58 protein-coding genes (2 of these 58 cut by a window edge) are annotated in these 57671 nt (G+C 48.4%); 16 read left to right on the forward strand and 42 right to left on the reverse strand.

Annotation, left to right across the window (positions count from 1 at the left end; translation table 11 throughout):
- The 3 genes from rstB to M988_RS09695 all read left to right on the forward strand — a co-directional run.
- Positions 1–1295, forward strand: partial view of a two-component system sensor histidine kinase RstB gene (rstB, locus tag M988_RS09685; protein WP_020303749.1) — the 3' portion only. Its footprint begins 34 nt before the window's first position; only the last 1295 of its 1329 coding nucleotides appear in the window; the start codon falls outside the window, past its left edge; it ends in the stop codon at positions 1293–1295.
- Between the two features lie 50 nt (positions 1296–1345).
- Positions 1346–2833, forward strand: a complete 1488-nt coding sequence (locus M988_RS09690; RefSeq protein WP_064573873.1) for a carboxypeptidase M32 — start codon at positions 1346–1348, stop codon at positions 2831–2833.
- A gap of 97 nt (positions 2834–2930) precedes the next feature.
- Positions 2931–4097 carry a tetratricopeptide repeat protein gene (locus tag M988_RS09695; RefSeq protein WP_064573875.1) on the forward strand — a complete coding sequence of 389 codons (1167 nt, stop codon included), beginning with the start codon at positions 2931–2933 and terminating at the stop codon, positions 4095–4097.
- 148 nt (positions 4098–4245) lie between these two features.
- On the opposite strand, the gene M988_RS09700 is transcribed toward M988_RS09695, so the two are convergent.
- Both M988_RS09700 and M988_RS09705 read right to left on the reverse strand, forming a co-directional pair.
- Positions 4246–4881 (reverse strand): hypothetical protein, encoded by a 636-nt coding sequence (locus M988_RS09700; protein WP_064573877.1) that lies wholly within the window; start codon positions 4879–4881, stop codon positions 4246–4248.
- 432 nt (positions 4882–5313) lie between these two features.
- Positions 5314–6084, reverse strand: coding sequence for a class I SAM-dependent methyltransferase (locus M988_RS09705; protein ID WP_064573879.1), 771 nt, complete (start codon positions 6082–6084; stop codon positions 5314–5316).
- A 270-nt stretch (positions 6085–6354) separates the two neighbouring features.
- On the opposite strand from M988_RS09705, the gene ydgU reads away from it, so the two are divergent.
- Together ydgU and M988_RS09710 are read left to right on the forward strand one after the other, a co-directional pair.
- A complete protein-coding gene (gene ydgU / locus M988_RS23415; protein ID WP_455749055.1) occupies positions 6355–6435 on the forward strand; it encodes a small membrane protein YdgU in 81 nt (26 codons plus the stop codon).
- A 105-nt stretch (positions 6436–6540) separates the two neighbouring features.
- On the forward strand, positions 6541–7413 hold the full coding sequence (locus M988_RS09710) for a trypsin-like serine peptidase (protein WP_020303750.1): 873 nt from the start codon (positions 6541–6543) through the stop codon (positions 7411–7413).
- On the opposite strand, the gene hrpA is transcribed toward M988_RS09710, so the two are convergent.
- A complete protein-coding gene (gene hrpA, locus M988_RS09715; protein WP_008813471.1) occupies positions 7391–11278 on the reverse strand; it encodes an ATP-dependent RNA helicase HrpA in 3888 nt (1295 codons plus the stop codon). The two genes, M988_RS09710 and hrpA, sit on opposite strands and share 23 nt — an antisense overlap.
- A gap of 350 nt (positions 11279–11628) precedes the next feature.
- On the opposite strand from hrpA, the gene M988_RS09720 reads away from it, so the two are divergent.
- Positions 11629–12234, forward strand: coding sequence for an FMN-dependent NADH-azoreductase (locus tag M988_RS09720; protein ID WP_008813470.1), 606 nt, complete (start codon positions 11629–11631; stop codon positions 12232–12234).
- 126 nt (positions 12235–12360) lie between these two features.
- On the opposite strand, the gene M988_RS09725 is transcribed toward M988_RS09720, so the two are convergent.
- The 3 genes from M988_RS09725 to M988_RS09735 are packed head-to-tail and all read right to left on the reverse strand — an operon-like array spanning position 12361 to position 15503.
- Positions 12361–12687, reverse strand: a complete 327-nt coding sequence (locus M988_RS09725) for a YdbL family probable chaperone protein (RefSeq protein WP_008813469.1) — start codon at positions 12685–12687, stop codon at positions 12361–12363.
- A 10-nt stretch (positions 12688–12697) separates the two neighbouring features.
- On the reverse strand, positions 12698–12892 hold the full coding sequence (locus M988_RS09730; protein ID WP_008813468.1) for a YnbE family lipoprotein: 195 nt from the start codon (positions 12890–12892) through the stop codon (positions 12698–12700).
- Positions 12885–15503, reverse strand: coding sequence for a YdbH family protein (locus M988_RS09735; RefSeq protein ID WP_064573881.1), 2619 nt, complete (start codon positions 15501–15503; stop codon positions 12885–12887). The genes M988_RS09730 and M988_RS09735 overlap by 8 nt, the downstream gene beginning before the upstream one ends.
- A gap of 246 nt (positions 15504–15749) precedes the next feature.
- Between M988_RS09735 and M988_RS09740 the strand changes: the two genes are divergently transcribed.
- Positions 15750–16742: a 2-hydroxyacid dehydrogenase gene (locus tag M988_RS09740; protein WP_004089812.1), complete on the forward strand. Its 993-nt coding sequence runs from the start codon at positions 15750–15752 to the stop codon at positions 16740–16742.
- 101 nt (positions 16743–16843) lie between these two features.
- Here the strand turns inward: M988_RS09740 and M988_RS09745 are convergent, their stop codons facing one another.
- Together M988_RS09745 and M988_RS09750 are read right to left on the reverse strand one after the other, a co-directional pair.
- Positions 16844–17002 (reverse strand): glycogen synthesis protein, encoded by a 159-nt coding sequence (locus tag M988_RS09745; RefSeq protein WP_004089813.1) that lies wholly within the window; start codon positions 17000–17002, stop codon positions 16844–16846.
- 165 nt (positions 17003–17167) lie between these two features.
- Positions 17168–17713, reverse strand: coding sequence for a GNAT family N-acetyltransferase (locus M988_RS09750; protein WP_039186742.1), 546 nt, complete (start codon positions 17711–17713; stop codon positions 17168–17170).
- 208 nt (positions 17714–17921) lie between these two features.
- On the opposite strand from M988_RS09750, the gene hslJ reads away from it, so the two are divergent.
- Positions 17922–18350, forward strand: coding sequence for a heat shock protein HslJ (gene hslJ, locus M988_RS09755; RefSeq protein WP_064573882.1), 429 nt, complete (start codon positions 17922–17924; stop codon positions 18348–18350).
- A gap of 77 nt (positions 18351–18427) precedes the next feature.
- Here the strand turns inward: hslJ and M988_RS09760 are convergent, their stop codons facing one another.
- Positions 18428–18691, reverse strand: coding sequence for a putative hemolysin (locus M988_RS09760; RefSeq protein WP_004089819.1), 264 nt, complete (start codon positions 18689–18691; stop codon positions 18428–18430).
- 284 nt (positions 18692–18975) lie between these two features.
- On the opposite strand from M988_RS09760, the gene M988_RS09765 reads away from it, so the two are divergent.
- The 5 genes from M988_RS09765 (at position 18976) to M988_RS09785 (ending at position 28141) form a co-directional block, all read left to right on the forward strand.
- Positions 18976–19632, forward strand: a complete 657-nt coding sequence (locus tag M988_RS09765) for an MgtC/SapB family protein (RefSeq protein ID WP_004089820.1) — start codon at positions 18976–18978, stop codon at positions 19630–19632.
- 309 nt (positions 19633–19941) lie between these two features.
- Positions 19942–23475, forward strand: coding sequence for a pyruvate:ferredoxin (flavodoxin) oxidoreductase (gene nifJ / locus M988_RS09770; protein ID WP_064573883.1), 3534 nt, complete (start codon positions 19942–19944; stop codon positions 23473–23475).
- A 450-nt stretch (positions 23476–23925) separates the two neighbouring features.
- Positions 23926–25989 (forward strand): formate-dependent uric acid utilization protein AegA, encoded by a 2064-nt coding sequence (gene aegA / locus M988_RS09775; protein WP_008813462.1) that lies wholly within the window; start codon positions 23926–23928, stop codon positions 25987–25989.
- A 350-nt stretch (positions 25990–26339) separates the two neighbouring features.
- Positions 26340–27482 (forward strand): porin OmpC, encoded by a 1143-nt coding sequence (gene ompC / locus M988_RS09780; protein WP_039186749.1) that lies wholly within the window; start codon positions 26340–26342, stop codon positions 27480–27482.
- Between the two features lie 242 nt (positions 27483–27724).
- Positions 27725–28141 carry a DUF2000 domain-containing protein gene (locus M988_RS09785; RefSeq protein ID WP_039186752.1) on the forward strand — a complete coding sequence of 139 codons (417 nt, stop codon included), beginning with the start codon at positions 27725–27727 and terminating at the stop codon, positions 28139–28141.
- An 82-nt stretch (positions 28142–28223) separates the two neighbouring features.
- On the opposite strand, the gene M988_RS09790 is transcribed toward M988_RS09785, so the two are convergent.
- Genes M988_RS09790 through M988_RS09800 form a run of 3 tightly spaced genes read right to left on the reverse strand, consistent with a single transcriptional unit; the run spans position 28224 to position 30186 of the window.
- Positions 28224–28598: a RidA family protein gene (locus M988_RS09790; protein ID WP_039186755.1), complete on the reverse strand. Its 375-nt coding sequence runs from the start codon at positions 28596–28598 to the stop codon at positions 28224–28226.
- 24 nt (positions 28599–28622) lie between these two features.
- Positions 28623–29423 (reverse strand): PhzF family phenazine biosynthesis protein, encoded by an 801-nt coding sequence (locus tag M988_RS09795; RefSeq protein ID WP_064573885.1) that lies wholly within the window; start codon positions 29421–29423, stop codon positions 28623–28625.
- 25 nt (positions 29424–29448) lie between these two features.
- The gene (locus tag M988_RS09800; protein ID WP_064573887.1) at positions 29449–30186 is read right to left on the reverse strand and encodes a helix-turn-helix transcriptional regulator; all 738 of its coding nucleotides are present in this window, start codon (positions 30184–30186) and stop codon (positions 29449–29451) included.
- A 900-nt stretch (positions 30187–31086) separates the two neighbouring features.
- Here M988_RS09800 and M988_RS09805 point away from each other — a divergent pair.
- The 3 genes from M988_RS09805 (at position 31087) to M988_RS09810 (ending at position 33264) form a co-directional block, all read left to right on the forward strand.
- Positions 31087–31434: a DUF3024 domain-containing protein gene (locus M988_RS09805; protein WP_064573893.1), complete on the forward strand. Its 348-nt coding sequence runs from the start codon at positions 31087–31089 to the stop codon at positions 31432–31434.
- 325 nt (positions 31435–31759) lie between these two features.
- A complete protein-coding gene (locus M988_RS23300) occupies positions 31760–31906 on the forward strand; it encodes a putative hemolysin (protein WP_346211206.1) in 147 nt (48 codons plus the stop codon).
- A gap of 257 nt (positions 31907–32163) precedes the next feature.
- Positions 32164–33264 (forward strand): acyltransferase family protein, encoded by a 1101-nt coding sequence (locus M988_RS09810; protein WP_064574026.1) that lies wholly within the window; start codon positions 32164–32166, stop codon positions 33262–33264.
- Positions 33265–33335: 71 nt separating this feature from the next.
- On the opposite strand, the gene M988_RS09815 is transcribed toward M988_RS09810, so the two are convergent.
- From M988_RS09815 to M988_RS22825, 30 genes are all read right to left on the reverse strand, one after another.
- Positions 33336–33908: a tail fiber assembly protein gene (locus M988_RS09815; RefSeq protein WP_064573894.1), complete on the reverse strand. Its 573-nt coding sequence runs from the start codon at positions 33906–33908 to the stop codon at positions 33336–33338.
- Complete coding sequence (locus tag M988_RS09820; RefSeq protein ID WP_074388442.1) at positions 33908–34834, reverse strand: phage tail protein; 927 nt, start codon at positions 34832–34834, stop codon at positions 33908–33910. Before M988_RS09820 ends, M988_RS09815 begins: the two co-directional genes overlap by 1 nt.
- Positions 34835–34892: 58 nt before the next feature.
- Positions 34893–35498 carry a YmfQ family protein gene (locus tag M988_RS09825; protein WP_064573896.1) on the reverse strand — a complete coding sequence of 202 codons (606 nt, stop codon included), beginning with the start codon at positions 35496–35498 and terminating at the stop codon, positions 34893–34895.
- A complete protein-coding gene (locus tag M988_RS09830; RefSeq protein ID WP_064573902.1) occupies positions 35495–36649 on the reverse strand; it encodes a baseplate J/gp47 family protein in 1155 nt (384 codons plus the stop codon). Before M988_RS09830 ends, M988_RS09825 begins: the two co-directional genes overlap by 4 nt.
- Positions 36621–37085: a phage GP46 family protein gene (locus M988_RS09835; protein ID WP_064573903.1), complete on the reverse strand. Its 465-nt coding sequence runs from the start codon at positions 37083–37085 to the stop codon at positions 36621–36623. Before M988_RS09835 ends, M988_RS09830 begins: the two co-directional genes overlap by 29 nt.
- Entirely contained in the window at positions 37085–37672 is a 588-nt protein-coding gene (locus M988_RS09840; protein WP_082919448.1) for a phage baseplate assembly protein domain-containing protein, read from the reverse strand. The genes M988_RS09835 and M988_RS09840 overlap by 1 nt, the downstream gene beginning before the upstream one ends.
- On the reverse strand, positions 37669–38742 hold the full coding sequence (locus tag M988_RS09845) for a phage baseplate assembly protein (RefSeq protein WP_064573904.1): 1074 nt from the start codon (positions 38740–38742) through the stop codon (positions 37669–37671). Before M988_RS09845 ends, M988_RS09840 begins: the two co-directional genes overlap by 4 nt.
- A complete protein-coding gene (locus M988_RS09850; protein ID WP_064573905.1) occupies positions 38726–40144 on the reverse strand; it encodes a DNA circularization N-terminal domain-containing protein in 1419 nt (472 codons plus the stop codon). The genes M988_RS09845 and M988_RS09850 overlap by 17 nt, the downstream gene beginning before the upstream one ends.
- 12 nt (positions 40145–40156) lie before the next feature.
- A complete protein-coding gene (locus M988_RS09855) occupies positions 40157–42058 on the reverse strand; it encodes a hypothetical protein (protein ID WP_064573907.1) in 1902 nt (633 codons plus the stop codon).
- Between the two features lie 114 nt (positions 42059–42172).
- A complete protein-coding gene (locus tag M988_RS09860; RefSeq protein WP_064573909.1) occupies positions 42173–42478 on the reverse strand; it encodes a phage tail assembly protein in 306 nt (101 codons plus the stop codon).
- A 1-nt stretch (position 42479) separates the two neighbouring features.
- Positions 42480–42842 carry a phage tail tube protein gene (locus M988_RS09865; RefSeq protein WP_064573913.1) on the reverse strand — a complete coding sequence of 121 codons (363 nt, stop codon included), beginning with the start codon at positions 42840–42842 and terminating at the stop codon, positions 42480–42482.
- 12 nt (positions 42843–42854) lie between these two features.
- Complete coding sequence (locus tag M988_RS09870; protein ID WP_064573915.1) at positions 42855–44384, reverse strand: phage tail sheath subtilisin-like domain-containing protein; 1530 nt, start codon at positions 44382–44384, stop codon at positions 42855–42857.
- Positions 44381–44545 (reverse strand): DUF2635 domain-containing protein, encoded by a 165-nt coding sequence (locus M988_RS22385; protein WP_074388443.1) that lies wholly within the window; start codon positions 44543–44545, stop codon positions 44381–44383. Before M988_RS22385 ends, M988_RS09870 begins: the two co-directional genes overlap by 4 nt.
- A gap of 4 nt (positions 44546–44549) precedes the next feature.
- Positions 44550–45092 (reverse strand): hypothetical protein, encoded by a 543-nt coding sequence (locus M988_RS09875; protein ID WP_064573917.1) that lies wholly within the window; start codon positions 45090–45092, stop codon positions 44550–44552.
- Positions 45089–45424 (reverse strand): head-tail joining protein, encoded by a 336-nt coding sequence (locus M988_RS09880; RefSeq protein WP_064573919.1) that lies wholly within the window; start codon positions 45422–45424, stop codon positions 45089–45091. Before M988_RS09880 ends, M988_RS09875 begins: the two co-directional genes overlap by 4 nt.
- Complete coding sequence (locus M988_RS09885) at positions 45414–45731, reverse strand: hypothetical protein (protein ID WP_064573921.1); 318 nt, start codon at positions 45729–45731, stop codon at positions 45414–45416. The genes M988_RS09880 and M988_RS09885 overlap by 11 nt, the downstream gene beginning before the upstream one ends.
- A 1-nt stretch (position 45732) precedes the next feature.
- Positions 45733–46779: a major capsid protein gene (locus M988_RS09890; protein ID WP_064574029.1), complete on the reverse strand. Its 1047-nt coding sequence runs from the start codon at positions 46777–46779 to the stop codon at positions 45733–45735.
- Between the two features lie 101 nt (positions 46780–46880).
- Positions 46881–47309, reverse strand: coding sequence for a head decoration protein (locus tag M988_RS09895; protein ID WP_064573924.1), 429 nt, complete (start codon positions 47307–47309; stop codon positions 46881–46883).
- Positions 47309–47950: a hypothetical protein gene (locus M988_RS09900; protein WP_064573926.1), complete on the reverse strand. Its 642-nt coding sequence runs from the start codon at positions 47948–47950 to the stop codon at positions 47309–47311. Before M988_RS09900 ends, M988_RS09895 begins: the two co-directional genes overlap by 1 nt.
- Positions 47951–47952: 2 nt before the next feature.
- Complete coding sequence (locus M988_RS09905) at positions 47953–48804, reverse strand: S49 family peptidase (protein WP_064573927.1); 852 nt, start codon at positions 48802–48804, stop codon at positions 47953–47955.
- Positions 48801–50447 carry a phage portal protein gene (locus M988_RS09910; RefSeq protein WP_211271681.1) on the reverse strand — a complete coding sequence of 549 codons (1647 nt, stop codon included), beginning with the start codon at positions 50445–50447 and terminating at the stop codon, positions 48801–48803. The genes M988_RS09905 and M988_RS09910 overlap by 4 nt, the downstream gene beginning before the upstream one ends.
- Positions 50447–50707 carry a gpW family head-tail joining protein gene (gene gpW / locus M988_RS09915; protein WP_064573928.1) on the reverse strand — a complete coding sequence of 87 codons (261 nt, stop codon included), beginning with the start codon at positions 50705–50707 and terminating at the stop codon, positions 50447–50449. The genes M988_RS09910 and gpW overlap by 1 nt, the downstream gene beginning before the upstream one ends.
- 11 nt (positions 50708–50718) lie before the next feature.
- Positions 50719–52827: a phage terminase large subunit family protein gene (locus M988_RS09920; RefSeq protein ID WP_064573932.1), complete on the reverse strand. Its 2109-nt coding sequence runs from the start codon at positions 52825–52827 to the stop codon at positions 50719–50721.
- Complete coding sequence (locus M988_RS09925; RefSeq protein ID WP_064573934.1) at positions 52769–53347, reverse strand: hypothetical protein; 579 nt, start codon at positions 53345–53347, stop codon at positions 52769–52771. Before M988_RS09925 ends, M988_RS09920 begins: the two co-directional genes overlap by 59 nt.
- 276 nt (positions 53348–53623) lie before the next feature.
- Positions 53624–54181 (reverse strand): macro domain-containing protein, encoded by a 558-nt coding sequence (locus M988_RS09930; RefSeq protein WP_064573936.1) that lies wholly within the window; start codon positions 54179–54181, stop codon positions 53624–53626.
- An 8-nt stretch (positions 54182–54189) separates the two neighbouring features.
- Positions 54190–54834 carry a hypothetical protein gene (locus M988_RS09935; protein ID WP_064573938.1) on the reverse strand — a complete coding sequence of 215 codons (645 nt, stop codon included), beginning with the start codon at positions 54832–54834 and terminating at the stop codon, positions 54190–54192.
- A gap of 11 nt (positions 54835–54845) precedes the next feature.
- Entirely contained in the window at positions 54846–55460 is a 615-nt protein-coding gene (locus M988_RS09940) for a methyltransferase domain-containing protein (protein WP_064573940.1), read from the reverse strand.
- A complete protein-coding gene (locus M988_RS09945) occupies positions 55457–56362 on the reverse strand; it encodes a glycosyltransferase family 9 protein (protein ID WP_082919450.1) in 906 nt (301 codons plus the stop codon). The genes M988_RS09940 and M988_RS09945 overlap by 4 nt, the downstream gene beginning before the upstream one ends.
- Complete coding sequence (locus M988_RS09950; RefSeq protein ID WP_064573941.1) at positions 56355–56900, reverse strand: hypothetical protein; 546 nt, start codon at positions 56898–56900, stop codon at positions 56355–56357. The genes M988_RS09945 and M988_RS09950 overlap by 8 nt, the downstream gene beginning before the upstream one ends.
- Positions 56901–57258: 358 nt before the next feature.
- Positions 57259–57671: the 3' portion of a lysis protein gene (locus M988_RS22825; protein WP_064574049.1), read on the reverse strand. Its footprint extends 28 nt past the window's final position; 413 of the gene's 441 nt are visible here — the last part of the coding sequence; its start codon lies beyond the right edge, outside the window; the stop codon is at positions 57259–57261.

Consider the following 57671-nt stretch of genomic DNA (forward strand, 5'->3'; position numbering starts at 1 on the left):
TGTTCGTCTGTTTCTTGGTTATGGCGATGCTGGTAGGGCTCGTTTATAAAGTGACCGCCGAGCGCGCTGGGCGCCAGTCGATGGATGACCTGATGAAGAGCTCGCTCTATCTGATCCGCAGCGAACTGCGCGAAATCCCTCCGCGAGATTGGAATAAGACCATCAACAAACTTGATTGGAATTTGTCCTTCAAATTTCATATCGAACCGCTAGGCAAGCGGCAGTTAGCCCCTGAGCTTGAAAAGAAGCTGCGTAACGGCGAAATTGTGGCGTTAGACAGTGAATATTCCTTTATTCAGCGCATACCGCGTAGCCACTATGTATTAGCGGTTGGCCCTATTCCCTATCTTTTCTATCTGCACGAAATGCGCCTGCTAGATTTAGCGCTACTATTGTTTATCGGTTTATCACTTGCGCTGCCCGTGTTTCTTTGGATGCGACCACATTGGCAGGATTTATTGCAGCTTGAGAACGCCGCTCAGCGTTTGGGTGAAGGTCATCTGGAGGAAAGAACGCATTTCGACGCTACCTCTAGCCTCCATCGTTTAGGTGTGGCCTTCAATCAAATGGCCGACAATATCAATACGCTGATCGTCAGTAAAAAGCAGTTGATTGACGGTATTGCTCACGAGCTGCGTACGCCGCTGGTGCGCCTACGCTATCGCCTTGCAATGAGTGACAATCTGTCTGAGTCAGAACAAACGGCGTTAAATCGCGATATTGGACAGCTCGAAGGCCTCATTGATGAACTCTTAACCTATGCGCGACTCGACCGCCCACAGGTGGAAACCCATCTTGAAGCCATCGATTTGCCCAAATGGCTGGCCGAACGGATTGCGGATATTCAGATGATTCATCCAGAACATGAAATCACGCTGGATGTTCCCCATGAAGGCGATTTTGGTGCCGTCGATCTGCGCTTGATGGAGCGTGTGCTAGATAATTTAGTCAATAATGCCCTGCGCTACAGCGAGAAAAAACTGCGCGTTGGGTTATGGTTTGACGGTAATAACGCATGTTTACAGGTGGAGGATGACGGCCCTGGTATTCCTCCTGAAGAACGCGAGCGAATATTTGAGCCTTTTGTCCGACTTGACCCAAGCCGCGATCGGGCAACCGGTGGATGTGGACTCGGTTTAGCCATTGTCTGCAGCATTGCGCAAGCTTATCAAGGCACCATCTCGGCTAGCGGCAGTTCGTTGGGGGGAGCATCGTTGCTATTCAGTTGGCCACGCCGTCAGACCAATACGCCACCGACGATCGGTGCGCAAGCCGAACAATCGCATACCCACTGATCTTCTCATTTTTAATTTGTTTAATTGCCGCAAGGCATAGGGAGTCTACGATGACAACAGCCTACGATCAGCTACGCGATACGTTTACACGCCTGTCTCGCTTGTCACACCTTTCCGCTATAACGGGCTGGGATATGCAGACTCAAATGCCTTCCGGCGGGAGTCAAGCTCGCGCCGAAGCCTTATCTGAACTCAGTGTTCTCATGCACCAAACGTTAACTGCTCCACAGATAGCGGATTGGATTGAACAGGCAAAAAATGAGTCTCTTGATACCGATCAGCAAGCTAACTTGCACGAGATTGCACGCCGATATCAGCAGGCAGTGATCTTGCCTGACCAGTTTGTTTCCGCCAAGTCCTTAGCGGGAATGAAATGTGAGCATGCATGGCGAACTCAGCGCCCCGAGAATGACTGGTCTGGGTTTGTGAAAAATTTCGCTCCGGTGGTTGAGTTAAGCCGTGAAGAAGCGCAAATCCGCGCTGAGGCAACCAACGTTAGCCGCTATGACGCCCTTCTTGATTTATATGAGCCAGGAATGACCAGCGCGCGCTTAGACGCCATCTTTGCGGATGTAAAAAGCTGGCTGCCAGAATTACTGAAAAACATTATTGAGAAGCAAAGTGCAGAACAAACACTTTCAGCGCAGGGGCCATTCGCCATTGAGAAACAGCGCGCTCTGGGTCTAGACATTATGCAAGTGCTTGGCTTTGATTTTAATCATGGCCGTCTGGATGTAAGCGCACATCCTTTCTGCGGCGGTGTTCCTGAAGATGTCCGCATTACGACCCGCTATACTGAAAATGATTTTCTCAGCGCATTGCTGGGCATTGTGCATGAAACCGGACATGCACGATATGAACAGAACTTGCCAAAACAATGGGCTGGACAGCCGATTGGCGAGGCGCGTTCGACGGCAATTCATGAATCTCAAAGTTTGCTATTTGAAATGCAGCTCGCTCGTAGCGAGCCTTTCCTCACGTTTTTGCGTCCTTACGTACAAAAAGCGTTTGGCGATCAGCCTGCTTTTGATCCTGCTAATTTCAAACGCATCAATCAGCACGTGGAAGCTGGCTGTATCCGTATTGATGCCGACGAAGTGAGCTACCCTGCTCATGTCATTCTGCGTTATGAAATCGAGCGAGCGTTAATTGAGGGGGATATTGATGTGCAGCACATTCCAGAGCTTTGGGATGAGAAAATGCAGGCTTACCTCGGACTCAGCACCAAAGATAATTTCCGCGATGGCTGCATGCAAGATATTCACTGGACCGATGGTGCATTTGGCTATTTCCCGACTTATACGCTAGGTGCGATGTATGCCGCTCAGCTATTTGCCTCTGCTAAAGTGGCGTTGCCAGATTTAAACAGCCAGATTTTGCGCGGAGACTTGTCACCGCTATCTGATTGGTTGCGTCAGAATATCTGGCAACAGGGTTCTCGTTTCGACACTGACACATTGATAAAAAATGCCAGCGGCGAAACACTCAATCCAAGCTTCTTCCGCCGTCATTTGGAACAGCGTTATTTAGACAGGTAGAAAGAAGGTTGAAGCCAGCGCTGATAGATGAGTAATGGATATCTCGATAAAATGGCGCGTATTTGTTTATCTAATTTTTCAAGGAAGAAAAACGACCATGGCAATAGCTAAAGTTTCACTGAACAACCTACTGCTGATTGCAATACTGGCCTCATCCTCAGTAAATGCAGCCTCTCAAGATATTAAAGCGCTACAAATTAAGGCTAGCCAAGGTGATATCCAGGCCAGCCTTGAGCTTGGCAAACATTTTGAGAACGCTGAAGGCGTTGAGCAAAATTTGGGTGAAGCGTTAACTTACTATCGCAGAGCCGTGCTACTCGGTCATTCAGAAGAAGGAAGCCAACGCCTTACCGCACTCCGTCATCGATACGGTGAAATAGAAAAAAAAGCAAAAAGCGGTGACCCTAAATCAGAATACGATTTCGGCACGATCCTTAGCGCCGATCCAGACTATGAAAATTATTATCCACGACGCAGCGAGCCAAAAGCCAAAGATTGGTTTGAACGCGCTGCTGAGCAAGGATACCGCCCCGCACAGAGAAGCCTCGCGAGTATTTATGCGCAGATGCCACTGAAAAACTTAGAAAAATCGCTGTACTGGTTCTCTATATGGGCGAAATCTGGCGATGCTAGCAGCCAGCTAGAAGTTGCCGACATTCTCAAAGAATACCCTTTCATGTTAATGAAGAATCAGCTTGAGTTAAGAAAAGAGTGGCTAACGTTGGCCGCTAACAATGGTTCCGCTGAGGCCATGCTTGAGCTTGGATATTTTATTCGCGACAACGAAGGCAATGATGACGCTGCGCTTAGCTGGTATATGAAGTCTGCCAATAAAGGTTACGCCCGAGGACAATTGGCTGTTGGTCTTTCGCTGATTCATAAGCATGACATTCAGCAAGCGGTTAAATGGCTCGAGCTAGCCGCTTCAAATGGCAATATGTCCTCCCAGACGGCACTCGGGCAAATTTATGAGGAAATGGAACCTCTGAATCAGAAACGCGCTTTATTTTGGTACCAAAAAGCCGCAGCACAAGGGGATACCTATGCGGCATATCGCACCGGTTACTATCTTCATAATGGGATCACCGTTGCCAAAGATAATATCACCGCTTGGTCTTGGTGCTCGCTCGGTATAGACGCGACTCCCGACTCGCGAGATGAAAGAGATGCTATTGAAAAAGAACTGTCGGCTTCTGACTTACAAAAAGCCAAAGAAATATATGCCAAAGAAAAAGCGTTTTATATTGCAGTAAACGGGAGTTAACGACTGAAGGACGTATACCGATCTATTGCCACACCTGAGGTCACTAGCAATAGATCGAAAATATGTAATATAAAAAATGCTTCACCTTCAATTAATGCTCGAACAGCGGACTCTTAAATGAATAAACCAAAGAGTCCCCTAGCATAAATCAAGTGTTTTTAAACTGCTTATTGCACCACTGACAAAATGGGTCCTTAGCTATTTTGCTGCCTATTTCAGCTGGTCTCTTCACTATCAACGAGGCATTACGAGGCCGAGTAATGTAAAATTCCCGTTTTAACCAATCTAGAAATAAAGTATTTAGTTTAGGTTTGTCACCTAATTCTTCCGGCGGTAAAGAAAAATCATACACATCGCCTACTTCCGCATAGCCTATCGCGAGTAAAGAAAGAAAATCGCGTGCGTTATCGGCGATGATACAGCAAAGCATGGATCCAGATCCGGACCCAAGATGCACAAACCTTACCTGTTTGTCATCATCAAGCCACAGTCCCAGCATGGAGCCATCCATGCCGCTGCTTGCAAAAATCACGAGTCTGGATGCGATTTCCTCTGTGACTGTTGGCAAATCAAACCAATGATGAATACTCTCTTGATAGGATGCAGTAAAGGTAATATCTGGCGTATATTCCCAATCATGGCTAATTCTGCCATATAGGAAACCATCATTATACTCTTCTATAAATCCATTTTCTTCTATCCAGTTATATAATGCCAATAATTCATCTGGAGGCTGTACCTTATTTATTGACATAGCGTGAAGCTGTTTTAGCAAGGCTGACATGGAGTGTTTATCCTTAGTTGTTACTCTAAGTGATCTTATCAGGCCAGAACTCGAAGCGATAGTGACGAATATATTACGAATAACAGTAGGCAGTCTTGTCCAAAATTAACCCATCAGAAGTTAAAGTAACTGATTGATTATGATGAAATTCACAGCGATAACAATTTTAAATTGAAGCAACAGTAAAAGTAAATTGTACGCTGGTGATATCTAGCAATATATTATTCTGAGAAAGATGGCTATTTCGCAGGTGTTATAAATACGGTGTTTGTCGCCCTTCTGTTGCCTAATAAGCTTTTTTAGCAGTATGACATATTCCTGTTACTTACAAGAAATGCAGGAGTTTCAGATTGCTGTTATAGCTTAACTTACAATGTATGTTGTAACTAAAAAGAGAGATAAAACCACCGGAAACCTGCTCCGGCGATCGTTTTAACTCTTAACAACCTCAAACATCATGATATCACTGGTAAACGAACCATCAGGCTGAAGTTCAAAGTGCAGCTTCACTTCTTCGGATGCACTCTCTTGGACGACGCGGATGGCGGTAACTAGCGACTCTGGCGTGCGCATGCGTGCAATCCAGCTACTAAATTCTAAATGGAGACGGTCTGAGGTTACCGTTTGGACACGTAATCCGGCCTCAGTAAAAAATGACAGCCACTCGCCTGGCGTATAATCACGGACGTGCGATGTATCTCGCAAAATTTCAATCGTTTGCAGATGGACATCTAAAACAGGAAGCCCCGGAGAAACAACATCCATAAAAATAGCCCTGCCCCCCTGCTTTAACACCCGCTTTACCTCGCGTAGTGCCTTTCCAACATCATACCAATGATGAGCGGAATAACGGCTGATCACGACGTCAAATGATTCGTCGTCAAATGGCAGAGATTCTGCAACGCCCTGCTGGACGACAAGATTGTCTATATCTCTGTCGCGCGCGGCATGTTGCACCACATCAAGCATTTTATCAGAGAGATCATAAGCAACAACCTCGCGAACCTGAGCCGCGACGGCAAAACTAGCATGCCCAGCACCACAGCCGAGATCGAGAACGCTGTCAAAGTCGTCACCTTCAAGTAATCGTGCTAAACGTTGTAAATCGTTGCCCTGTGCGTGCACGGCGCTACCAAGATAGGCGTTTGCCTGATCGGCAAACTGACGATCGACCGCGCGATGGTGGCTCTGCTTATTGGTCATGCATACTCCTGATGTCTGCTTACTTAAAAAGCGATTTTCTCACTATAGTCAGGCGTCTAGCGGGGTTCAATAGCACACTATTGAATTATTTTCATACGAAGTACAAAGCGTTACATGCCGAAACCAATCACTCACAGTCGTTGAAGTGGCGATAATCTAAGATTAATCATCTCCTGAAGTTGAGAATAATTCAGCCGTGCGCGCCAGTGTTAACGATAAAGATCGGTTAGCCATGGAAATCAGTGACTGCGAAGGGTTCGAGGATGGCATATGTTTCGACGCTATGGGTTTGAACTGCTTCTTATATCGCTGATTGTGTGCGGGATCATTACTGCGTGCTTTTATCTGTAGTTGGATGTGAAAGCAGCAAACGAGAAAACATCGCTGAAACGCACCTATTCAACGCAAATATTCCTCGCAGTAATCAATCATTTGGTTAAACTACTGAGTAAATGGATGACTGCAATTGGGTTCCGCTCTATGCAATTACTGCGTTCTATTACGTTGTGCGTTCCAGTTTTTTATTGTGCCATCAACACACTTCCTGCCAAGGCCGATGATGAAATACTCACTCCGACGCAACAGTTACAGCTGTTCTATGGCAAAGACGATCGCATAAAAATAACCAACGTCACGCAATCGCCGTGGAATGCGATTGGCCAAATAGAAACAGAAAGCGGAAATTTGTGCACTGCAACGCTGATTACCTCGCGTTTAGTGCTAACCGCAGGTCACTGTTTACTGACGCCTCCCGGCAAGATTGACCCTGCGATTGCCCTACGTTTCTCTTCGCATAATCAAAAATGGCGCTATGAAATAACTCAGTTGCGTACTTTGGTTGATCCTAAGCTCGGCAAACGCCTTAAAGCCGACGGAGATGGATGGATCGTGCCCTCTTCCGCCGCTCCCCAAGATTATGGCTTAGTGGAAATAGAGAGCGATCGGCTGCCGCCCATCGAACCTCTGCCGTTATGGCAAGGCAACAGTAAACAGCTTACCGCAGAGTTAAAAGCCAACAAGCGTTTAGTCACACAGGCGGGTTATCCGCAAGACCATCTGGATGATTTATACAGCCATGAGAATTGTCTGGTAATGGGATGGGCACAAACGGGAGTTCTGAGTCATCAGTGCGATACGTTGCCCGGAGACAGTGGTTCGCCGCTGCTGATGACAACGGATAACGGCTGGCGGCTTATTGCTATTCAAAGCTCTGCACCCGCCGCCGAAAACCGCGCGCTAGCGGATAATAGAGCGGTGGCCGTCACCGCATTCAGTGACGGCCTAAAACGCCTAGTTCAACAAAATGCTAAGCCAAAATCTGATCAATAGCCTGCATGATACGTTTTTCTGAAATTGGGTACGGTGTACCCAGTTGCTGAGCGAAATAACTCACGCGCAGCTCTTCGATCATCCAACGAATTTCTTTGATTTCGGGCTCTCCGGCACGCTGTGCCGGTAGCTTATTGAGCATTTGCTTCCATGCCTGCTGTACCTGTTCGACCTTTAGCATTTGCGCACGATCACGATGAGGATCGGTCGCCACCTTCTCCAACCGCCGTTCGATGGCGTGCAGATAACGCTCCACATCAGGCAAACGCGATGCACCGGTAGCGGTGACAAAACCACGGTAGATAAGATTACCTACCTGATTTTTGATATCTGACAGCGCCAGCGCTAATGACATATCAACGCGGCCTTTGAGCCGTTTATTAATGCCATTGGCCGTTGTGAGTATTTGTTCCACCTGACGCGCAATCGACACGACTTCGTCATTAAGTTCTGCACGCACCTGTTCATGAAGTTGAGTAAAACCTTCTTCACTCCAAGCGGGGCCACCGTGTTTGGCAATCAATGAGTCGATACCGCAGGCGATACAATCATCAATCAAATCCAACACTTTGCCATAAGGATTGAAGTACAAGCCTAGCTTGGCTTTATTCGGCAACTTTTCGTGCAAATATTTTATCGGCGAAGGAATGTTGAGCAGCAATAAGCGACGCGAACCCTGCCACATTGCCTGCTGCTGTTCCTGCTCGGTTTCAAACAGCCGAATCGCGACGCTATCTTTTTCATCCACCAAAGCAGGAAATGCCTTCATCGAATAACCGCCGCGCTTCTGCTCGTAGCTCTGCGGGAGAGAGCCGAAGCTCCATACGTGTAAGCCCTGCTGTTCTATGCCATCGTCGGCCACTTCTGACAGCGTTTGCTGCACCTGACCTTTTAGCTGAGTTTTCAGCGCTTCAAGCGACTTACCTTCAGCCAGCGTTTTCTTTTTGTCGTCAATGACGCGGAACGTCATGCGCAGATGATCGGGAACCTGATCTAGCTGCCACTCTTCACGTGACACTGTCACGCCAGTCATGCGACGTAGTTCGCGTTCCATCGACTCTAACAACGGCATTTCCAGCGGCGTTGCGCGGCCTAAAAAGGCTTCAGCATAGTTAGGTGCAGGAACAAAATTGCGTCGAATAGGTTTTGGCAGCGATTTAATCAGCGCAATCACCAATTCTCGGCGAATCCCCGGGATCTGCCAGTCAAAACCTGATTCTTCAATCTGGTTGAGTATCGCCAGCGGGATATGTACGGTGACACCGTCAGCGTCGGTACCTGGTTCGAACTGATAGGACAGACGAAGTTTAAACGCCCCTTGATGCCAAAAATTAGGATAATCAAGAGCGCTCACCCCCTGTGCTCCATCTTTAATCAGCATCGATTTTTCGAAATTGAGCAGTTCGGGATCGTTGCGGCTGGCTTTTTTCCACCAACTATCAAAATGGCGAGCGGAAACCACGTCATGACCGATGCGCTGATCGTAGAAACTGAACAACGCCTCATCATCAACTAAAATATCTCGACGACGAGATTTGTGCTCCAGCTCTTCCACTTCGGAACGCAAGCGCTGATTAGCACGGAAGAACGCATGACGCGTCTGCCAGTCACCCTCCACCAGCGCATGACGGATAAACAGTTCGCGGCTCACCTGTGGATCGATACTGCCGTAGTTAACTTTACGAGCAGCCACAATGGGTAAGCCATACAGCGTGACTTTTTCCGTCGCCATCACTGCGCCCTGCGCCTTTTCCCAATGCGGTTCGCTGTAGCTTTTCTTAATCAGATGCTGCGCTAAAGGTTCGATCCATTCAGGATCGATACGCGCCGCGATGCGCCCCCACAGTCGAGACGTCTCCACCAGCTCGGCAACCATCGTCCATTTAGGCGGTTTTTTAAATAGCGCGGAACCAGGGAAAATGGCAAATCGCGCATTTCGAGCACCGGTATACTCCTGCTTTTCAGTGTCCTTTTGGCCAACATGCGATAGCAGACCACTCAGCAAAGAACAGTGAATCCCACGGAAATCACCTGGCACAGAGTTAATAGGAATACGTAACTCTTTAACCACCTGACGCAGTTGAGTGTAGATATCCTGCCATTCACGTACGCGTAAGTAGTTGAGATAATCAGTTTTGCATTGACGACGGAATTGATTCGACGAAAGCTCTTTTTGCTGCTCTTTGAGGTAATCCCACAAATTCACCAGCGATAGAAAATCGCTCTCTTTGTCAGCGAAGCGGCGATGTTTTTCATCCGAGGCTTGTTTCTTCTCACTCGGACGCTCACGAGGATCCTGAATAGACAACCCCGACGTAATGATCATCACTTCGCGTACTGCGCCGTGCTTCTGCGCCTCCAGCACCATACGCGCCAAGCGAGGATCAATAGGCAACTGTGCCAACTGGCGTCCGAGCGGTGTAAGCTGTTGGTGCCCTTGTTCTGAAGTACTGACGGCACCCAGTTCCTCAAGAAGCCGCACACCGTCAAGAATATTGCGCTTATCGGGCGCTTCGACGAACGGAAATGCGGCAATATCGCCCAGTCCAAGCGACGTCATTTGTAGAATAACCGACGCTAAGTTAGTTCGCAGAATCTCAGGATCGGTAAACTCTGGGCGTGACAGGAAATCCTGTTCGCTGTAGAGACGGATACAGATACCTTCAGACACGCGACCGCAGCGTCCTTTACGCTGATTGGCCGAAGCCTGAGAAATCGGTTCAATCGGCAGGCGTTGAACCTTGGTTCTGAAGCTATAGCGACTGATTCGCGCCGTGCCTGGATCGATAACGTACTTAATTCCTGGAACGGTCAACGAAGTTTCTGCCACGTTAGTTGCCAGCACAATACGGCGACCATGGTGGCTTTGGAAAACGCGATTTTGCTCGCTAGCTGACAAACGAGCATATAACGGAAGAATTTCGGTATGCGGCAAATTCAGCTTGGTGAGTGCATCGGCGGTATCACGGATTTCACGCTCGCCGCTCATAAAGATCAGGATATCTCCCGGTCCTTCTCGTCCAAGTTCATCCACGGCATCGAAAATCGCCTGAAGCTGGTCACGGTCGACATCATCAGCATCGTCCACCACGGGGCGATAACGCACTTCGACCGGATAGGTTCGCCCAGAGACTTCGATAATGGGCGCATTATTGAAATGACGCGAGAAACGCTGAGGGTCAATGGTCGCCGACGTAATGATCACTTTCAAATCGGGACGCTTAGGCAGTAGCTGGCGTAGATAGCCGAGAATAAAATCGATATTCAGACTACGCTCATGCGCCTCATCGATAATCAGGGTGTCATACTGCATCAACATGCGATCTTGCTGAATTTCAGCCAGCAAAATACCGTCGGTCATCAGTTTGACCAACGTGTTGTCACTCACCTGATCGTTAAAACGAACTTTATAGCCCACCGCGCCGCCAAGCGTCGTATCAAGCTCATGCGCGATACGATCACCGACCGATCGAGCCGCTAAACGACGCGGCTGGGTATGGCCAATCAGACCTTTTACCCCACGCCCAAGCTCCAGACAAATTTTCGGCAGTTGAGTGGTTTTCCCCGACCCCGTTTCACCGGCAACGATCACAACTTGGTGATCGCGGATCGCGGCGAGTATTTCGTCTTTCTTTTGACTAACCGGCAAGTTTTCCGGATAGGTAATTTTTGGACAGGCAGCACGTCGAGATTCCACGCGTTGCAGCGCGCTGGCCAGATCGACGGCAAGCGTATCAGCGATAGCCTGTTGGCTTTCAGCCTTTTTAACCTTTTTGGCGCCCTGTATGCGGCGCATCAAACGCTGTTTATCGCGCAGCATCAGTTCATCAAGCTGCGAGGCGATGGCGCTAAGCGGGGATGTCACAATCAATATTCCTTGAAACGGATGGCGGACAACAGGTGAAAATGTAAAACCACCGTTTATCTGTTGTTTTTAATGATGTCACTGGGACAAATTCTGTCTGTAATTGTATCACAGGCCAACGTTGGGCAGCAGTAGCACCGGCGCAATCTCTCTCACCCGCCGCTCATATCGCCATGCAGACAGAGCAGGCAATCTCTCATATTCAATTTAATTGAACAAAGAGCTCGAATTATTGCGCTATCACTGATGGGGTTTTATGAATAAAGTGTCTTCCATGCGATGGACACAAGTCCTGATTTCAACAAATAGTCTGATAATACCTAACAGTATTAGGTCACAAGGAAATTACCATGAGCAAAGTATTAGTTCTTAAATCAAGTATTCTGGCTAACTACTCTCAGTCAAACGTTTTGGCTGATTACTTTGTCGAACAATGGCGCCAACAGCATAACGATGACCAGATTCAGGTTCGTGATCTGGCTGCAGATCCAATTCCGGTTCTGGATGGAGAGTTAGTCGGTGCATTACGCCCTTCTGATGCGCCTTTGACACCTCGCCAACAGGATGCATTGGATCTGTCGAACACCTTGATTGAAGAGCTGAAAGCTTCTGACGTGATTGTGATTGCGGCCCCGATGTATAACTTCAACATCTCGACTCAGTTGAAAAACTACTTCGACCTAGTCGCGCGTGCCGGTGTGACGTTCCGTTATACCGAGGCCGGTCCTGAAGGTTTACTGAAAGGTAAAAAAGTCTACGTGCTGACCAGCCGTGGTGGTATTCACAAAGATACCGACACCGATCTGGTTACGCCTTACCTACGCGTCTTCTTAGGCTTTATCGGCCTGACTGACGTAGAGTTCGTATTCGAAGAAGGAATCGCCTACGGCCCAGATATGGCAACGAAAGCGCAGCAAGATGCCAAAGCGCTGATCAGCCAATTGGCAACCGCATAATTCAATATTGCATTATCCCCTCTAGATCCTGTGTCCGGATAAGTGGTTAGTTAAAGAGTTATGATGCAGAAAATAAAAACGCGCTCCTTGTGAGCGCGTTTGTTTATGAAGTCATCCACCTATTCGCTAGGGCTTTCGGAGCCATTGGCCGTTAATGCCACGCACATATTCACCTGATGCTGCACGTTCCACCAGCTTTTGCCCCGCCATTTTAGCGACGTCTTCGCGGCTGATATGGTTATTATTCGCCACTTCTTGATACTTCTCCGCGCGCCCCGTATTGATTTGCTCGACCAGCGCTAACGTTTCTTTATCCTGCTTGAGCGCCACAATATAACCACTCAGCGTTTCCCCTACGCGACCTTGCTGTTTGGCTTGATCCAGCGTCAGAGCAAATACCGCGCTGCTGAAAAGTAGGCCTGCACCGAGCAATGCGATTAGCGATTTTCTCATCGGAATCTCCTTAAAACAGGCCAGATTGGGTTTTCAATAAATTCTCGACGTCTTTGTCCACTTTAATATGAATTTCATGCTCGATCTTGACGTTCATATTGATCGTAATCGGATCTTTAGGTGCTGCCACCTCAATCCGCGGTACACAGCCCGTCAAGGGCACACATACTATGGTAGCCAGTAGCCAAACCTTAAGGTTACTCATGCTCACTCCTCGCAGGGGTTGAGAGGCTTTGCTCCAGCCACTCCTGTAAATTATCGCCAAAACGTAAACTCCGCCAAAGCTCGAAAATATTCTCTTCATGATGATAGTTAAGCACCACCTCACGGTGTGCGTTCTGCTGAGGATTCACCCCTCGAATGGTTGCCGCCATCGTGAGCACCCCTAAATTACTTAAATTCACGTCGGCTCGCGAACGGCTGATCTCCATATAACGTAACCATTCAATCGCCGCTCCTGCCGCTAGATTATTTTCCGCCATCGCGTCGGCCATATCGGGATCGAGCCGTAGCGTCAGCATCGAAGAATTGTTGATCCAACCATTACGGATCAGCCACTGCTTATCTTTCAAATACAGCGGTAACTCTCCGTCAACGCGGCCAGACATCGCAAACTGCTTCGGTTTGAGTGCGGTGAACAGTACGCTTAAATCAATGTCCTTAAGCCGCAGTACGGTTGAAGCTGGCTCTGGCAGGCGTAGCGCATCAAAACCGATATGTCCCTTGAGCATATCAACACCGACGTTAGACAGTACCAACGGCGCACTATCGCTATAAGGATAGTAGCCCTGCAGGTCGGCTGAAATATTGCTCATTTCAAACAGGTTCGACAGATGTTTAATGCGCAGGCTGATTGGTTGTTTAGCGCCTAACTGCCAGATTTCGTTTTTTAAGCGATAGGCCATGACAAAGTCCAGTCCGCTCATCTCACCGTCTTTCAGCCACATTCCGGCATTCTTCACCACCATATGACCACCGGCTTCGAAGCCTTGTGCACGCGCAGCAGAAAAAGCCGCTTGGGCGTAAAAGTCACCATCGCGTAGCGTGATATTCAAATCAGGCGATAACAGGGGTTGGAATACCGCCGTTGGCTGCTTGGCCCACCAAGCCTCTCCACGTAGTCTTTCGCCATCCCAGCGTCCATTGAGCTTAATCGGGCCAATGCGTTCGGCATGCAAATCGCCTTTGAGCAAAAAATGGTCCGGCGCAGAGCCCTGAGCCGCAAGGTTCAAAACCGCATGCGGCAGATACCCCCCATTCTCAAACTCGACTTTGCGGGTATCGAGGATAAATGCGCCGTTGAATTTTGGCTGTTGTTCATCACGAACCCACTCGACGGGCTGCCCGATGGAAAGCCGTGGCTTCATTACCGTCATCATACCGTAATGAATCTTATCGAATCCGGTAGAAAGCTGGGTCAAGCGTATCGCATTACCGATCCACTCCCCGCGCCCACCGACGTCCCACTTAGCGGCAAGCGGTGGCAGATCGCCATTGCCCCAATATTGCCACTGCCAACGTCCTTGGTCGGGAAGAAATTGTGCCGCCTGCCCGTCAAGGTGAAGTTTGAAGCTTCCCCAATAGCTATCTTTTACGCGCATGATGGCCTGAAGACGCCCTGTGACACCTTCCGCGTTGAGCTTAATTCCGGCCAACGGCCAGCGAATTTCTTGCAACGTGGTTTGAGCATCCAGCTTGCCCCATGCGCGCAACAGCGAACCGCTGTCTAACGTTAGCAACGGATTCAATACACTTCCGGTTAGCTGTCCTGGAATCGACGCCGTTAGGGAAAGGTTTTCGCTATTGACGAGTCCAGTGACCCGAAACGCCATGCTGCTGTCAATCACACTGAGCTTGCCCGGCCCAAGATTAACTACCACATTACCTTTGCCGTGAGCGCCCTGAGTCAGCACATTCATTCGCGCTTCAATCTGCGTTTGCTGGTAGTTTTTATCCCAGTCCGTCAGCGTGACATCAATACCGCCCTGCAATGGCTGCTGCGCATAAGGCCAACGCCACTGCCCTTTGTTGATATGAATCTCGTGGCGGCTTACCGTCCACGGTAAATTCGCTAACGGCGTTTTATCACCCTTAGCAATAATCGTTAAATTGCCCTGCTTGTTTTTCCACGAAGAAATCACCTGTAAAGGCGCATCAATAAATGGCGTTTTCAACTGTGCCTGCATCGCACCGCTGCGCGGTAATGACGCCAGATCCAACGGAATTTGCAGCTCGCCATCGAGCTCAAGCGGTTGATCGCTTTGTGGCACTTTCAGCGAAAGCTTTTTCAACGTGAGTTTCTGCGTGTCATCCAGACGTGCATCGACACTAAGACGATCGCTGCGATAGCGAATGGTCTGTCCATCCACATTGTTAGCAACGCTAATTGCCCCAGCATAATCCTGCCACGGACTGACAATAAGATGGTTCACTGCTATATCAAACAGCGGGAGAGACTGTTGGATTTTATCCAGCTCAAGCGGCGCCGAGGGGGTGTCTGAGGAAGGCAGTTTTTCCAAGCACTGGGTATTTACATCCAGCGTTTCAGCCAACATCTGCCAGCGTCCTTGGTGATAGCGTAAACGCGCCTGCGATAGATCGCCCAAGCGGCAGTCCCCAGCCTGATAGCTCAGTCCTGGGAGATGCAATGCCCCGTTTGACCAAAACGGACGTTCGCTAAAACGTACCGTCGTCCCCGTAGGAAGCCAATGTTGTATAACCGACGGCAGCCAATGTGCCACCGTTAACCAGAGAAACGTTAATGCCAATAATATGGCGATCAGCGCTGCAAATAACCTTTTGAGCCACTTGATCATAATTCGCCTTGCTTTTCAATAAACAGCCGCAACATATCATAATAATGGATGCATCTGAATGAATCGGGCAAAATCCTAGATAAATGTGGTCGTTGATACGATGGCTGAGCTCAAATTTCGTTCAGCGACATCTTTCATTTTAGGTTCAACGACAATACGTTTATGTTTACCCGCCGCCGCTGGCCGCTTTGTTTCTTTTGGCCATTTTTGCTATCATGATCACATCTTTTTGGTGGAGAATCCTCTATGAAGCTCGCGATTTATAGTACTAAACAGTATGACCGTAAGTATCTAGAACTAGTAAATAAAGAATTCGGTTTCGAGCTGGAGTTTTTTGACTTTTTACTCAGCGCTAAAACAGCAAAAGTCGCACAGGGCTGTGAGGCTGTTTGCATTTTTGTGAACGACGATGCGAGCCGCGAAGTGCTCACCGAGCTGGCCGCTCTGGGCGTTAAAATCATTGCATTACGCTGTGCTGGTTTTAATAACGTTGATTTAGTTGCCGCCAAAGAGTTGGGGTTGCAGGTCGTTCGCGTTCCAGCCTACTCCCCAGAAGCCGTAGCTGAGCATGCCGTAGGCTTAATGATGAGCCTGAACCGCCGTATTCATCGCGCCTATCAGCGTACCCGTGACGCCAATTTCTCGCTGGAGGGTTTGATTGGTTTTAACATGCACAACCGTACCGCGGGCGTTATCGGCACCGGTAAGATTGGCGTGGCGACCATGCGGATCTTGAAAGGCTTTGGTATGAAGCTGCTGGCGTACGACCCATACCCTAACCCACAGGCGTTAGAGTTGGGCGCTGAGTATGTCGATTTGAAGACGCTGTACGAAAAATCTGACGTGATTACCCTGCATTGCCCACTCACACCGGAAAATCATCATCTGCTGGATGCCAATGCGTTTAGCCAAATGAAGAGTGGCGTGATGATTATTAATACCAGCCGTGGTGGTCTGATCGATTCTGACGCCGCCATTGAGGCGCTGAAGCAGCAAAAAATTGGTTCGCTGGGGATGGACGTTTATGAAAACGAACGCGATCTGTTCTTCGAAGATAAGTCTAACGACGTTATTCAGGACGACGTATTCCGTCGCCTGTCTGCCTGTCATAACGTGTTGTTTACCGGTCATCAGGCATTCTTAACCGAAGAGGCGCTAACCAGCATTTCTGAAACCACACTGGGTAACATCCGTGCCCTCGCAAACGGTGAACATTGCGACAATCTACTGACCGCTTAGCGCTCGGGGTCGGATAGCGATAGAGACGAAACCCCAGTTTTGGCTGGGGTTTTTTATGGATGATTCAGGAGGAAATATTGGCGTTAAGCGCCATCGTCAAATCAGACCGTCTGGTCTGCCAATAATGCCTGACGATAATGAGTTAAACGTTGATTGAACAGCTCTCGCTGTTTGACCGACATGTTGCCGCACACCTTGCTGGCATCTACCTCACGGCCTTGAGATTCCATTAACGCAATACTACTGGCAAGAAAGTCCATGCTGCCTTCGCCAAAATGACTTCCATCACTGGTTGAAACACGCGATGCGGTAGTCTTTACCATTGTGCACACTCCTCTTTCTGATTATGAAAAAAGGCTTATATGCTGCGCTATATCTAGTATTACCTAGATGGACTCCGGCGACTAAACACTGCGTGCTTGTATTTAAAGCAATTTCGTGTCGACGATCGCATTTTGGCGTTCCATGATGTAAATCATGTTGCCGTGGTAGCCAGTTTCTTTACGCAGCAGGAAGCCACATTTTTCAGCTAAGTGGATTGAACGAACGTTATCTTGGTCGATGATGCAACACACCGGCGTTTTCAGTACTTCATCAGCCCAAGCAAGCACACATTTCGCCGCTTCTACGGCATAACCTTTGCCATGAAAAGCTGGGTTGAACGTCCACCCCATCTCCGGGTAACGCAAACGTGGCTCGATATCGCGATGGTTTTCAGCCAGACCAATATTGCCAATGTATTGCTGTGTGCTCTTATCGAAAACGGCCCAATAGCCATAATCAAAAAGCGCCCAGTTACCTGTATAGCGTAACAGACGCTGCCAAACTTGCTCGGGAGTTTGTGGTTCTCCCCCAATAAATTTTACGATCTCAGGATCGGCCCACATCGCGCACAGGTCAGCAAAATCATCAAGCCTGTGCGTACGAAGAACCAAACGTTCTGTCATTAATACCGGCGTATCGAGCACCATAACATCCTCTAAATATTCGTCTTTGTTGATTTATAAACCGAAATAAATAGCTGAAGCAAACAAAACCATACTGGGTAAAGGGTTTTTATATAAAAAATAAATTCACATCCGATGAAATGTGTCATCTATCACAGCAAACGAGTAAAATAGCGTGAGCTTTTGGAAAGTTACCGCCAATTATTCTGTAAAAATAGTTTGAGGCAATATAATGAAATTCAAAGCTGTATCTCTGGCATTAAGCACGGTTTTACTTGCTGCCTGTACGACTCAGGCACCGAAAACCTTACAACAAAGCGATCTACTGCATCGCCATTTTGTTTTGCAAAGCGTAGACGGAAAAACGATTGGCGGCGATAAAAACCGTATGGAACCAGGCATTGAGTTTGGCGAGAAAATGCATGTTTCTGGCGCAATGTGTAACCGCTTTATGGGCCAGGGAGAACTGCAAAACAATATATTGAAAGTTGAGCATCTAGCATCAACCCGTATGGCGTGTATCGACCCAGCACGCGCAGCGCTAGATCCCATCATTACCGACGTGTTGAGTCAGGGTGCAGAGGTTTCACTGATTAAAGGACAATTGACGCTGAAGAATGCCAACCATACGCTGGTATATCAGCAGAAAGATTGGATGTAACCCAACTTCATCGAATACACAAAGCCGGCTGCTGTTATGGCCGGCCTATTCATTTTTCTAAAGTATGCCCTACCGCGTTAATTCGCTGGACAAGCGCCGCGCACCAAAGCCGATTCACCACAGCGTTTACCATCAGGTAATTGGCACATCCCTACGGAACTACCGTCAAGTTGACTTGAGAGCGCCAGAGTCCCCCCCGCCAGCGCACAGTTTTCAACGGCGGCGTCCGACATATCAATACGCTGATGAACGTTAGCACTGGTTGCCTGTTGTTCAGGTTCACTGCTACATGCCGACAACAGAATGCCCGCCGCGAGCACCAACCCAAGTTTAGCTATCATGTCCACTCTCTCCTCTAAACCCTAAAGACTGTTTATCGATGATCCTATGTCAGCGTATTTTTAGCGTTCGGATTTTACACAAACATATTTAACGCCAGTATATTTTTACACTGAACAACCTGAATACGAAGCGATGACTCATTTAAGGTACGCATACTTGTTTTTCCGACGGACGGGTTAGGCTAAAATCATCGGTTTCAGCAGTCTGGGCGTACCATAAAATAATTATTCGTTTTTACGCTTAATCGTTCTGCAAAACAATAAAATTACAGCGAGAGGAACAAATGATTACTGATTTATTGCTGCGCGTCGTATTAGCGGGTTTTCTTGGCGGCCTCATCGGCATTGAACGCCAGTTGCGCGCTAAGGAAGCCGGCCTGCGCACGCACGTCCTGGTTGGCATCGGCAGCGCCATGTTTATGATCGTGTCCAAGTATGGATTCAACGACATCTTGATGGAATCACACGTCGGCCTAGACCCTAGCCGTATCGCGGCACAGGTTGTCAGCGGAATGGGCTTTCTCGGCGCGGGCACCATTATGATTCAAAAACAAGTGGTGAGAGGACTCACTACCGCTGCCGGTCTTTGGGTCACTGCGGCCATTGGCTTGGTTATCGGGAGTGGTATGTATGAAATCGGTATCTACGGCACGTTAATGACGTTGATTGTGCTTGAGGTTTTCCGCCAGCTTAGCAATCGTCTGATCGGTCATCACCATTCGGTGATTATTCAGCTATTGCCTGCCAGCGTGTCTGGAATTTTATTAGCGTTACAACAGATGCGCCTAAAACCAGGTTATTTAACCGTAAACCAGCATGATAACGATACCGAGCTGTGCGAGATGTCACTGGAATTAACGCTTCGTCCAAAACAAGATATCAGTGATGTATATCAGAAATTGCAGCAGGTGAACGGCGTACATTTTATCGATATTCGATAATCCGCTATCTGCCCCGTCAGTTCTCCAATAAGGTATTTTTTAATCGTTCTTATTGGAGAACATGACAATATGTAAATTAATATTAATTCCCCTCCTTGGCTGTTAATTTCTCGCCTCCCCAATTTCATCAATGCCATGAAACTGACAAGCTCGCTAATTATGCTTTGCTATGATGAAAACATGACGAGACGTGGCTCGATTGTTACTGCTGCGTCCAATGTAATATATCCGAATGATTTCAAACCCCCGCCAATACAGGTTGTTTGGAGGATGACGGGTATTAGATAGTGAGCACAAAAGGTACATTTAATGATCACCACTGATGGTAATAACGCAGTGGCTTCCGTGGCTTTCCGAGCCAGTGAAGTTATCGCTATATATCCTATTACGCCAAGTTCTACCATGGCGGAACAAGCGGACTCTTGGTCAGGCGATGGACGCCGAAATATCTGGGGAGACATCCCACGCGTTGTTGAAATGCAGTCCGAAGGTGGCGCGATAGCTACCGTTCACGGCGCATTGCAAACAGGTGCGCTGGCGACCTCTTTTACCTCATCGCAGGGGCTCCTGCTGATGATCCCCAATCTGTATAAATTGGCCGGGCAGCTTACGCCTTTTGTCCTGCACGTCGCTGCCCGTACTGTGGCAACCCATGCGTTATCCATTTTTGGCGATCACTCCGACGTCATGGCCGTGCGTCAAACGGGCTGTGCCATGCTGTGTGCCAACAGCGTGCAGGAAGCGCAGGACTTTGCGCTTATTGCCCACATGGCAACGCTCAATAGTCGCGTACCCTTTATTCATTTCTTTGATGGTTTCCGAACCTCGCATGAAATCAATAAAATTGTCCCGCTGTCTGACGATACGCTGAGAACACTGCTACCCCAATCAGCGATTGATGCCCACCGAGCCCGGGCGCTAACGCCTGACCATCCGGTGATCCGCGGTACATCAGCGAATCCCGATACCTATTTCCAATCCCGTGAGGCGACTAACCCTTACTACGACGCGACCTATCAACATGTCGCCGACGCCATGCAGGCGTTTGGGGACGTTACCGGCCGCCACTACCAGCCTTTCGAATATTATGGTCATCCCGAAGCCGAGCGCGTCGTTATCCTGATGGGCTCCGCCATCGGCACCTGTGAAGAAGTTGTCGACACTCTTCTTAGCCGTAATGAAAAAGTCGGTGTGCTCAAGGTGCGTTTGTTCCGCCCCTTCTCTGCACAACAGTTACTGAAGGTGCTGCCGGACTCCGCCATGCGGATTGCCGTTCTGGATCGTACCAAAGAGCCAGGCGCATTAGCCGAACCACTTTATCTGGATGTCATGACTGCACTAGCGGAGTCATTTAGTCGTGGCGAACGCAACACCCTGCCACGCGTTATTGGCGGTCGTTATGGCCTCTCATCGAAAGAGTTTGGCCCCGACTGTGCGTTGGCCGTCTTCAATGAATTGAAGCTGGAAAATCCACGTCCACGCTTTACCGTGGGGATATTCGATGACGTTACTGGGCTCTCTTTGCCGCTCAGCGACGAACTGTTGCCACAACGTACTCGCTTAGAAGCGCTGTTCTATGGTTTAGGCAGCGACGGCACCGTTTCTGCGACCAAGAACAATATCAAGATTATCGGTAATAGCACCCCGCTGTTTGCCCAGGGCTATTTTGTTTACGACTCCAAGAAAGCCGGTGGGTTAACGGTTTCCCATCTGCGGGTGAGCGACAACCCGATTAATTCAGCCTACTTGATCAACCAAGCCGATTTTATTGGCTGTCATCAATGGCAGTTTATTGAAAAATATCAAATGGTTGAACACCTAAAAACGGGTGGCATCTTCCTTATCAATACCCCTTACAGCGCGGATGAAATCTGGCACAACCTACCCCGCGATGTCCAAGCACTGCTTCATCAGCGTCAGGCGCAGGTGTATATCATTAACGCGGCAAAAATTGCCCGTGAATGCAAACTCGGCGCGCGCATCAATACCGTTATGCAGATGGCGTTCTTCCATCTTACGGGCGTATTGCCAAGTGATGATGCGTTGAAATTGCTGCAGGATGCGATCACCCGCAGTTACAGCAGCAAAGGGAATGAAATCGTTGAACGCAACTGGCAGGCACTTGCCGCATCGCGGGCAGCGCTAACAGAAATTCCGCTACAGCCCATTGATGACACTAGCAGCCTGCGCCCACCGGTCGTTTCCGATGACGCACCAGACTTCGTTAAAACGGTTACTGCCGCCATGCTGGCGGGTCTTGGTGATGCCTTACCGGTTTCCGCATTCCCACCCGATGGCACATGGCCAACCGGCACGACGCGTTGGGAAAAACGCAATATCGCCGAAGAAATCCCTATCTGGGAAGCGCCACTGTGTACCCAGTGTAATCACTGCGTTGCCGCGTGCCCGCACTCGGCTATTCGCGCCAAAGTCGTGATGCCGGAAGCCATGGAACATGCGCCGGACTCATTACACTCATTGGATGTCAAAGCACGCGATATGCGTGGGCAAAAATATGTGCTGCAGGTCGCCCCAGAGGATTGCACCGGCTGTAACCTTTGTGTTGAAGTCTGCCCAGCTAAAGATCGCCAAAATCCTGAGATAAAAGCGATCAATATGAAGTCCCGACTTGACCATCTCGCCGAGGAAAAAGAAAACTTTGATTTCTTCCTCGACCTACCGGAAATCGATCGCAGCAAAATCGAGCGAATCGATATTCGCACCTCACAGCTGATTTCACCGCTGTTTGAATACTCTGGCGCATGCTCTGGCTGTGGCGAAACGCCGTACATCAAATTACTCACCCAACTGTATGGCGACCGTTTATTAATCGCCAACGCCACCGGCTGTTCATCTATCTATGGCGGTAACTTGCCCACCACGCCGTATACCACTAACGCCGACGGACGTGGTCCTGCTTGGGCAAACTCACTGTTTGAGGATAATGCTGAGTTTGGCCTCGGTTTCCGCTTGACGATCGATCAGCATCGCCAGCGCGTGAATCGCCTACTCGATAGTCTGGCAGAACAGTTGCCGCAGGAACTGCTGAATGAATTACGCCAACCGGATCTCCCCATTGAAGAGCGCCGCATTCAGGTTGAAAAACTGCGTGTAGAACTGCAAAACATCGACTCTGATGATGCTCGTCAGTTGATCACGGATGCAGACTATCTGGTAGATAAATCGGTTTGGTTGATTGGTGGCGATGGCTGGGCTTATGACATCGGCTTTGGTGGACTCGACCATGTGTTGAGTCTGACGGAAAACATCAATGTTCTGGTGCTCGATACACAATGCTATTCCAATACCGGCGGTCAACAGTCCAAAGCAACACCATTAGGCGCGGTGACCAAATTTGGCGAGCATGGAAAGCGCAAAGCGCGTAAAGATTTGGGCGTTAGCATGATGATGTATGGTCATGTGTATGTCGCGCAAATTTCTCTCGGTGCTCAGCTAAACCAAACGGTAAAGGCTATTCAGGAAGCCGAAGCCTATCCTGGCCCTTCCCTGATCATTGCTTACAGTCCATGTGAGGAACATGGCTATGATCTGGCCTACAGCCACGAACAGATGAAGCAGCTCACTGCGACTGGGTTCTGGCCACTGTATCGCTTTGACCCGCGCCGCAGCGATGAAGGTAAACTGCCGTTGGCGCTTGACTCTCGGCCACCATCGATTGATCTGGCCGATACCTTGCTAAAAGAGCAGCGTTTCCGCCGCTTGAACACGCAGGAGCCGGAAGTTGCCCAACAACTGTATCGCGATGCAACTGCCGATCTGAAGAAACGCTTTGAGTTCTTAAGCCAGTTGGCGGGAAAACCTCTGTCTGACGATACGGAATAACGCTCAGTTAGGCGGTTATATTAAAAGCGGTGCCTCCATTGGCGCCGCTTTTTTATTAATGCAGGTTTATTAATACATTGGCGCCAACGAATAAGAATACATCCCCGATCCGCACTATTCCGATAAACGGTTTCACCAATAAGCTATTTTCACTAAAAGCGTTCATCTAGATATACGCTCACATTATCAATAGTCACAACCTTGATAAGTTGTATGTGTCATTTTGATATTGCGTGGAGAACAATCAGAAATATACCGCTATTAAAAATTGACTCAGCGCATCTTAGCTAAGGCACTGCTGATGTTTTAACCAGTCACGCCAGAATAAATGTGATACGTTGCACAATTGGCTATTTCCTTAGCCTTCAATAAGTCATTTTCCCTAATCTTTGCATGCTATGTGCATAACCGGAACAAACTTATAATTAACCGGATGTGGGTGAGGTCGTTATGAATCGATTTGTTATTGCTGATGCTAAGAACTGCATCGGTTGCCGTGCCTGTGAAGTTGCCTGTGTAATGGCTCACAACCATGGTGAACATGTGCTGACTCCCGCACAATTCCAGCCAAGGATCCATGTGCTCAAAATTGAGCATAAACACACCGCCGTATTATGCCGCCATTGTGAAGATGCACCTTGCGCTAACGTGTGCCCCAATCACGCCATTGAGAAACGTGATGACAGCATTCAGGTTATTCAGGAAAAATGTATCGGCTGTAAAACCTGCGTCGTCGCATGTCCTTTCGGCGCAATGGAAGTGATTACACACCCAGCGCCTAGCGAAACCCAACCCGATGGCGTATTCGCTAACGCACATAAATGTGATTTATGTGCCGGTGTTGCAGATGAACCCTCTTGCGTCGCCAGTTGCCCAAGCAATGCGCTAAAACTGATTGACGATCATGTACTCAACAATCTTCGTCATCAGCGCCAACTGCGCGCCATGATGAATGACGATTCAGGTTTACTCTTCGACGGTAGCGCCAGTAAAACGATTCAGTCTGCGCCCCCCATTATCATGCCCGCCACCAGCGCTAAAACGAAAGGTAAAACCAGCAAAGTTCCACAGATGCTGAATACGCCAGCGCGCCACGATCCGGTGAAAAAACCGATTGCGATCCGTAAGGCACAATTCGTAGAAATTTATCCGACGTTTACTCAAGAAGAAGCCAGTGGTCAAGCAAGCCGCTGCCTCTCATGCGGCAGCCACAGCGTTTGCGAATGGACCTGTCCTTTGCACAACCGCATTCCGCACTGGGTAAAATTGGTGAAAGAAGGCAGGATTTTGGAAGCCGTAGAGCTTTCTCATCAAACCAACTGTCTCCCAGAAGTGACCGGCCGTGTATGTCCACAAGATCGCCTTTGCGAAGGCTCTTGCACGTTAGGCAACGAGTTTGGCGCCGTCACGGTGGGCAATATCGAACGCTTCATTTCAGACAAAGCATTTGAAATGGGCTGGACGCCCGATCTTTCATACGTCAAGCCCGTTGATAAACGCGTTGCCATTATCGGTGCTGGCCCTGCTGGATTAGGGTGTGCCGATATTCTTGCCCGTAACGGTATCAAGGCGGTGGTCTTCGACCGTCATCCTGAAATCGGTGGCCTGCTCACTTTTGGTATTCCATCTTTCAAACTGGATAAATCTATTCTCGCGCATCGCCGTGAGATCTTTAGCGCCATGGGTATTGAGTTCCGCTTGAACACGGAAATTGGCCGCGATATTACGTTAACCGAGCTATTAGACGAGTATGATGCCGTGTTTGTTGGCACGGGTACCTATCAATCTATGAAAGCGGGCTTGGAAAATGAAGACGCAGACGGCGTTCATGACGCCCTGCCTTTCTTGATTGCCAATACTAAACAGGTCATGGGATTACCCGAGCTCCCAGACGAACCTTACATCAGCATGGCCAACAAACGTGTCGTGGTGCTTGGCGGCGGAGATACCGCGATGGACTGCGTGCGGACATCCATTCGCCACGGTGCTGAAACGGTAACTTGTGCTTACCGTCGCGATGAAGCCAACATGCCAGGCTCCAAGAAAGAAGTCAAAAATGCGCGTGAGGAAGGCGTCGAGTTCGAATTTAACGTGCAGCCACTGAGCATTGAAATTGATGACGAAGGCAAAGTCACGGGTATTCGGATGCTGAGAACCGTCATGGGTGAACCTGACGCAGCCGGTCGCCGTCGCCCTAAACCCGTTCCTGGGTCTGAGTTTGTGATGCCTGCCGATGCTGTGGTTATCGCTTTCGGCTTTAACCCCCACAAAATGCCGTGGCTTGAGTCTGAAAATGTGAAACTAGACAAATGGGGACGCATTGTCGCCAGCGTTGAAACCACAGTTCCATATCAAACCAGCAATAAAAAAATATTTGCAGGTGGTGATGCGGTGCGTGGCGCTGACCTAGTTGTAACAGCGATTGCTGAGGGTCGTCATGCCGCAGACGGCATAATGCAGTATCTACATGTCCCTGTTCAGCGCCCAACAATAACCCCAGAGAATGCAGCATAAAATACGTATCAGTATAATTAATACAAGCAGACTTCGGTCTGCTTTTTTATTGCTAAAATTAAAAATAAAGTGTGACTGTAAATGCAAAAAAAAGAAATAAGTGATTTGTAATTAAAAATAAATCATTGCTAACTTAATCAAAAGTTAAAAACTAATTAATTTAATTTAAATATTCACGAAACGAATAAAAATTACCGCAGTCATTTTTAATCTTACTTTTAATAAACTTATTACAAATTACATTTACAGGTAAATGGAACTTAATCGTTAGCATCTAATGGCTGTAATGATTGATTACAACCTATGGATTACGTGTTTTTATTCACACAAAAAATAACTAGGAATTTATCATGAAAAGAAAAGTATTGGCGATGGTTATCCCAGCTCTGTTAGCGGCCGGCGCAGCACACTCCGCAGAAGTTTATAATAAAGACGGTAACAAGCTGGATGTGTATGGCAAAGTTGATGGTCTGCACTATTTCTCTGACGACTCAAGCAAAGATGGCGACCAGTCATACGTGCGTGTAGGTTTCAAAGGTGAAACTCAGATTACAGACCAACTGATCGGTTACGGTCAGTGGGAGTATAACGTTCAGGTGAATAACACCGAAGGCAACGGCAGCGACGGTAACTTTACCCGTCTGGGCTTTGCTGGCCTGAAATTTGGTGACTACGGCTCATTCGACTACGGTCGTAACTACGGCGTTCTGTACGACGTGGAAGGCTGGACCGATATGCTGCCAGAGTTCGGGGGCGACTCTTATACTCAGGCGGATAACTTCATGACAGGCCGCACTAACGGTGTTGCAACCTACCGTAACAATGGCTTCTTCGGTCTGGTTGATGGGTTGAACGTAGCCGTTCAGTATCAAGGTAAAAACGACGGTACGAATAACGACAACGAAAAACTGAGCAACAACTCACGCGATGTTCAGCACCAGAATGGCGATGGCTACGGTTTATCGACCACTTATGACTTCGGCATGGGCATTAGTGCGGGTGCTAGCTATGCATCATCAGATCGTACCGATCAGCAAAGTAATCTGTCCACCGCTCGCGGTGACAAAGCTGACGCATGGACTGTAGGTCTGAAATATGATGCTAATAACGTCTATTTGGCCACCATGTACGCTGAAACCAACAACATGACCCCATACGGTGACGGCGACAGCAATCAAATTGCGAATAAAACACAAAACTTTGAAGTAACTGCGCAATATCAGTTCGATTTCGGTCTGCGTCCAGAAGTCTCTTACCTACAATCTAAAGGCAAAGACCTCTATAGTGCCAATGCTCAAACATCTGCAAACAGCATTGGTGACAAAGATCTGGTTAAATACGTTTCTGTCGGTACGACCTATTACTTCAACAAAAACATGTCTACCTATGTTGATTATAAAATCAACCTGTTAGACAACGATGACAGCTTCTACAAAGACAACGGTATTTCTACCGACGACGTTGTTGCAGTAGGTCTGGTTTATCAGTTCTAATCAAGGTTAGTGTTACACCTTTTCTTCCCAACCGCAGTAGAGGTTACTGCGGTTTTTCTTTATCTATCAGCTGACAATCACTGTTGTTCTCCTTAATGGCTCATTAACTAAAGTCATTTACTTTTCCGTATCTCTCTGCGCTTAGCGCATTTAAAAATAAACACCTGCGCGTTCATGTATAATTTGAATTTAAAATTACAATAATATATATTAAATAGATTATTCAACGCCGAGAGTTTAAAATGTACGAAGATAATGAGATGAAGCTTTATATCATCCTTAATCGCAATCACGAAGTTAGCACATTAATGAATGCGGCCAGTCATCTTAGCGCTGGAATTACCGATTGTGCTAAAGAAATGCTATTTGATGCATATCCAAATGCCAGTTCGGGATTACAAGCCAATATGAGTCATTACCCTGTCGTGGTTTTACAAGCGAAGAACAGTAGCCAACTCGCTAGCGCGGTACAAAAAGCCAAAGATGCAGAAATAACATATAACTTCTTTACGAACACGATGTTATCTCACTCTGCAGAGCAACAGATCGCTGATACGTTAAACACGGAAATAGATAATCTTGATTTTATTGCCATTGCCTTATTTGGTAACACAGAAAAACTGAAACCTATCACTAAAAAATTCTCAGTTTATAAATAGCCACATTTAATTAACCACGACAAAAAAGCATGTCCTGAACCATGCTTTTTTACTTTAATCTCACATAACTTGTGTAATATATTTATTTTTTAATCATCGCCTGTACTTCCACTTCCACATCTAAACCCATCACCAGTTCACAGCTTATTGCTGAACGAGCAGGATAACCATGTTTAAAATAAGTAGCATATACCTGATTAAATTCTGCAAAGTGTTTCATATCGGATAACCAAACGGTTACTTTTACAATAGAGTCCATATCAGAGCCGCACTCTTTAAGAGTTTTGGCAATACTCTGCATAATATTTTCTGACTGATCCGTTACGCTGCCATAAAGCGGCTTGCCGTCTGGAGACATTGAAACCTGCCCCGACAGAAACAAGAAGTCGCCTGCACGTACCGCTTTGGCAAATGGAAACGGCAAATCACTGGCAAAACGCTGTAGGTTAGAAGACATACAATGCCCCTCAAAAGTGAAAAACTAAACAGAAATAATCCCATGAAGATACAGCACCGCTTGACCGCGAATAATCACGCGATCTTCCCCCTCTGCATTCGTATAAAGCCGACAACCTAACTGCCCTTTTCTGCAGCCGCCCTGTTGAGCGCTTAGATCGTCACGCCGAAGTTTTTCAGCCCAAATCGGCGCTAAGCAAGTATGAGCCGACCCCGTAACAGGATCTTCATTAACACCGACGTTTGGACCAAACCAGCGTGAAACGAAATCACAATCGTGCCCCGCAGCGGTTACCACCACGCCTCGCACTTGATATTGCGCAAGCAGCGAAAAGTCTGGTCGTAGAGCTTCCACTATTTCTGGCGAATCCACCAACACGATATAGTCATCGGCCTTGTAGACTTGGCGAATAGGCGTATTTAGGCTCAGCGCCTGCGCTAAACCTTCAGGAACATCAATGAGCTCCGGTTTTTTTGCGGGAAAATCCATCGCCAAAAACTCACCGTCACGAGAAACACTCAGCACGCCGCTGCGCGTAGCGAATCTCAACGTATCCTGTGTCGCACTATGTTGATTAAACAATACCCACGCCGTCGCCAGCGTCGCATGCCCACAGAGATCGACTTCCACAAGTGGCGTAAACCAGCGCAGTTCAATAATGTCGCTCTTTTGCACAAAGAATGCGGTTTCTGACAAATTGTTTTCTGCCGCAATTTTCTGAAGCACTTCATCCTCAACCCATTGTTCTAATGGGCACACCGCAGCTGGATTCCCGCCAAAAATTTGGGAGGTAAAGGCATCAACCTGAAAAATTTCAATTTGCATGATATTTCCCCAAGGATCGTCATACTTAGACGCAAGTTTGGCTTTGACGAATTTCTTCAAGATAGTTGTAAATGGTATAGCGCGTAACGCCGAGTGCCTTTGCCGCTTTCTCAACCCCACCTTTTACGATGAATATTCCCCGCTCCTGCATCTGGCGCACGGCTTGTAGTTTGGCCTTTTTATTCATCACGCTGTTTTTAACGTCGGTGCATTGCATTGCATCTTGAATGATTTCTGCCATCAGAATTTCCATATCCGGTGGCTCAGATACCGGATGTTCAGCCGTCTGAATACCGCTTGACAATAACTGCGCCAGACAGGCTTGTGCCGCTTCAATGCCGCTGATATCCGCATTCACGCACAGGCTGGCAAACGGATGCCCCTGAGCATCCCGGTAAACGACCGTTGCACTGCGTAGTTTTTTACCCGTCGGCGTCAATGTCTCATATCCCCCGACCACTGAAGGTTCGCCGCAGGACTCGTTTTTTATCTCCTGCATCACTGCACTGAAGCCGCGATCGTTTTGTGGACCCGATAGCACAGAACTCCCTATACGGCGCCCAGAAACGTGTCCGTTAACAATATCAATCACCGAGTTTTCCGGATGGGTGAGATCGTGGAGAACCACTTCAGTATTGCGACCAACGACGCAGCCAAGCATTTGCAAAGCGCTACGCAACACCTTCAGCACCAGCCTGCGTTCAGTAATGATGGCAGGATCGGTGGTATCTGAAAGACAGGGTTCATTCAACATCGTTTTCATGCGGATTCAGGACTCTAGAAATAACAGGTTTAGCGAGTATCACTTGATACGACAATATCAACATAAAGTTGTTATTTCAACTTTATGTTGAATTCATGCGGGTTTTGTCTCGCTCGATGAGCATGAAACCAAAACGTTAGGGATTCTTGACGTGCCATTTTGGGAACGAAAATAGAATTCGGATACACCACGAACAAGCAGTTCTATGATGTTGAGAAATGTTATGCCCAGAGCCACGATCTATAGGCAGAAGTCATACTATCCGCTTTCTGCTATCGGTGCTTATGGAATAAAGCTGTAAAACCCACTGGAATTCGTCGCCGTAATCCGTACCATACACGCCACGCAGCAACGCGGGATCCCTCCGGCTATGTGCCATGAGCTGGTAAAATGCCAGATGACCCGCTTACGCATGAAACGACTATTGCCTGTAGGGCGTTTTCCCCTGCGAGCCCCATAACACCGGATACATATTCAATGTCAGAAGATCAGACCATAAGCAAGAAAGAGCAATACAACCTTAATGTATTGGACTAGAAAAGTTAACACACTGAATATCATGTATTTTCATTATAAAACAACCCGTTACAAAACCATCGTATCTACCGTAAGCCACCTCTAGCTACATAGTTAATGCCCTTTTTCGTGCCCCTTTTGATAAATATGCCCCTTTTTATGCCCCTTTTTTATTTTGATACTCGGACATAAAAATATAAGATTTTACGGAATAATCATATTTGCTATCTCAGATTTACCCCGTACAATCTGCGTCTAAAATGTCATAGCATAGCCCTTCCGTCGTTACTGTTAGCCAATATCCTATAGACTGTATAAATAACCATAATCAACAGTTGGTCTTTATAGGTTAGTATTACTTAAGTATCAGTATATGGGGGTGGTATGACATTTAATGATTCTGAGCGTGGTTCAATAAACAGAGTAATGGACAGGTTGCTTTCTCGTTATCAGTCATCTGATAGTAAAGAATCATCAGAAAAGATTACTTTCAAAATTTGTGACCGTGACGTCTTGATCTTCCTGCTTAAGCCAACATTTTATGACCTTCATATCGAGTTCCAAACATTGCCAATAGCCAAAGCTACGTTCTATCCTCAAACAAATAGCTGGGCTCTTTTCTGGATGCGCTCTAACTATGGGTGGGAATTATACCAAGATGATTCACTTGGATCATTCTCTGCATGCGTAAGAGTATTAGAAAAGGACGAATGTAACTGTTTCTTTAAGTAGTAATCTAATACATACAATAGGCTAAACCTAATCCTTAAGCATAGATAGAAATACGAATATTTCTTAATTGTCATTTTTTATTGGGGGTGTTTAATATGTTGTTTGAATCTAAAAATGACAATTACTATCAGAATCATTTCACTTATAATTGTTTCGTTTATTAACGCCATTGCGTTGTAATCTTGCATACGTCAGACGTATTTTTTGGATTTACATAAAAATGAGGTTTTGTGTGAAATATCTAACCGTTATGACTCTCGCTTTACTGGTATCGGCCTGTTCTCAAAATACAAAAGCTCCAGTGAATGAAAGTAAGCCAATAGGTATGGCTAATCCTGCATCCGTGTATTGCCAACAAGTTGGTGGCACCCTTGAAATGGTACAAACTGATTCTGGAACAGTCGGATACTGCCACCTTCCTACGGGGGAAAAAATTGAGGAGTGGACACTATTCCACCGCGATAATAAATGACAAGATAAGCTTTTTATTGCAGTGACTGCAACACATTACTAAACTTGCATATGCGCCAGAGCGATCGATTGCTCGGCGCGATACGTTTGGCCTACATTTTAACTTCATCGAGCTCGTTTTTCTCCTGCTACGGATCTAGTATAAAGAAGTAGTTCCAACTTCCTATACCGAATGGTAGCTGATAAAGTGCGTGACTAAGAAAACATTAAGCCTCAGCAGGGGCTTTGATGACAAAATAGATTATTTTTTGGTGCATGATGAAAAATAAAATTAAATCAATCCAGATACTACGTGGTCTCGCGGCATTGTCGGTAGTAATGTTCCACTATCGTTTTTATTTGGTTCCTACTGGGAGCAGCATGGCTGTACCAGATAAGCTTTTTGGCTGGGGAGCATTTGGGGTTGATTTGTTTTTCGTGATAAGCGGATTTATTATGATTTATGTCACAAACGGTCAAGGTCATGGGGTTCATACAAGTTTTAATTTCTTAAAAAACAGATTCATCCGCATATTACCAACATATTATATTTTATTGTTATTTGCTTTCTTAAGTAGTGGAGCCATGAGCATATTCCACTATCCTGAAAAAGTAGAGAATTTAATTAGTGCTCTAACATTTAGACCATACATTATTGATAATCCGCCCTTTTATACAACTGGGGGTGGAATATATAATATAAGATGGACAATCAACTATGAACTTTACTTTTACTTGGCGTTTTCTGTTTGCCTTCTAATAAAACCACGTTTTCTCGCGTTATGCTCATGGTTTTTGCTTCCCATAGTTCTCGCTTTTTTCTCAAAAGAGGATATTACGCTTTCAGTCGCAGGATATCATTATAGTTCAATCATGTTAAGATTTATCACCAACCCTATTATCTTTGAATTTGGAATCGGTGTTTTAGCTGGATACACTTTTTTGTATCTCAGAGATAAAATTTCGCTTAATAGCTTTTGCCTTCCATTACTTGTTACGTTATTAATTGCTTATGGATTATTTACCAGAACGTTAAAGACACATGACCTAATATCATCATTATCCTATTTCCTTCTAATTTTGACTTTCGCATTATCCAATAGCATAATTATGCGACATAAGCTTATTATGTCTCCTTTGGTGAAGTTAGGTGATATTTCATTTTCTCTCTACTTAATACACAACCCAGTTACCTATCTCATTTTTTGGAATCTTAAAAAAACACATCCAGAAATCATCAGCACATACTTTGGCTTCTTTATCATGATCATCACCGCGATAGTTTTTGCTTGGTTATCTCATAGATATATAGAGGTAAAGTTAACAGGAAAAATACGCTCATACTTAAGTAGGGGTAAAACTCCGCCTCAAGCTATATAACAGATATAAACGCTCATACATAACCGAGGCTGTAAATTTTGCTTCGGTTATGTAGTTTTTAGAATATATTATTACTCAGCGGGTTGCTCAGGCCATTCAGGTAATCTTAAGTCTACATCCTTGACTGCTTGAATGTAATCAAGCCACTTTTGCAAATTATCTTTGTTCTCATCGGTAATCGAGCCCAGTAGCAGTTCAGTTTGCCACTCTCCGATAACCTCACGCGCATCAGATATAAGTTGGCGTTGTTTTAATGCAGCCTCAGCTTGTTTTGCATTATTTTCAGCTTCTTCATCTTTCACCCATGCTTGACCGTCCCATTTTTCATACTGACCAGAGGGCGCTATGGATACGGTATTTTCAGGTAATTCACCGATATCTGAAATAAAAATAGCCTCCCCAGTCATCGTGCTATAAACCGTTTCATCACGGTGATCTTCCTTTATAGTCCATGTTTGTTCTTTATCATCAAATATTGCGACATGCCCTGATGGAATAGCAGGAGGAAGTACAATGGTGCAGTTTGCTGGTAATCCGGTATGAGGCGGGATATAAGCATCACCAGCACCAATAAACTCATTGGTATCTGCGCGAAGGTTGAAAATTTTAATAGTCTGAGCCTGATCGGACATTTCGAATGTCATTATGCTAACCTCACAATATAGTTAAAAGCGATGTTCTTGACTGTATTCTCTGCATTACCCGCTGCAGTTACGGTAATGGTATGCGCGTGCGCCCCCATCACTACTGAATGGTTGTGCGCACCAATTGCAACAGCATGAGCGTGAGAGCCGATAGCGACCGTATGAGTATGGGCACCAATCCCGACTGTGTGGGTATGGTTACCTGCTGCAACTGTAGTGCTACTGATCGACTTATTGGTTGCTGCACCCCCAGTTGAGCCTGCGACTTTAACGCCGTTTGAGTCACCACTAGTTCGTGTATCTATGTAGTCGTGGGTGTGATTCCCACTGGTTGACGTCGTCTTTGTCCCATAATCAAAAGACGAGCTTGTTTTTGTCCCCAAATCGGTCGACGCTGCCGTCTTATTACCGTAATCAAAAGATGTGGTCGTTTTTGTCCCTAAATCTGTTGCGGCTGCTGTTGCTGCGTGCGTGTGGGATTTAATACCATCCTGTTCTTGCGACAACACAGCACGTCCGCTGGCAGGTTTCCCTTTAACTGTCCAACCTCGCATATCTGGTAGGGTGCCCGATGGATAGGCTATGGCTAACTTAAGATATTTCGTTTTATCAAAAGTCTGCCCCTGCATCAGAGCATATCCCTCTGGAACCGTGTCAGAGGGCCACGGAATGGGAGTGCCTACAGGTACTCCAGAGTTATCGTCAGCTGATTTCTGGATCATTTTTTTGATGGCAGTAATAACCTGAGCATCGTTCGTCTTATCAGGCAGCATGTCAGCTGCTGTCAGGACGGCGATTAATTCACGTTGAACCGTCGTAAACCATCCCCCCATTAACTCCGTGGGTAAGACATTTCCGGCTACATTGCCGTCTGTAAATTCACCGTTATTATCGGCGCTATCGGTGAGATCACCAATTTTGAGCATGAGTCATCCTCACGGTTAAATGATTATTCATAAAAAGAAAGGGTTAGAAATTAATTAATCAGAAAGACTCAGGGATATAATTAATCCGCAAAATAATATCCGGTGCCACCAGCCGTTTTAAAATGCACTCCAAGGTTTTATTCCCCCAAGTACGCAGAGGATCCCCGCAACGAGCCTGGCCACACTTTGCCCTGAATATTGTCGTTTCCGGTACGTTCACCTGTAATACGAGTGGCCAGTCATCGCCATTTAACGCATTACCACACGCAGATAACCCACAGCGTGCCCGCCTGTACTCTGTGACGGTTATGGTGTAACCGGAACGCGCTAGTGCGTTGATAAGTGATGTAATGGATAGGCTTCCATTGCTGGTTAGTTTTGTCACCACGGCCGCGCGTCGAAGCGCGATTGTCGTCATTTCCCCGATGGAACAATTGTCCGGAAGCCCTAACGCCTGTTCCCAATCAGTCAGCAGCGATCCGGCCGTCGCCGGAAAGGCATTACGCAGCAGCGATAGTGCCGCCGTATCACTGGCCGCAAAGGCGTTCCCCAACCCCAGCAGCACCTGTCCCCGTACCGTGTCGCCCCCATGCGCCCAAGCTTTCCCCTGTGGTAGCAGTTTTCCCAAGGCTGATGCGTATTCTTGTTGGCTGAAGCGACTCATGATGAGCCTCTGGAGAAATTAATCTGGCCACGTAGCGGGAGCGCACCGGCATTAAGCTGAATGAATGTGCCCGTCGGCTGGTTCAGGACAAAACCGCGGGTGCCATCGATACCCCCGATGGCCAGAGAGAGATCCGATAAAAATATTTTTCCACCCGGTACGCCATTATCAAAAAATACCTCATCAATAGCACTTTCAATGGCAGCGACAACATCAGCGCCGGCATCAGGTATGCCGCCAATATCAAAATCTATGGTGTGTTTAAGGGGGGAACAGGCCCAAACGGCTGTCGTTGCGGGTCTGAGTGGAAAAATATAATTTGCCACTCGCAGCTGATCGCCCGTCGCTTTCCCGTAGGGGTATTGTTCTTTTGTCGCAACGCCGTCTGTTCCGACAGGAAACCCGTGGTTAGTTCGATCGTCACCATCGCACATAAAATAGAGGCCAATACTACCGGCCCCCAACAGACGTGGTGCAACCCATGCGCGGGTGACGCCAGAGACCTCGAGCGCCCAGCGCTTATAGTCATCCTCACTCCCCCCTTCGGCATCGGCCTGATACGCCTGCAACACGCGTTTTCGAAAAGTTTCTGGCTCTTCTAGGTTCGCACCGCCAGTTATTGCCTCTAGGGCAACAGCGGTACTCTCTACACCTTCGATCGCACTATCCAGCGTCAGCGCCGTGCCCGCCGGCGCGTTGCCATCGGCGGCGGTCAGGCTGCTATCTGAATCAGGTAAGACAGCAGTAACGCTACCGTTACCCATATTATCGATGCCAATCGTCACGGCATGATCAAGGCTATACTGCACGCCGTTGTTGCGATTCAGCAGTGCGCCTGCTGGCACAATCGCCCCAACATTCCCTTTCTTAAATGAAACCTTCGGCCCTGTCGCTGCCGTTGCATCCTTCCTGTACACGCCTTTCAACGCTCCCCAAGCCGCCAGCCACTCATCTTCGGCGGTAAATGGGTTACTTTGTCGCGCTATCCAGTCGAGGTAAGCAAAGTGTAAATGGCTCATGCCGGCATCCATATCAGCCATGATCCGTAAATTTGAAAATCTCAGCAACTCACCGGTGTTCTCTAGCTCCGAGGTTATAAACTGCCGGTTACGGTTACGTAATTCACTGAGCGTAGGACGTTGATATGGCATTATTCTCCCCCCACAGCCATTCGAATTTATATTCCTGCTTACTGCCCACAGGGCGGATCAGAGAAACGGTCAAATAGAGTCTGTCAGGCCAGAGGATACGGCTGGAGGCACTCACTGCGGAAAGCACGCCATCAGTCACTAGCCAGCCCACTGATTCTTCAGCATACACTTCCGCCTTTCTCGCAACCGCGCGGGTGAGCGGACTCCGGCTAAGTAGCCATAAACGAGACCCCAGTAGAACATCTTCCCCAGTATCCCCCCACCAGCCGCGCCGATCGCCGTCGTCGGTAATATCATCCTCATTAGCCAAGCGATCGCTGAACAGGCTGTTGAGTACGGCTGTTTCAATATCATCACCGCTAACGAGATCATGCTCCCCCACCTGCCAGCCAGCAAAACCAGAGTCGGTGAACCAGATTGTTCTAATATCCGCCATCAAACCCCCTTATTGGTTTTTTCACTGGTACGCGCATCATTGCCACTCTGAACGTTTTTCACATCATGTCCATGGGCGTTATAGGCATCGCGCAGCGCTTTCATGCTGACTTTATTGGTATCGCAGTTGTCCACAATGTCACCGGTACTTTCTACCATCGGCGTCTCCAGACGCACCTTAACGCTGGCAGTAATCGTTGCGTTTTGAGCCTCCAGCACTTCGATATCCTGTCCGGCACATTTCACCGTGAGCTTTTCTTTGCCCAGCAGAATGGATTTACCTTGGGCGTCGTAGATAACGGTCTCACCTGGGTTTAAATTTCCGTACCGCGTAGAACCATGATTGGTCGCCACAATGACCTGACTAGAGCGATCGCCACCCAGACTAAGAATGAGAACGTCGCTCCCTGCAGGGAGACCAGAGGAGAAACCAAATTCAGTCATTCGCAATGTACTGCCCTTAACGTCGAAAGGCGTTTTGTACTGTAATTTTTGGGTCGTTCCATCATCGTTCATAACACCCGTGGTCCGCCCTATGCCCACCAGCATTGTGATACGCCGGTACAACCGTGTCAGTGCATCATTCACGTGAGCTCCATGAGATTCGAATAGAAAGCGTAAGGCTGGATAGAGAACGCCGCTGGCGGTAACAACATCATTTCAGCATGCGTACCGTCGTCGTCCCGTGTGTATGTCACCTCTGCTAGGAGTAGCTCCTGTCGCTGGACGTCCAGTGTTGGCAGGTGAACAGGAATTAGCGTATTTGGCTCCCATAACTTCCCAGTGCTATCACGCCAGCTATCAGTCACCACGCGGAGCATACGGGAGCGTCCATACCGCCTGTTCATTTCCCAGTTAATACAGTCAGTGGCCATATCTCGCGCAACAAGGGTACTCTCGACCATGATGATCCGTTTACGGTAGCGCATCGATGCTGCCTCAGGGTCACGGGCTGCCGCCAAAGTCACAGCGTCATAACCCGCATCCCCAGCTTCGCCAACCGGCGTAAAGTTCATTGAAACACCGGTGTAATCAGAAAAACGCTCATCCATGGACTCTTCATACCAAGCGTATTCAACGTTTGTACCCTCTTCTACCCCACTGGGAGCACGCTTGTCGCCTACCCGCGTCAGGTACAGGTTTCCGTCTGGAAGATCGTAATAAAGCAGACCCGCCCAGCGGGTTACTCTGTCAATAATTTCTTGCGGCGACTCCCCCCAATTCAGCGTAAATTGAGGAACGGAACGTATATCGCTAACGTCCGTCGTGACTGAAATTCCATAAGGGGACGCTAACCGTTGAGCAATTCCCAGCGCATCAGCATTGCTAATCACGTTTGATGGCCACTCCGCGCTGCAGTCGACGAGATCCTGACATTTACTACGGCCGATAGCTCTGATTTCATGGCGACTGGGCGAAATAGTCGGCGACCACCTATCGATATAGCCCGTAATCACGACATCTTGTCCCAGAAGGACTCGACAGCTTTCACCCGCTCGCACACGTCGCTTACCATCGCTCCCTGGGTACAGATCAAGAAGGCTCAAGCTAAACGACGACGGCAATCGTTCAATACTACGCGTCACAGATATTCGGTCCCATCCTTGAATAGCGACGCCATCGGTTTCAAGGACCAGTTCATCATCCGTTTGTGTCATCGCTCATCTCCACGCTCAGCGGCATAAAGGCAGGGTGTATAGGGCTAGCGGAGATCACCAATGCATCCCCCTTTTCCGCGCTTTGCCAGATTCGATTGGCCATAACCAATGCCGGCAACGGCGAGGGAAATGACCAGATAACGCGGCCAGCCCCCAGTCCTTGGGAAAGCATGTTCTGAGTGAATGTCTCTCTGAGAGATTCAAGACTGTTCCACAGGTCATCATTACCATGTGCGCTGGCCAACAGGCTGGCGCTATCCAGTGCAGAGATCCCCCGTTTAAACAAATCCTGAGCGGCCAACGTGCCAGTCATCGCGGCCGACACGGCTACCCGAGTGAACATAGATGCACTCATTATTTTCAGATAGGCCATCAGCGCGGCATAGACTTGCTGGCTAGTCATGTCGTTGTAATACGTACCGTCAAAGGCAGCATCCGACATCATCGATTCAAATAACGACAACTGATCCTTAACGGAAGGTACGGCCGCCGTGAGTGTGAGCATCAAGGATTGAACGGCATCTGGAACCTTGTTGATATCTCGCATGACCGAAAGCGCCGCAACTGCCGCGACAGTCTCGCTACGCGCCCTGACCACCTGAGCATTTTTCTCCGCCACCAGCGCACTATAATTTACCGTCCCTACTGCGGGAGTAATCTTTCCCGTCAGACCCGATATAGTGCCACCGACCGTGCCATTGCAATCACGGCCAAAACGCAAATTCCCGAGAGTAGAATTTAACGAACTGGAAAGCGTCGTAGCCTCTTCAGCCGTGCTGGACACGAAGTGAGACCAAAACGAAAGCGTATTTTGAATCGTTGTTGCGGCGTGCTTTACAGAAAGAATTTCGCCTTTAACCTCAGCAATGACCGAAGCAGCCGCCGTCGTGACCGTAGAAAACCAACTTTGATCTAAGCCGCTACCAGCAGGACTCGCTGTGGTTAAAGCAAATGTTTTTAGCCCTCCCTCTAGGCATGTTAGCGTGAAGCTAAAACTACGGCCCTGATCTAACCCTTCACGGAACTTAAGCCCCCCGTCGGGAATACTGACAGTTAGTTCCCCCAAAGTAGGATGAACGAGCGTCCCAGAACCTTTCGATTCACACGCCGCGATCAGAGAATCGCGCTGGGTCAGTACATCGCTGGCGCTGTATATTCGGCTCCCCTGAACAATGAAACCTTGAAGGGTAATACGGCGGGTTCCTCGACCTAAATCCTCTACCCATACGCGGTCGCGCATTGGGTATTCATGGACGGCCTGTCGGCGTCCAAACTGACTTTCTCCTCCCGTTACCGCGAAAGGTACACCCCGAAACGAGGCAGGATGAAGATTCTCGCCCCATTCCCAGCTATCACCGCCCCCCTGCGTGAGGCGGGCAAGGGCTGAGCCAACTATCGTCATAACGCCCCCTGATTATGGAAATGTCATTGCTGTAGCAATTTTGCTACCCGTACCGGTGAATATTTTTTTATCGCCGGTCTTATCATTAATCAGCGTCAACTCAACTTTGATCCCGTTATCCTTTAGCGCCGTTGCCAGTGTCTCTGTAAGCTCTTGCGTTTGCACGGGTTGTGCTGACTGCTGTGGTGTTATCAGTGGTGTCATAGGCTGTGGCGGTTGTTCAGATTTTGACAAAGATTGGGCCTGAGGTTGGGGGGTCTCTTGGGACTCTGACCGCTGACCTCTCTGAGTTATCAACTGCTCAATCTGGGCCGTACTCCATGGATTATTCCCTTCACGTTCAAACAGCGCATGAAGGACCTTGGCGCGCTCACGATTATCAGAAAGGTTCAACTGCTGATCCGGGGGAATTTGAAGTTCACGGCTGGCATCCCTGATCATTCGCGGCGTGTCGTTTTCATTATTCGGTGACGCGGTATTAATAATGCTGCGTATCGTCGTTAGGGGGATACCACCGGCTGCTCTCGATTTTCCACTGGCATAAAGCTGTAGCTGCTTATCTGCTGCTATCAGTCCGTCTTCCGGCGTTGGAAAAGCCGCAAAATTTCCACTCGCAGGCATAGCATTACGCTGTCCGGCGTATCGCAAATTCCAAGGGTTATTATTTCGCACTGACCGAGCTTGGGGATTAACGTTAGCTGAAGGCGGTCGATCACCGCTGGCGGGCTGCACAGGCGGTGCAGGAGTCACAGCAAGGAGATCATTCTGCAACTGTTCAGCTCTATCAGTCGCCCCATACCAGCTGTCATATCTCTTTTTTACTGCATCCGTCATAATCCCGGTATCTACCGCCCCACGCTCCCGGCGACTTAAGCTGTTGTAAAGTGCTTTATTCCCCTGAATTTTTCGCAATTTCGCCGCGTTTGCGCTACTCACAAAACCAAGTGCGTGGGAAAGCCCGGCAAAGTCTCCATTCGTCATGAGATCGCCAATCCCCTCCAAACCATCTTTAACGGACCCATCCGATAGCAGCGTTCCAGCAAGCTTTTGCTTCGTCCGGTTTTTCAAACCATCCCAAGACGCTGATAACTCCACCAGCTGACCATTCAGGCTAGCCAGCGCCGCGTTAGTTTCTGGGTCAACCGTCAAACCGACCTGATCGGATTTTGTTAGCAGCGCTTTAAGGCGGCTTCCCTCCCGCAATAGTCGCAAGCCATTAGCATCCAACCCCAGTGAATCAGCGACGGTTTTCTGGTTCTGAGGCGCTAATTTGGGGAAAATAGCCGCGAGGTTTTCCATCGTTTTAAGTACGTCTGCCGTGCCATCGGCATTACGAGCAATGGGGGCGTTAAGCTGCGCCATCACAGCAAGCACATTGCTGTTTCTCCCCTGTAGCGCATCGTTGAATGTTTTATAGAGCCCCTCTACACTGGATTGCGCAGACTCGCTATCAGCCCCCAGCAAGCGAACCGCACCAGACAATTGAGAAAAATCACGCACCGACATTCCGGCGTTCTTGGCGGCCACGTCAAGAGAATAGGCATCCTCCGCCGCGGCGCTCATTGCCCCACCCACAGCAGAGATCCCCTTCACTGCACCATACGTTAATGCACCTATAGCCCCGAACTTAGCGACTTTTCCAGCAAAATCGCCGGTCAGACCAGAGACTATTTTCAGTGGCGGCACCATGTCACCAAATAACTGGACGTTATCTTTTGCCAGCCGACTGATGTTCTGAAACTGCGTACCAAAAGCCGATAATCCCTCTTCGGTCTCCTGCCCCCCTAATGACAGTCCCTCTCGGGTTTTCGCCAGTTCTGGCTCTAACGTCTTTACCTTATCGCTTATCTGTTGCAGGACGGCCGACGCTTGATCATCAGCCCTTAGCTCAAACCCAAAATTGTTATCCGCCATGACGTGACCTCAGTGTGTTGATGCGCAGACCCTGCTTGTACCAGAATTGCAATCGGCTCCATGAAAGAAGGGCCGCATCATGCGGCCCCCATCCCCAGAAGAACGTGACTTCTGCTAAGGTGTCTTCCCATCGTCCTTGATCGGGAAGTAGTTCAAAAAACCCAGCAAATAGGCCTGAGCATCGCGGAATTTGCGGATAGGTAGCGCTTTTATCGCTATCAGATTCACACCAGAAACCGATGCAATAAGCGTGGCCATCGCATTAAATTCGCTTGAACTTCGGGATTCTTTGTAAAACGCTTCAACTTCGTTGAAGTTCGGCTCATGAAGCGTAATACGATCCCATGACTCACGGCCGTTCAACGTGCAAATGGCCTTATCAAGCTCGATAGTGAAGTCATCCTCAAGTAACTGTTCCATCTTAGTTCTCCGTTACGTCTCGCCCTTCCCATGTTACCGAGAAGGTCGCATCTTCACTGTTAACGTCCTGTGTATCGACAGTCCACATTCCGCTTCCGATAATGGTTTTACCGTTAGCGAGCTGGGCGACAATATTCACATTCGTCTGTCCGTTGAAGTCTGAGACTGTCGTTCCACCACTGTCACGAACATCGCAGCCAATTTGCCCAGGCACGTACTCTTCCTTGTACCCATGGACGCCATCCATCCCCGTTAACGTGGTGCGTTTTACTTTCGATGGCCGGTATTTGAATTTCCCTGCCACCATAATTGTCAGACCGCCTACAGTAACGTAAGCGGTACCGGCCAGAAGATCGCCTGACATATAGACTCCTTATTAAGCTGAAGCAGAACTCTGCAGACGGAATTGGTTAAGGACAGCGAAAATACGTAGCTGATTTGGCAAGACGCCATCCCACAGCACATCTACCCGATTAGGATTTTTGCCGTTCTGCTCGACGATAAGCCCTTTGGCAAACCCCTCTGAATCTTGGACGTAACCCGCATACTCCAGCGTTTTATAGTCCGCAATCAGCTCAGCCTTGATAGTTGAAGGGGTCACGATTGCCGATCCTGTCGCAAAGCGCGTACCGTCTTTCACCAGTGCCATTCTGGAGAATTTCGAGGTCACCTGTGTTCTTAGGTAGCGATTGTTGTACATCAGAAGAAACAGTGTTTCGATTTGCAAGTAGCTGTCATCTTCCGCACCGTAATTATTCGTTTGGTACGTCGTGATTAGGTTCTCAATACGCACCGTACCGTCATCGTCTACGGTCAGAGTAGAAATACCGCTGTGCAGCAGATTATTACGCTCAGTCAGCGTGAATCGGTCTGATTCTGGGGGAGCCATAACGCCATTGACGGCCAACGTTTGAAGAGGACGCATAGGTGCGTTTCGCAAACTAGGCGCCACCGCACCGGCAATCGCTGCTGCCCAAACAAAATCTGGCGTAGGTGAGTTATACATCCCCGGTATCGATTCATGTTGGTTATTACGTAGCTCACCTGATGCGGTTAGCTCGCCATAGGTCCCAGACCGATAAGTAAAAGCATGCCCATAAAGCTGCTGTGACCAGTTCCAGCGACCATCAGAATCAGAAAGGAAATCCTTTAGACTATTCAGAGAGGTAGTATCAGTGTAAGGACATACGATGAAATCAAAGGACTTATCGCCCAAGTTAGCCAGTGCATCATCAAGTTTGGGCGCCCCTGCGCCACCACTCAGGTTAGAAAGCGTTATACCTAAACCTGCTGGCGTAGCTTCCCCCCCCGGAGTCCCCAGCAGATTCATCTGCAGCTTAATACTATTCCCGACTTCCCCTGCATTTTTCGCCGTAATAGTAATATCACCGGATCCAGCAGACTGAACGGCTGTCACGGGAAGCGACGAATTTTTATTGATAGCCTGAGCGAGATAACCCGCTATTTCCTCTGGGGTATGAGTTGGTCGAATCGCCACTTTAACTCTGGTGTCGCCAACATACAGTGAAATAATCCCTGATGCGGTGCTGGAAGCGGTAACCGCGATGGAGCCCGTCGCCGCAATCATATCAGCGGGACCTGACGAGGAATCCGGTTCGCCGGGATCGGTCAGAGGCAAAATATAAATATTGCCGGCAACATCATTTTTCAGATAAGCCGTCATCATCAAATGCAACTGAGAGCCACGACCACAAAGATTACCGACGGTTTCAGCAGAGGAAACCAGTACCGGTACGCCGGGTTTCTGTTCAGAATCCGACAGCATCTGACCTATCAGCAGCGTACGCTGCGTGGCCGTCGCCGTATTCGCCATGGAATTATCCAACTCAACGAAAAACAGCGGCGTCCGTAGGTTGTCAGGAACTTGAGCAAACGGAATAGTCACTTTTTATCTCCCTGCGTTTTTGGCACCAGAACCACATCGTTATCACGCAGACGACGACGCCAAAAGGCATTATCCGGAACCTCAACCGGGCTGTTTTCAGGTAACAGCTCACCTAGATCCGGATCGCGCACCGCGCGTCCGGGTGTGAGTCTTACTTTCACGGGGTTACTCCTTTAAATCGGCAACAACTACCGGCTCAGTGGTGCCATCCGGCATAGCGACGGTTATGGCCATTTCGTTAATGGGGGTGGCCGTAATAGGGAAGAAATCCTCGGGGCCTTGGAAATACTCGATATCAATTTCATAAGTCAGCTGACCGGTATGCCCCTCACCTGCAGCATTAACATCGATCACTGACCGGACGTGTTTAAATTGCTGAGTTTGCCGAGTCAGTTCGTAACTGTTGATAACCGCCCTTTCAACCTGCTCACGCAGTTCTTCTAAAGCAGCTTCAGCACGAACAGCACCATCGTCAATCTCACCATCGAAAGCTTCTACACGTCCGCTGATACGCACCGTAGCTACGCTGGTAAATTGCGGAGCATTACGGCCCATTGACTGCTTTTCATCGAATGGGGTTTGTATAAGTAAAACCGGGTAATCCGGCCCAGACGTAGGCCAGTTACGCGGCGAATAAACCCGGTCGAATGCGTCGGTCTTCCCTACCAACGCATCAACGACAAGCTCCCGGATAATCGATGCATTCATGGTTTAACCCTGTTAAGGATGAGTTTCATCCCGCCATGACTATCAGGCTGAATGTCAGAAACAGCATATAAGCGTTGCTCTCTGTAAAGGAAAAGTCGATCTCCCTGAACGGGTGGGGAACGAAAAGCCACATCTCTAACACCAAGAACAGGATTGGTGGTATTAACCGTCGGATCATCCTCATTCAACGGTTCAACATCCTGCGTATATGCTCGGTCAAAAATCCCGGAAATATCGTAGTTACCGCTTCCATCCCGGGGCCGCCAGTTAACAGGCTCACCAAACACCCCCTGCAGCGGCTGCAAAAGGTGTTTGTCCCAATCAACCGACATAACCTGCTAACTGCTGAAGCAGTTCGCTGTAGGGCACCACTACACCGCGACTTTGCAGGGTGTCTGCATCTTCAGGTGAGACTTTCAGGCGGGATGTTGGCGGGTATTTATCGCCATCGTGGTAAAGCGTATGCCCCTTGAGAACGACAACCGACACCAAACCATTAGCATCTATATCACCCTCGGCATGGGCTTCGGTGTTAGTCCCCTCGCTATGCGTTTCAATATCAGCGCCGGCCAGTGACACATCAGAATTTGCATTTTCCGGCAGATTATCGTTGCCGGCCACCATGTCTTTTTTAGCCATATCACACCACCATAGCGCTTAGCGTTGCATTCACACGGCTAGGAATAACGATCGGAGAGGACTGCATCAGCAAAATACGCTGCGCCGGATCTTCGATAAGCCACGTCTTCGGTGCGTAGGCCATTGGCCCGTAATTAAACGCGGGATCCAGAATCACGCCATAGGCACGGGTTCCCATCAAAGCGGGGCCGGTCATAAGCACCGCGCCATCAGGGAGCATCGGCTCTTCTTTATTGGTTAACGGGTTAATGAACCAGTCGTTGTACAGCCACAGGTTATAGTTGCCCCACACGCCCTTAAATACAGCCCCAAGCTGAATTTGCGCACCGGCGTTAACTTGGTTTCCGAACGGACTCAGTGCCGGCATATTGATAGCGTTTTCCTTGATAGACGTATCCTTACGGAACGCTTTCCAAGATTTGCTGGTAAAAATGAGGTCAGTGGCCACCGCACCCGATTTCTGCAAAATTCGGGTCTGCCATTCCTCAATATCATCGGACGGCTGGGTGTTTGTCATTCCCGCAGCAACAGACATTGGCCATTTCGCGCTACCGCTCAATGTGATAGTCAGCTCACTATCTCGCCCAAAGTCGATCTCTGTAGTTTCATAACCATCACCTTCCAGAATCACCTTGCCGGTGTTCAGCGCACTTGCGGCCATCCATTCCTGACGGCGGTTCAAGTTATCGATCTGGTCTTCCATTTCAAACTGCAGGTTAAGCATTTCACGTTCCGCTGGGGTAAATTCCCCACCGATCCGCTCACCGATTTGGCGGCGAATAGGCTTACGCAGATCCGGAACACGTTTATCTTTGATGTAAGCTGGCTTGATGGTGTTTGTCTGATAACGACGACTTTCAACCATCTTGCCTTCAACTAATGGTGAACAGAGCGGGGCCATACGACGCAAACCAACATCAACATCGATAGCAACAGATTCGGTGTCACTGGTGACAACGTTGGGGAATAGACGATCTAGCAGGAAATTCTGTGAGGTCATCAAGTTAGGAACCACACCAACAAGCGTTGCTGTGTCAAAAATATTCATATTGTTATCAGCCATACGGGGCCTCATTCATCAAATTAAGGACGCACGAAACCCTCCCTGATTAAGGGGGTGCATCGTGCGGTTCAGGAGGAAAGTATTCGCTAGCTAGAAAGTGCTTCTGGCGAAATCGGAGCGGTGCTTACATCTTTCAGAAAGAGACTGTAACGGCGCATTGCCACACGGAGCTGTTCCGGGGTCCATGACTCATCTGCAGTGATACGTGTAATGTTAAATTCACCCATCAAATAGACACCGGTACTAACGCTATTGGCTGAGGTATCCACATTATCGACCAGAATTGCGCTCGGCTCTTGGCTACCATCAGTCGCATCTTTGACACATAACTTATATTCGCCGCTGTCAGTAACGACACCCAACACAGTACCGCGCACATACTTTGCACCAGATGCAATAGTGACGGTTTCGGTGACCAACTGAAGCGGCCCTGCAATCAGTTGATCAGGAATAAATGTATCCTGTCGGAAAGTGGGTCCCCATGTGTTTTGCCCGAACTGATTTACTTGAGTCATTATTTCACTCCCTTCGCACGGTTATAAAGTTGAGACATCACGCTAGCCGTGCCTTTCGGTGTGGAAGCGTTAGCCGGCTTTTCATCCTCACCCAGATGGTGATTTTTTACCTGTGCCATGCGCTGATCAAGTGAGACACGCCCCGGTGGATTAGTCGCAGCCGTAGCCAACAAACCAGAAGACGACATAACACGGATAGCTTGCTTAGAACTCATTCCGGTATTAAATGCCAGCGAAGCGGCCAATGCAGGGTTGCCGGCTGCATGTTTGCTGCCAAAAATCCGAGCACAACGATTACGCTCAGCACGACGCCCCTGTTTAACTGATTTAGCGTCGTCTTCGTTGTCGCCATCATCCGCGCCTTTGTCGTCTTCATCCTCTTCTGCATCTGGGTCATCAGAATCGTCGTCAGCGTCTGGATCATCAGAATCGTCGTCAGCGTCTGGATCATCGCTGTCATCATCAGCATCCGGATCGTCTTTCTCATCTTCAGCTTTTCGACCTTTCGCTTTTTTTCCCTTTTTTTGATTTTTATCATCGTCCTTTTCTTCGGTTCCTTCTTCGCGATCGTCTTTATCCTCCTCAGACGCGCTGGCCGAAAAACCGAATAAATGCCCAAACCCTCTGATTTTTTTTGACATTGTTACTCTCCAACTAATTGTAATAAATCGCGAAATGCCGAATCCGGGGAGGCTACCTTGTCAGCTAACCCCAACTGCACACCATCAGCCCCTAAAAAGCAGGCGGCTTCGGTATCCCGGATAGTTTTTTCTGCTATCCCACGATTGCGGGAAACGGTACTGACGAAAAGGCGGCCCATTTCATCAATATCGGACTGAATAGCCTTGCGGGCTGCATCGCTTAAAGGTTCATATGGATTGGATTCGGCCTTGCGATCGCCGTAGGTAATAATGGTGACCTGCAAACCCTCGCTCTTAATTTTTTGCGACCAGTCAACATGCATCACAATGACGCCTACCGAACCTACGCCGCCAGTACGCGGAACGATAATTTTGTCAGCAGCGCTGGCCAGTGCATAGGCAGCAGAGTAAGCACTTTCAGATAGAATTGCCCAGATGGGTTTACTTCCGCGCGAAGCATATATTTCATCGACTAAATCGAAACAGCCCGCTACTTCGCCACCAGGGGAATCTATATCCAAACATATAGCAGTGACTTCACTGTCATTCATCGCTCGCAGGAAGCACGCACGGATCCCATCGTAGCCAGTCATGCCGCTGTAAGGACGCAATGTGCCTAACTTTTGTACTAACGTCCCCTGAATGGGAATAATTGCGACACCTTCAACCACGTCATAGCCCGTATCGCGGGCTTGTCGGGTGAAGGAATCATCGTCATCATCCCAATCTGACATGGACTGTATGCGCGTTAAACCAAAGCGATCGGTCAAAGCCGCCATGACCACCTCAGCTTTTCGGGGATGCAGCGCCAGCGGGGTGTTAAACAGGCGCTGCGCTAAGTGCGGTAAATTCACTGTGCCTCCGGATCTTTTATTGTTTCAGGGGCCAGAATGTCTGCCTGTGCCCATGTTGGTACGGGAATACCACGCTCTTTGAACGCCTCAATTTCACGGGCGCGTTGATCGAGAAGCTCTTCCCAGTCTTCGCCAACGTTTTCTGAAACCTCCATTTCCAGCGTTGACATACCTGCGTCCATCCCAAGGATCGCGCCTTTTTTCTCTGCGACCGGATCAACCCAGCCGCGCCCTGGCCCCATCCATTGCGCACGACAATACGCCGCTTTCGCGGCCAGAAATTCTGGCGCGCCAGCAGGAAGAGGTAATTCACTGAGATCATGAAGTTCCTCAACAAAGCTGCTAAAAATAGGCTGAGCAAAACCAGTAGCAAAATCATTACGCCGGCGGGTTAGCGTCTTCCATGCTTCAAGCATGGCTGAACGGGCAGAACTGTAGTTAACATCAGACCAGTCCTGAGTCAGCTGCTGAGTCGAAATTCCCAACGCGGCGGCTACATTGCGCAGCGCTGCACTTTCGAAGGCAATGAAGTTACTCATTGGCCGGGCAGCGTTAACCGTGCTGATATCCTCCCCTGGGGCTAAAATGGGAATACGAGCACCACTTTGCAGTGATAGGCGATTATCATTGTGGAAATTAGTTCGCATGTCCTGATAATCAAGTACATCATCAGTTTGTAGGGAATCAGCAAAAAGCCCAGGGTCATAAGGTGACGTGATATATGCCCCAAAAACTGCATTCAGAATAGCCGCTTGCAGCTCAACTTCATCATATTTGATCAGCATTTTCAGCCGCTGAACAATGGGAGTAAAAATGCTCGTTCCGCGATGTTGTGATGCCCTGTCGCCATCGAAATCATGAACAACAATCGCACGTCCCCATGATGTTTCACGCGGTATACGTTCCCACGTCATGGTTTTTTCGGCACTCCACCAGTCGCCCATATGAGCCTTTCTGATGTGATAGGCCACCGGCACACCATCATCATCAATTTCAACCCCACCACGAACCTTCGGCATGTCGAAATTTTGTTGAGGATTGCTTAAGCGGTCTGGATCAACAATTTGTACCGTTGTTGCATAACGTGCACGTCCATACCCCAAACGATCCAAACGGTACTGCATGACGGCCAACGCATCGCCATCGACTAATTTGTGCCGAAATGCCAAGCGCAGCATTTGAGATACTGTTTTTTTACGCTCAACATCACAGTAGCGGTTAGGATCATTTGCCCACGAACGCCAAGCGGCTTCGACAGAACGCCCGTACTCATCAGCCCATTTAGCATCAAAAGCCTTAATGCCGGTTTGCAACGCTAACGCTCGGTAATCCACCTTTGCGATCGGGCGGAAATTTGCCCCGACGGCATTATCGAGAATGCGGGTAACACTGCCAGACGCCCAGCCATCATTACGCGCCATATCGCGAACACGGGAAACAATGCGATCGCGGTAAATATTAACTTCGTTATCAGGTGACCACAGCGCTGGTTGCCAGTTGGCCATTTCATCACTATAGGAATCAGCTGCGTCATAGGGCACGCGACCAGAACCATTTAGCATTGATGCCCGCTGGCGTGAAGGGGGCAGAGAAGGTAAAGGACGACCATCAAGGCCGAGAATTCTTACTTCAGCTTTTTTCATCAATACCGAAACCTTAACGTCCTACGCGGACGTTTCACGATACCCAACTGTGCCTGAAGGAGCTGAATTAACGCCATCAGCTGCCCAATATCGGTTTGTTGATAGGTTACTGACCGGGTTCCGTCTCCCTGTGCATATGAAAATGAAACCCCCTTAGACCCCATGCCCAGTTCTAAATAAGCCTGTTGGGCTGCGGCCAAGGCAGCTTGCAGTTGAGCACGGCTCATGCCAGCTAATAAACTGGTGTTGGGATCAAACATAGAATTCCTTTTTAATTAGCCAGACGTTTATGCAGAGGTTTACGCTGCGGTTTGTCTGGTTCAGTAATAATGACGCCGGGCAAACGCAGATCCTGTTTTTCTTCAGGTTCAGGAGCCGGCGGTAAAAGGGAGTCAGGGTTACTTTCGAGGGCAATCGCCTTAGCATTTAATTTCAAGCCAGAATGGAATAATCCGCATAAAGCCGCATAGGCATAGACGCGGCAGTCCAACGCTTCGTTAGCCTTACCCGGTGGCAATTCCCACACGCTATAACGCTGACCAGCAGCTTCTTTCATCACTAGCCGTTCAGCCGTGAGTTGCGCGAAATACCCCATATCTCGATCCGTTGAAAAATGCATGTAACCAGGGCCGGGCTGTTCAATGTGTAAACGTGAACGGATGGAATCTTTTGCAGAGTTAACCCCGAGAATTATCGGTCTGAACTTTGACCGGGTTTTCGATGTTGGACGCTTATTAGGCCATATAGGAGAGCGCTTACCGCCAGTGGCTGATTCGCCCTTGATAGCCCAAATTCTGCGAGCCAGTCGTTCTTGTGAAAACTCGTATACTTTTTGCGTATGATTACCGCCGGAGTCATGGCAGGCCGCCATAATGGTAAAGCCCCTACCGTCGGCACGCCGCCATATCTGCTTTAAGTAAGCATCGAGTCTTAGCCACGGTTCCGCTGTCTCGAGATCGCCTTCTATCACATCAAAAGCCACAGACCAGCTTTCCTCGTCTTTCCCCCATCCGACCACCTCGACTTCAAGTCGGTCATTTTGTGTATCAATTCCGGCAGTGAGTACAGCAACACCCTCGGGTACTTCAGCATCGAATACTTCGCGGCGAGCCAGTAGAACATCCACGGGGAGACGCTTGCCATAATTTGGCCTGTGCGGTAATCCCATCTGGGTATTCCACCATGCCAGCTCTTTATCGGGGTCACCTTTCGCCTTCAGATATTTTTCAGCAATATCGGAAGGTTTATCTTTCTGCCACGGGCTGAATAACTTCGACGCTTGAAAACCCGCGTGAATATTATCAACACCCAATTTCCCACAATCCGGACACACAGCACGGTGAACAGCATGCCGATCCGATTCAGACCATTTCCAAACGCGGCTAACCGCCGTAGCATCGTCGGTATGCCATGCCTGCTCATACATATTTAACGGTATGTGCCGCGTGCCGCAGCAATCAAAGGGCTTTGTTTGATGCCATTGAATTGTTGCCAGAGACCGCAAGCGCTCGCCTTCTGACCATCCAGCCCCACAATTTTCGCAGTGGATCATTGCTAATTTTGTTTGGTGTTTATCACCTTCCGATGGCCAGTGAATATGTTTGAAAAAATCGGGAAACTGACGGTGGCCACAGTGCGGGCAAGCTATCGAGGCACGGCGCTGATCCGAGTCTTCATAGCTTGCCGCAATACGACTTTCATCTTCGACCGTTGGCGAACAAGCTCGGACTGAAAGCCAGTTCAATCCGAATGTTGCTGTACGCTCTTCAGCCAGCGTGATGGGATCGCCTTCTCGGGTTATCGGATATTTATCAACCTCATCGGCTAATAAAACGCGGATCGGGCGGCGAGCCAAGTTATCGGGACTACCAGCACCAGCTAGCGCCAGAAAGCCACCGGTGAATGATTTATAAAGCAGCGTTTCCTTTGAGTTTTTCTGTTTATTACCGCCCACCAAAGCACGTAGCACCGGTGTCACTCTTACTAACGGGGTAATACGTTCTTTCGAAAACTGCTCTGCTGCGTCCTCTTTTGGCTGCAGCAGCAACATTGGGCAGGGATCGAGGTGCGCAAAATAACCGAACAGATTTTCAAGCAGCGCCGTTTTCATCAACTGGGTACAACACTGAACAGTGATGATGTGAACACCCGATTCTGTGGCGGCCAACATCGGCCCCCGGGCTATCTCTACGGTACTTGTATCCCAGTCCCCTGAGGTACTGCCGGCCTCTTTCGCTAACTTACGGAATTTATCCGCCCAGTCAGGAACGCTAATTCGAGGTGGTGGAGTCCAACCCTTCCTAATACTAAGTAGCAATCGCTCACGTTTCGTCTGTGTTAAATTCAGGCTCACCAAGTCCGGAGATGTGTTTATGGACATGTTCTATTAACACCTCGGTCATTCTGTCAGCGGGGACGTCCAAGTCAGCCGCCATCAAAGGTGCCACCCTTGCTGGCCAGTTCATCCAAGCGTCGCGCTGTTGGCGAAATGCGGAAAACAACACGCTTTCAGCAACAGAAAGTTCGACCAGCTGGCCATCCTCTTTCTCAAACTCCAACTTCGTTAATAAAGCTAAGTAGTTCTCTTTAACCCTGCTGGCTTCTTCCCGGGTCATTTCAGCCCCGTTCGCCAGCATGATTTGCTTCACGGCTTCATCCGTTGTCGAATCTTCTTTAAGTCCTACATCGGCGTTAGCCCGCGCGTTTTTTTTTCTGGTCGCGTTTTTTGTCCGAGGGTCGGTACTGTCACGCAGCGTTGCTCGAGCAGAATCACTGGCTTCAACATCAATCAGTCCTGCATCATCAAGAACGATATATTTCCCCGCTTTTAGCCAGCGGCCGATCGTCTTTCGATCAACGCCGGCATGCTTGGCATATTCAATTTGCGTCATCGCTGTCATGGGACATTCCCCTTGATAAAGTCGTGGGACATACCGATGGGACATTTTTTTGTGTCCCACGTGAATGTCCCATGCCAATGTCCCACGCTAAAAACCAGCAAATCCGCAAGCTATAAGGCTTGGTGCGGCGTAGTGCATAAATATGCACGTGGGACATGGGACACAAAATGAAAAATTTATAGCTGGTAAAACAGCACGGCGCGCAATGCCCGTGCTTTACAAAAGTACTAGGAAGGACCCAAAAAAATCTATGGATACATCCAGCGTAGTGGGGTTCTAAGATGATGGAGAAAGAGAATGATGATGTGGGTTCCGCACCTGCAATTGAAACTCATCAAAAGCCATTCGCATTTGGTTAGCCATCTCATCAGGCTTCATGCCTCCAGTAAGCGAACAAAGACCAGGGCAAACTAGATGACCAAGCTTTAGCCTAATGGCCTCACTGAGCGCCGCTTTGAATGCCAGATATGCATTACGGGTATCACCAACAAACATTGGCGTTTCCATTGTTGGTGCAACAATTAGATATTTAGGAAACTGAGGCCCAAACCCCATGGTATGAACAGATAAAGCAGAGCCGATAGGCAAATAACCGTTAAATGTAGCGGCTATTGCCGCTTGAACCCTCACCTGCAACTGATAACCAAACATGTAAAGGTATACGCTGTCTATCCCACCATCCATCCAGCCATAACAGTTTGCTGGAGATACAAGCGCGTCACCACTGACGTTAGTTATATCTCCTTGGATAATCGTAATATCTGAAACATTGGCAAATGCAGAAACCAGAGCATTCACTACATGCGGATTAGTATCAACAAAGGTGATTTTCATCTTTTTACTCACTTAGCTGTGCGCATGGCCTCAGCCAGCGCTTTCTGAATTTCCTGAGGGAGCAGCGCCTTAGCCATAGTATTTGCACGCGCCATGTACCCTAGTACGGGCTGAACCGGCAAAGCATCACCAAACCGAATAAGCAGCTTTGGCGCTCTCTGCTTAGCGCGTGGGCGGTGAGTACCGTTAGGTGACCGCTTCTGTCGTTTCTTGCCCTTCCTGCCTTTAAGCGGTTTTCTGCGCTGCCATACGGCATTTACGCCATCAATATCCCCGATGAACACATTCGGTTTTGCCTTCAACTGAGCCAGCTTATTGCGTGAAAGGTTGCCAAACTTATTTAATTTTATGTTTTTAGGATTTAGCAGCGCTTGTCCATTCAGCTTGTGAGAACCACCCACTTCAAATGGGTCGAGATAAGCCGCTGCCGTATCCATAACAAAGACGCGGGCAACCAGATTATTTTTTGTCGCAGCAGCTGCGCGAACAGAATTAACGGTAAAAGGGGTTGGATTATCCAGTCGCCGCTGCAGCGCAAGCTTCTCTGCGTCACGGATTTGATGAACTGTACTTGTCATAGCTCGCGCCATAGCGAACGGAATTTGCTTCTTTATCGCCTCCAACTGGCGCGATAGATCGCGCAGGTCTGCCATTCGTTCCCCCTTTAGCTACGACGGAATGCATAGCTCCCAATGCCTTCACGACCCAGTTCACACTCAACACTGTTATGCTCAATGCAACGAAAGCCATGCTGAGCAAACCAACGAATCAGGCCATCGTGAGTCCAGTACCATATATGCTCGTCTTTACGATAATGGCGGGACAGCAGTATGTGATCGGCGCTATCAAAGATCGGAACTGATACGAATACCCATTGTTCAGCTTGGCTAATCGCTAGTTCTGGGTGATCGATATGCTCTAGACTGTCCCAGAACGTCAACGCTGGGTGACAGGAATCATACAATTGCTTCCAGTATCCATGAGCTACCAGCCAATGTACTCCCGCAGGATTAACGTCATATCCCTTGGTCTCTGCTCGTGCTTCAACAAACTGACCTGCACCGATCCCAACATCTAGAACAGGTCCGGTATAATGTCGCCCAACTAACTCTATTCTGGCTTTGGTCAATGCATGCCCCATAGGGGTATCAGCCATTTTCTGATATCGAGAAAAATAACTATCATCATAAGGGCGATCTTTCGGTACCGGAAATCGTCCCATGCCAATCTCAGGCAGCCACACTAGCCCTGACTTCAATTCTCGGGTAAATACGTTCATACGGCCTCTGCTTTTATGCGGACACAAACTTGATCGATAAACGGTGATACCCGAGGGCCAAGGTTGCTGATAGTCTTGTTACAGCTATGCTTCATTTCCTGACAGCAACAGTAATCATCAGGATAAATAAACAGCGAATTACTTAGATCACAGCAGCGCGAGTCCGTTACCTTAGAATGATGGTTGTTGCCGCCATTCCCGCCCTGCAGGCAAATCATCGGCCGTTGGTAGGCGATCGCAGCATGCATAATTACACAGGCTCCAGTGACGACCAGATCAGCCCGCTCCACCAGCGCCAGCATCGCGGGAATAGTCAGTTCGCCTCGGTGGAACTTCTGATGGGCCAGAGGTTCAACATCGGGGATCCATTCAAGACCCGGCTCAGTATCAGCAATGCTGATAACATGCCAGCCTTTCTGCGCCAGCATACGCGCCACCACATCAACATACTCATTTAGTGGCCCACGGCTGGCGTTATGCCATTCGGTGCGTTCAATGGTCGGACGTATCAGCGCTACAGGCTTGCCTTCGGGAATACCAATAAAAGGCAGATCGTAATGCGGCAGATCCATTTCAGCCGGCGCAATGCCAAACTGTTTTTCCATCGCATCAAAAACACTACCTTCGCGTAAATGGCTGTTGCCGTAGAAGATACGTTGGCGAGGAATGCCATGCGGCATGGGCTCAAACTTTGCAGCCGTTCGCTCTTCATTCTTTTTCTGGGTACGTAACGTAGTGCCGGAACGAACAAAATGAAGATTAGGAATACCGGCATAAATCTCGGGCAGTGGTGTTTTTAGCCAAACCTCATGCCCTTTAGCGACCAGCGCTTTGATAAAGGCACGTTGATTGATATTGTCACCAATTCCTTGCATTCCTTCGAAATAAAGCTTTTCAGGCATGTAATACAGTCTCAATAGTCGAAAGCGGGAAGCACGCCAACGCCGAACGGCGTGAGCAGTTCAGTATTTCAATGTCACTGATTTTGGCGCCCAAACGAGAATATTCCGCATGCCAGCGCGCAACGCTTGCGATATTCGGATTTTTAAGCCCTACAGGGTGATCTCCATGCCAGTGTGAGCCAGCATCGATGCAACAGTCATAACCAAGCAGTAGAACTCGACGGGCACCCTGCCTGATTGCTAGCTGAATAGCCCGCAATCCAGAGTTGAACGATTCGTTATCAGGGTGAGGAAAATGATTTAATCCATAACAGAGTGTGGCCGAAATACTGCTGGTCCAGCACCGTGCCCCAGATGGAATATCGCTGTGATATTTTTCCCACCAGCAGAAATCGGCAGCATAAATATGCTGACAGTTAGGTACGGCTACCCAGCTTGAATTAACCGCGATAATTGGCAAGCCAGAACGCTGAGCCAGCAAGCAATCACTCTCAGTTAACGATGGGCCGCTCGCTACGCAAATAAAAGTATTATTCATAAGGTTTAACTCAAGTAGGCATTATGGCAGGCACTCATTGAATACCTGCTGTAATGCCTATTGCTGAATCACCTTGCTTCATCGTATTTATTATTTAACTGTTTCGATTATTAATCATTCGAAACGACTTAGAGGTAGCATCATTCGTCATATGAATGGATGATGACTATCGAGAACAGGAAACCTCTAGTAGTGAAGATATAAACAACTGTGTAACCAAAGCCTCGGTAGCTTCCACTACTGAGGCTTTTTTATTGACAGTGACCATCTGCTGAGGAATAAAACAAGCATGTATAAAGCGTGTTCTTGTTTGTATTCGCCGTCTGCATGCCTACGTATTTCGCGTGTATAGCGTTTTTTACCTGCATTGTTCAACAATCCACTCCTGGGCCCCTCTCAACTGCTTCTCCATCCTTGTTAATCGTTCGGTGAGGGTGAAATAATCCCGCTCAGCGGTGTCTGCCAATCTGGCGGTGGCGTCATTATCCACGCTGGTGGTTGCTGCCTTGGGGTTGGACACACATCGCGCGTGGAGCTGCAACCGACGACGACCAGCGGCAACATCAGCACGAAGATCATCAATTTTTGATTTGGCATCGTTTAGCTCCTTTGTATACTTCGTATCTAAGGCCGCACTTAGCTGTTGGCGGTGAGCTATTTCATTAATAGTGGATTGGCGTTCATTGGCGAGTTGTTCCGCCGTAGCGAGGTCTTTATCTGCTTGTTGATATTTATCGCGGTAATGGTTAGCTATTCTCCCTACGACAACCA

The sequence above is a fragment of the Hafnia paralvei ATCC 29927 genome (assembly GCF_001655005.1).
Taxonomy (GTDB): Bacteria; Pseudomonadota; Gammaproteobacteria; order Enterobacterales; family Enterobacteriaceae; genus Hafnia; species Hafnia paralvei.

Excerpts from the sequence above, each read along its gene's own strand:
- M988_RS09935 (WP_064573938.1), bottom strand. The coding sequence starts at position 54,834 with ATGGCAGACCTGCGCGATCTATCGCGCCAGTTGGAGGCGATAAAGAAG.
- M988_RS09805 (WP_064573893.1), top strand. The coding sequence starts at position 31,087 with ATGACATTTAATGATTCTGAGCGTGGTTCAATAAACAGAGTAATGGAC.
- M988_RS09950 (WP_064573941.1), bottom strand. The coding sequence starts at position 56,900 with ATGAATAATACTTTTATTTGCGTAGCGAGCGGCCCATCGTTAACTGAG.
- M988_RS09900 (WP_064573926.1), bottom strand. The coding sequence starts at position 47,950 with ATGTCAAAAAAAATCAGAGGGTTTGGGCATTTATTCGGTTTTTCGGCC.
- M988_RS09695 (WP_064573875.1), top strand. The coding sequence starts at position 2,931 with ATGGCAATAGCTAAAGTTTCACTGAACAACCTACTGCTGATTGCAATA.
- hslJ (WP_064573882.1), top strand. The coding sequence starts at position 17,922 with ATGAAATTCAAAGCTGTATCTCTGGCATTAAGCACGGTTTTACTTGCT.
- M988_RS09740 (WP_004089812.1), top strand. The coding sequence starts at position 15,750 with ATGAAGCTCGCGATTTATAGTACTAAACAGTATGACCGTAAGTATCTA.
- M988_RS09785 (WP_039186752.1), top strand. The coding sequence starts at position 27,725 with ATGTACGAAGATAATGAGATGAAGCTTTATATCATCCTTAATCGCAAT.
- M988_RS09725 (WP_008813469.1), bottom strand. The coding sequence starts at position 12,687 with ATGAGAAAATCGCTAATCGCATTGCTCGGTGCAGGCCTACTTTTCAGC.
- M988_RS09945 (WP_082919450.1), bottom strand. The coding sequence starts at position 56,362 with ATGCCTGAAAAGCTTTATTTCGAAGGAATGCAAGGAATTGGTGACAAT.
- ydgU (WP_455749055.1), top strand. The coding sequence starts at position 6,355 with ATGTTTCGACGCTATGGGTTTGAACTGCTTCTTATATCGCTGATTGTG.
- M988_RS09845 (WP_064573904.1), bottom strand. The coding sequence starts at position 38,742 with ATGACACAAACGGATGATGAACTGGTCCTTGAAACCGATGGCGTCGCT.
- M988_RS09800 (WP_064573887.1), bottom strand. The coding sequence starts at position 30,186 with ATGAAAACGATGTTGAATGAACCCTGTCTTTCAGATACCACCGATCCT.
- M988_RS09795 (WP_064573885.1), bottom strand. The coding sequence starts at position 29,423 with ATGCAAATTGAAATTTTTCAGGTTGATGCCTTTACCTCCCAAATTTTT.
- M988_RS09880 (WP_064573919.1), bottom strand. The coding sequence starts at position 45,424 with ATGTCGGTTGATTGGGACAAACACCTTTTGCAGCCGCTGCAGGGGGTG.
- M988_RS09830 (WP_064573902.1), bottom strand. The coding sequence starts at position 36,649 with ATGCCATATCAACGTCCTACGCTCAGTGAATTACGTAACCGTAACCGG.
- M988_RS09850 (WP_064573905.1), bottom strand. The coding sequence starts at position 40,144 with ATGACGATAGTTGGCTCAGCCCTTGCCCGCCTCACGCAGGGGGGCGGT.
- M988_RS09710 (WP_020303750.1), top strand. The coding sequence starts at position 6,541 with ATGACTGCAATTGGGTTCCGCTCTATGCAATTACTGCGTTCTATTACG.
- M988_RS09690 (WP_064573873.1), top strand. The coding sequence starts at position 1,346 with ATGACAACAGCCTACGATCAGCTACGCGATACGTTTACACGCCTGTCT.
- M988_RS09895 (WP_064573924.1), bottom strand. The coding sequence starts at position 47,309 with ATGACTCAAGTAAATCAGTTCGGGCAAAACACATGGGGACCCACTTTC.
- M988_RS09860 (WP_064573909.1), bottom strand. The coding sequence starts at position 42,478 with ATGGAACAGTTACTTGAGGATGACTTCACTATCGAGCTTGATAAGGCC.
- M988_RS09810 (WP_064574026.1), top strand. The coding sequence starts at position 32,164 with ATGAAAAATAAAATTAAATCAATCCAGATACTACGTGGTCTCGCGGCA.
- M988_RS09875 (WP_064573917.1), bottom strand. The coding sequence starts at position 45,092 with ATGAATGCATCGATTATCCGGGAGCTTGTCGTTGATGCGTTGGTAGGG.
- M988_RS23300 (WP_346211206.1), top strand. The coding sequence starts at position 31,760 with ATGGCTAATCCTGCATCCGTGTATTGCCAACAAGTTGGTGGCACCCTT.
- gpW (WP_064573928.1), bottom strand. The coding sequence starts at position 50,707 with ATGTTTGATCCCAACACCAGTTTATTAGCTGGCATGAGCCGTGCTCAA.
- aegA (WP_008813462.1), top strand. The coding sequence starts at position 23,926 with ATGAATCGATTTGTTATTGCTGATGCTAAGAACTGCATCGGTTGCCGT.
- ompC (WP_039186749.1), top strand. The coding sequence starts at position 26,340 with ATGAAAAGAAAAGTATTGGCGATGGTTATCCCAGCTCTGTTAGCGGCC.
- M988_RS09940 (WP_064573940.1), bottom strand. The coding sequence starts at position 55,460 with ATGAACGTATTTACCCGAGAATTGAAGTCAGGGCTAGTGTGGCTGCCT.
- M988_RS09745 (WP_004089813.1), bottom strand. The coding sequence starts at position 17,002 with ATGGACTTTCTTGCCAGTAGTATTGCGTTAATGGAATCTCAAGGCCGT.
- nifJ (WP_064573883.1), top strand. The coding sequence starts at position 19,942 with ATGATCACCACTGATGGTAATAACGCAGTGGCTTCCGTGGCTTTCCGA.
- M988_RS09835 (WP_064573903.1), bottom strand. The coding sequence starts at position 37,085 with ATGGCGGATATTAGAACAATCTGGTTCACCGACTCTGGTTTTGCTGGC.
- M988_RS09820 (WP_074388442.1), bottom strand. The coding sequence starts at position 34,834 with ATGCTCAAAATTGGTGATCTCACCGATAGCGCCGATAATAACGGTGAA.
- M988_RS09865 (WP_064573913.1), bottom strand. The coding sequence starts at position 42,842 with ATGTCAGGCGATCTTCTGGCCGGTACCGCTTACGTTACTGTAGGCGGT.
- M988_RS09760 (WP_004089819.1), bottom strand. The coding sequence starts at position 18,691 with ATGATAGCTAAACTTGGGTTGGTGCTCGCGGCGGGCATTCTGTTGTCG.
- M988_RS09910 (WP_211271681.1), bottom strand. The coding sequence starts at position 50,447 with ATGAAAAAAGCTGAAGTAAGAATTCTCGGCCTTGATGGTCGTCCTTTA.
- M988_RS09735 (WP_064573881.1), bottom strand. The coding sequence starts at position 15,503 with ATGATCAAGTGGCTCAAAAGGTTATTTGCAGCGCTGATCGCCATATTA.
- M988_RS09730 (WP_008813468.1), bottom strand. The coding sequence starts at position 12,892 with ATGAGTAACCTTAAGGTTTGGCTACTGGCTACCATAGTATGTGTGCCC.
- M988_RS09925 (WP_064573934.1), bottom strand. The coding sequence starts at position 53,347 with ATGACAGCGATGACGCAAATTGAATATGCCAAGCATGCCGGCGTTGAT.
- M988_RS09825 (WP_064573896.1), bottom strand. The coding sequence starts at position 35,498 with ATGAGTCGCTTCAGCCAACAAGAATACGCATCAGCCTTGGGAAAACTG.
- M988_RS09705 (WP_064573879.1), bottom strand. The coding sequence starts at position 6,084 with ATGACCAATAAGCAGAGCCACCATCGCGCGGTCGATCGTCAGTTTGCC.
- M988_RS09930 (WP_064573936.1), bottom strand. The coding sequence starts at position 54,181 with ATGAAAATCACCTTTGTTGATACTAATCCGCATGTAGTGAATGCTCTG.
- M988_RS09720 (WP_008813470.1), top strand. The coding sequence starts at position 11,629 with ATGAGCAAAGTATTAGTTCTTAAATCAAGTATTCTGGCTAACTACTCT.
- M988_RS09700 (WP_064573877.1), bottom strand. The coding sequence starts at position 4,881 with ATGTCAGCCTTGCTAAAACAGCTTCACGCTATGTCAATAAATAAGGTA.
- M988_RS09885 (WP_064573921.1), bottom strand. The coding sequence starts at position 45,731 with ATGGCTAAAAAAGACATGGTGGCCGGCAACGATAATCTGCCGGAAAAT.
- M988_RS09790 (WP_039186755.1), bottom strand. The coding sequence starts at position 28,598 with ATGTCTTCTAACCTACAGCGTTTTGCCAGTGATTTGCCGTTTCCATTT.
- M988_RS09920 (WP_064573932.1), bottom strand. The coding sequence starts at position 52,827 with ATGTCCATAAACACATCTCCGGACTTGGTGAGCCTGAATTTAACACAG.
- M988_RS09890 (WP_064574029.1), bottom strand. The coding sequence starts at position 46,779 with ATGAATATTTTTGACACAGCAACGCTTGTTGGTGTGGTTCCTAACTTG.
- M988_RS09765 (WP_004089820.1), top strand. The coding sequence starts at position 18,976 with ATGATTACTGATTTATTGCTGCGCGTCGTATTAGCGGGTTTTCTTGGC.
- M988_RS09750 (WP_039186742.1), bottom strand. The coding sequence starts at position 17,713 with ATGGTGCTCGATACGCCGGTATTAATGACAGAACGTTTGGTTCTTCGT.
- M988_RS09815 (WP_064573894.1), bottom strand. The coding sequence starts at position 33,908 with ATGACATTCGAAATGTCCGATCAGGCTCAGACTATTAAAATTTTCAAC.
- M988_RS09855 (WP_064573907.1), bottom strand. The coding sequence starts at position 42,058 with ATGGCGGATAACAATTTTGGGTTTGAGCTAAGGGCTGATGATCAAGCG.